The following is a 55,865-nucleotide window of genomic DNA, read 5'->3' as shown; positions in this document are numbered from 1 at the left end:
ACGACACGATCTCTGGTTTGGGCGGCAATGACACGATTTACGGTGGGGCTGGTTCTGACGAGCTGAGCGGCGGGGATGGTGTTGACCGTCTGTTTGGCGAAGACGGTGCGGACAGTCTCTCTGGCGAGGCGGGGAGTGATTATCTTTACGGCGGTACGGGTAATGACAGTCTTGTTGGCGGTGCTGGCGGGGATCTGCTTGCCGGCGATGAGGGTGACGACACTCTGGACGGCGGAACGGAGAATGATGTTCTTCGTGGGGGTCTGGGTAATGACAGTCTCATTGGCGACCTTGGCAACGACACTCTGACAGGAGATGAGGGTGACGACAGCCTTGATGGGGGTGATGGCGTTGACCTTCTCATCGGGGGTACCGGTAACGATACACTTGATGGAGGCGCTGACTTCGACAAGTTGAGCGGCGGTGACGGCGACGATCTTCTGGTTGGTGGCGTCGGTATTGACAGTCTGTCTGGCGGCGACGGAGATGACAGCCTCGATGGCGGTGATGGCAATGACACGCTGAACGGCGGAGCCGGTAACGACACGCTGGATGGCGGCGTTGGCAACGACCATCTCATCGGCTTTGGTGGTGATGACAGCATTACTGGTGGTCTCGGCAATGACAGCCTGTCCGGCAATGACGGTGCTGACACGCTCCTTGGCGGTGCCGGTGCCGATTATATTGCAGGCGGCAATGACGGTGACAGTATCGATGGCGGTGCCGGTGACGACTACGTGCTTGCCGGTGCCGGCAACGACATAGTCGATGGCGGCGCTGGGGCGGAGTATGTGAATGCTGGCTCTGGCGATGATGCTGTCAGCGCTGGTGCGGGTGCTGACACGGTGCTTGGGGGTGTTGGCAACGACACGGTTTATGGCGGCGGTGATGCCGATCTTCTGACGGGCGATGCCGGTGATGATGTTCTGCTTGGTGATGAGGGTAACGACACTCTCTTCGGTCTTGGCGAGAACGATACGCTTGATGGCGGTCTTGGCGACGACAGTCTCGATGGTGGTGCGGGCGACGATGTGTTGTCCGCGGGTTCTGGGAGCGACGTGGTTGTTGGTGGTTCCGGCACGGACGTTGTGTATGTGAGCCATGCCTATGCGGCTGTTGTTGACCAGTCTGTTGGCGCGTCGTGGCTGACGCTGGACTTCGGCAATGGTGACAGTGTCGAGATCCGGAACGATGTCGAGAGCATCGTCTTCACGGATCAAACGTACGGTTATGAGGCGCTGCGGATAGCGATCCTGAATGCCGAGAACGAGCCTCTGATCGGGACCGCGAGCTCGGATACTCTCTATGGCAGCTCCCTTGACGACACGATCTCTGGTTTGGGCGGCAATGACACGATTTACGGTGGGGCTGGTTCTGACGAGCTGAGCGGCGGGGATGGTGTTGACCGTCTGTTTGGCGAAGACGGTGCGGACAGTCTCTATGGCGATGCGGGGAGTGATTATCTGTATGGTGGTTCGGGTAATGACAGTCTTGTTGGCGGCCTTGGCAACGACATCCTGTTGGGGGAAGAAGGTGATGATCTGATCTCCGGCGGAGATGGAATTGATACGATCACCGGCGGTGCGGGTAACGATACACTGGATGGTGGCGACAACTCGGACCTTCTCTCTGGCGATGACGGTAACGATCTTCTGGTGGGCGGCGACGGTGATGATGTCGTTCTCGGCGAAACTGGGTCGGATACGCTTTATGGCGACGGGGGGGCGGACACGCTGTCGGGTGGTGTCGGTGACGATCTCCTGTCGGGTGGCGACGGTGATGATGTTCTCTATGGTGAGGGCGGAGCAGACACGCTTTATGGCGGTCTCGGTGACGACGTGTTCTACGACGACGGCTCTGACGTGATCTATGGCGGTGCCGGTGATGACACGGTCTATACGACGGATGACAGCGATCCGACGCGGTTCGTGGATGTCGAGAATATCGAGATCCTGCGCAACGAGATCACCGGAACCGACGGCGTGGATGTCATTGCTGGAAGCGCGGACGGGGAGATCATTTTCGCAGGTACTGGAAATGACACTGTCACAGCGTTCGGCGGCAGCGATATCGTCTACGGCGGTGATGGGGACGATTTCCTGTTTGGGACGGAAGGCGATAACTCCCTTTATGGAGGCTTCGGGAACGACCAGCTCTTTGGTGGAACCGATGCAGACGCTGTGTATGCGGGCGACGGAAATGATTTCCTGCGCGGCTGGTATGGTGAAGATACTCTATATGCTGGCGACGGCGCGGACACTCTTTGGGGTGATGTCGGCGACGATCTTCTGGTCGGTGAAGGCGACAATGACAGTCTATCCGGCGGAGACGGTAACGACACGCTCCTCGCCGGGGATGGAGATGACGTGCTCTACAGTGGTGTCGGCGATGACATACTTGAGGCGGGGGACGGCAATGACACTCTCTATGGCGAGGCCGGTGACAATCTACTGGTCGGTGGTGCTGGCAACGATACGTTTCATCGGGACTTTGATGATGGTGGAGAAGACACAGTCCTGGGTGGTGACGGAGACGACTGGATGAGTCTCGGGTCTATCCTTGGCGATAGTGTGGAAGTCGTCGCATACGGTGGGGCTGGAAACGACACCTTGTTCGCTGCGGATGTTATGTACGGAGATGCTGGTGATGACAGTCTTCAAGGAACACTTCTGAGCGATATCTTCTATGGCGGTCTTGACGCTGATACCGTTCGTGGATTGGCTGGCGATGACCTTGTTTATGGAGACGACGGGGCAGATTTACTTCAAGGCGAGGAAGGAAACGATATCATCTATGGCGGCGTCGGTGTGGACACGCTGTATGGCGGGTCTGGAAACGACACGCTTGATGGCGGCACCGGTAATGACACGCTGTCTGGTGGCGCTGGTGATGACGTTTTGTATGCCGGGGTGGGAACCGATCTTATAATAGGAGACGCGGGCACGGATGTCGCGCATGTGGGCCAGGCTTACGCATTGGCAGTGACGAAGACGGCGGGAGCATCGTCCCTGACGCTGGGCTTCGGTAATGGTGACAGTGTCGAGATCTGGAACGATGTCGAGAGCATCGCCTTCACCGATCAGACCTTCACATACACAGATCTCGAAACCTCGATCAATGCGGTAGATCCCTTGGTGCTCGACCTTGATGGGGACGGTATTGAGCTAGTTAGTTTGTCTGAAAGCACTGCCTATTTCGATATGGATGTTGACGGCATCACCGAGCGGACTGGCTGGGTTTCCGGAGATGATGCTTTGTTGGCGATGGACCGGAACGGCGATGGTGTGATCAACGATCTCTCCGAGCTGTTCTCCGAAGCCTATGCGCCGGACGAGGCGGTGACCGGCTTCACGGCTCTTGCCACCCTGGACGAGAATGGCGATGCCGTGATCGACAGTGGCGACACGGAATTCGCAGATCTTCTGCTTTGGCAGGACGTTAACGAAAACGGGAAGAGCGAAGAGGGCGAACTTCGCTCTCTCGAAGAAGCGGGGATTGATTCAATCTCTTTGGAGACGGAGGCTGTTGGCGAGCACGTCGACGGGAATACTATAGAAACGGTAGGGTCTTACAGCACCTCTGACGGGGAAGTTGGGGCCGCCGCCGATATTCGTTTCGCTTTCGAAGAAGGAAGTGAGACCGAGGCCTCCCAGATAGGAGGATCCGTCGGTGACGGCCTTGATGTGCCTGCGCCGGCTGTCGTGGATACATCGGAGAATACGACGATAGAGCAGATGGGTGAGTCGGACTCTCAGGAAGAGGCCAGGGCGGAAACGTCTGAACAGGACGGCGGCCTGGTTTCAGATGCTGTAATCTCCACGCCGGATGCGGAGCAGAGCAGGGTCGAGGCACTCATCGATGAAATGTCTGACGAAGTCGTCGCATCGGAAATGGCTGGACAGATGGCTGAGGCCATCACCAATTTTGACGCTGCAGCAATTGATCCGGACAATTCGGAAAGCGAAGTACCAGGCGTTCCCCCGATCGACGATGACGAAGCGGTTGATGTGGACTTGGGGGTTGCAGCTTGAAGCTGAGCGCGGTTTACCAAGACACAGAGCAGTCTCGATCAGATTGATACGGTGTCTACGCTGCCTAGTCTCAGTATCCAATGGCTGTAAGATCTGAAAGCCCTGAATTGAGAAATAGGCATCTAATGTTGAAGGAAATCGCATCGAGAGTGGGGGGCTCTCAGCGAAAATCCGTCGCCAAGTCCAAGAAGGACGATCTGGTGAAACTGCTGACTGGATGGTTCCGGGTTGTGCCTTCAGACACACCAGCCGAACGGGCCGACATGGCAACGAAATGGATGGACCCAATCATGGCTTTTCCAGCCATCGATCCGGACGCGGATGATGAAACGAGCGACGAGGGCGAAGTGCAATTTCTGGAAGCCGCTGAATAGTGACTCCTACCCAACCCGGGCGCGCTGATCCGGCGCCATAACCGACAGACGGCGGCTCCCTTTTGGGGGCCGCTTTTGTTGTTTCTGGGCCTATTCGCCGCCTACCTATATTCGTGAAAAGTTTCGCGCTTTTGTCGGCCGGGCCGTTGGCCCGGCCGTCTTATTGTTGTGCGCCCGCTCACGCGGTCGCGGCGCGAGTTTAATGAGAAAAATCGGCCGCTTCGCGACCGATTTTGGCTTTCAATGAAACAGGGTTGCTGTGTTGTCCAGGTTTGCTCAAACCTTGCCCATAAGCACAACCTCAATCGTAGTGGCCATGGTCGCAGATCTGTCCTACTGACGCCTTCGCCACCCTTTGCCGGCAGCATCCGTAAGGCCTCTTTCTATGATTCTCCGTCATTCGCTCCGATTCTCCGAAATTCTCTGACTTTCTCTAAGATTCTCCGACTTTCGGCCTTCTGTTGTGTTCTTTCTCTAAATCTCTCCAAGATTCTCCGAAATTCTCCAACTTCCCGGCTAAAATCCTTTTCTCCTTTGTCTCGTTGGCAGGATAGAGGAGGTGGGCCTACTCGAATAATCGAGTGGCACCTCCTGATGCCGCCCAGGGCGGCACCTGCCCTTATTCGCATGGCGAGCCATGCTCAACGGGAAAGCCATTCTTACTGCGGGATTCACACACCTTGACCGTCTCGGCCAAGCTGATACCGAGTCGTGAGATAACTACTTATACGGGTATATTCGGCTGCGGCGATCCCAATTGGATTCGGCGTGTGGAATGCCCGGACGTTAGCCGCAAGGGCTAACGCCACCAGGTCATCGGCTCGATTAAGCAGGAATAACAGAAGGGAAAGGGGAGGCTGTTCTTTCGACAGTGCCGGCACCCGGTCCAGTTACCGGTCCAGGTCCCTTTCCGAGTGCAGGGATCGCGCACTATGTAACTTCGGCCCTTTCTCCGGTCAGCACCGACCAAGTATTTTTCTCGACCGTCTCACCGTTGCGCCCGGGCACCTTCGTTGCACCTGTTCGCTCTATCCGCACCAACGCGCCAGGCGCGGGGTTTGCCTCGCCTATGGCGCGTTCAAGATCCACGCCCCAAATGGTGTGAGGTTGGCCGCCCGGCTTCTCGACGGTGACGTAGTAGCTTTTCGGTTTCGTCGGATCGTTCTTAAACGGCGCGTGCCCGTGCTCGATAAAGCGCACAAGCTCTCTCCAGCTCAACAAACCTAAACTCGGTCGGCCGTATATGAAGGAGAGGCTACCGCTTCGAGGAATTGCCCTTGTGAGTTGGTGCTCAGTCTGCGATACGCAGAAGTTAGCTAATATTGAAACTCGGGATTTCCATGGGTGCTCGTTCTCGCAATTCACAAGGACGTATCAGCAACTTGATCCGACTGGCGGAAGCAGATGCTGACGCGTTGAAGGAATATGCACGTAAAAATTTTAGCAAAATGTATGAGTATTACGATGCCTCGACGCAGGCATATATCGACGCCGTAGAAAGCGGGCAATCAGTCACTATTGTACCTACTCCATTTCACGTTAATTACAGGGCGCTGACGGTTTACCTGCTCCCGGAGCTTCGTGATAAATTGCAAGAGATCAGTAAAGCTCATGGAACACATATCGGTCGCGAAATCGCCACGGCAGTTACCTTCCTTGTGAGAAATTGAACTATATTGGCAGACGCGGTTAGAGCTGTTTCGCTAGCGGTAGTTAAAATAGGCTTGTGAAATTACTTAATAGTTAAGTAATTTGTAAAAAGTAAATTGGTGCACCTGATTCCGGTGCTCGTCTCGCGAGAGGCAGTTGCGTGACCGAAACACTCGATGATTTTCATTGGTCCAGGGGCCATTCGATGAAGCCCATAAAAACTGAAGAGGCGCGAAGGTACTTCGGGTTGGGGAGAGACGCTTTTAGATCTCTGATTACGGAGTTTCCATTCTACTGCTGCCCGAATCCGGCGTCGGTAAGGAACAAACTGTTCTTTCCCGAAGATCTCAAAGCCCTCGAGGAGGCAATGCGATGGCGCTCAAGGTCATCAAAATCAAGAACTCCAGAAACTACTACCTCCGAGGGAGCGTCAGAGGCGTCTCTGTCTACGAAACTACAGGGACTGACAGAAAGAAAACGGCGGATGAAATCAGGATCCAGCGGGAGAACCAGCTCCTTGCGGAATCAGTCTACGGCAAACGAAACACCGTAACCTTCGCCCAAGGAGCGGCTTCCTACCTTGAGGAAGGAGGAAGTCCGCGATTCCTGGGAAACCTCGACAAGAACACAGCAAAATGGAGCGGCCTCATTGGCCGCTTCGGTGACACGCTCATGTCGGATATTGATCAGAAAGCCCTCGACGAGGCTTCGCGCGAGCTTTTTCCTGATGCATCACCCGACACCCGTAATCGGCAGGCGTATACGCCATTCATTGCTGTCTGGAATCATTGTGTTGTCAACGGCTGGTGCGAGCGGAGAGAGTGGAGAAGGCCTCGTAGATCCAAAGGGACACGGCTCCGATCCGTAAATCGACGTACCGGGTCGTTCCCGGTCCCATATGAGCGTGCGGCGGAGTTCGTTAGAGCGATGTGGCCCTTCGATGCGATCAATATGACGATCCTGTTTTATACAGGGATGCGTCCGATCGAATTGATGACGCTCGAAGATAATCAAGTCCGGCATGATGACAGATGGATTGTGCTGCCGGCATCGAAGACCGGCGAGCCTCGTGGCGTACCAATTGCGGATATGATCGCTCCAATCCTGCGTGCCCTAACCGACACCTTCCAGGGGGTGATCATCAACCGGTTCAACCACGCCCAGGGTCGAATAGAGCCTTATCCAGAGTTCGAGGATGCCGGTGGACAAATGGCCGCTGCAATCCGCGCTGCTCGACGCACCACGGGAATCACAGACATTTCTCCTTACACTGCGCGTCATAGCGTTTCGACTTATCTAGTTGCCGCCGGTGTCCACACGCATATCAAGGCTCAAATCCTGGGGCATGCGGTGACAGAAATGAGTCGGGTTTATACAGAACTGCCGCAAGAATCCCTTATCCAGGCGATAGATAAATTGCCAAAACCACAGCTCTGGCAGGATGCGGAGATAGTGAAAAATCCGTGGAGTGTGCTGGGGGGAGTCGTAAATATGGCGCAATATCAGAGCGTTAAAGCACGTGGCCTTCGCCCTTGGTAAGGGAGAGGTCGAGTGTTCAAATCACTCCGGCAGCACCATCATCCTCAAGTAAATCAATGATGTAGGAAGTTGCGTGCTCAGCCGCACCCGCGTTTGGTGCGATGAGATGCGGTTATTTCCGACTGTAATCCGTGATGTCGTTGGGCGGTCTTGATGGGGCCGATCAACAGCCTTCTGGCAAGGACGTAAATGGAGAAACCGGCTTAACCCGTTCATTTTGAGGGAAGCAGCCAGGAGAAACTATTGATCCTCGCCCGTGGGCATTTTTGCATTAAGCCTATCCGCAGCGAGATGAAGATATCGGCGCGTCGGATATGCTGGGTTTTGGGGCAGCACAGATCTACGCAAAGACATCAGCCAAGTGGCCGAGAAGATGAAGTTCGGCTTGTGGCGGACATGATCAAGCTGGCGAGACAATACCGCAGCTATGGATGCCGCCGTGTTGCGGCGCTGCTGAGACAAGTATGCTGGCCGTTCAGCGATGGTCGTGTTGAATGGTTATGGAAACGCGAGGGGCTGAAAGAGTACCGTCCAAACAACAAAAAAAGGGGGAGGGCTCTGGCTGAACGATGGCTCATGCACCCGCCTAAGGCCCGAGCGCCGAAATCACGTCTGGAGCTACGACTTTGTTGACTGTCGCACCGACGATGGTAAGGCCTTCCGTACATTGAACATCATGGATGAGTTCAGCCGGCTCCGCTCCACTACACCGTTTGACCCGCTTGGTCGGAGAGCCAACAATGCACTAACATTCAAAATTGACCGATCAGGCGAGGCTGCTCAATACTCTGCTTCAACCGTTCAGATACAGTGAGGCCTGATCATAGTTTTCTGGATTTGTTGTGCTTAGAAGATGAGGTTGTAGTGTAAGCGATACTCATCATCTCGGGCTGCTGCGTAGTCGGATGTTATCTGCGCGACTAGTACTTTTACCCAATCAAGTAAGACGCCGCCCTCTTGGGCTGTTAGCGTCTTTTCAGAACTTGCATCAACTTCGAGGTGCTTGTCAGATCATACCCAGAACCATGCGGTTTCTGCTTGGGTGCAGAACACCTGCTATATTGAATAACCCCATACCTAAGGGCATGGTGCATCATTCTCTCTGACACGGTGCAACCGCATTCGATCGATGTCTCAGACCCGCAGCTCACCCCGTTCCAGTACCGTCTTGCCATCGAGTTCCAATGTCGCATCGGTGTAGATCACATCGATATGACACGGGGCTTTCACGTTGCCGCCAATGGCATAGTTACTGCCGATGCCGTGATGGCCGAAGCCGAGCCGGCCGAGATCCTCGAGATTGGTTGCATAGGATCGCGCCTTTGGGTTGAGGCCGACAGCGAACTCGGCGAGGTTATAGGCCGAGCGGTCATTGAATGACGCGAGCGTCGTGTTGAGATAGTCAGCCGCTGCACCGCCCCACGCCTTACTCACCTCGCCGTTTTTCACTTCGATGGTGATCGGCTCCTCGCGCAAGATTCCGAATCCCATGAGTCGGACATTGCCAACAATCACCCCCTCGGTCGAGCCTTCGATCGGCGAGATGTTGAGCTCGCTGTTCGGCAGAGCGCCAAACTCGCCCGGATTGCGGAACAGTCCGGTCTCGTACTGGATCGGTCGCTTTGTCACCTTGCCGGTCAGGTCCGTGCCCGAGGGTGAGGTCATGCGGATCGTATCGGTCTTCTCGAGTACCGCGCCGATCTTCCGAGCCAGCCTGTCCGCCGCCTCGAAATCGGCAAGAATGCCGCCTGCGGCCAGACAGTCCTCCGTCACCTCGCACATGGTGGCGCCCCGGGCGCCGCTCTCCGACGCGGCAATACGCGCGTCCGTATGGGTCATCGACCAGCTGGTCGGCAGGAAAAAGACATCCGCCCGGGCGCAGGCGCCAACCACGGGATCAGGCACCTGGGCGCCGTGTGCGCCGGTCGGCGTGAACATGGTGATTGTCGGCACGCCGCCGACCGCGTATGCCGCCGCCGCCAACACCTCGGCAAGGCGCAGCTTGTTTGTATCGCAGGCAATGACGACATTCTCACCCGGCTTCACGCCGGCGCACTGGGTCATCGCCTTCAGTGCGCCAGGCATCATTTCGATAATGCTGGAAGAGCCTGGAACGTAATGAAAATGCTGAATTGGCCACGACATATCTGATTCCCCCTGTAAGAGCCTGTTCTTGTTTTTTTCTAGAAGAGGCCGCGCGTCGCGCCGCCGTCAACGGCAATCGCCGTCCCCTGGATGTGGCGGGCGGCCGGTGTGCAGAGAAAGGCAACCAGGGCTGCCACATCCTCAGGCTCTCCGAGCCGCCTGATGCCCTCCCGTGCAATGGCGGCGGAACGGACGGCATCGAGATCGCCGCCGCTGTCCTCAGCCTGCGCCTTGAGAAGCTCTTCCATCCGCTCTGTCACGGTCATGCCGGGGTGGACGATATTCACATTGACGTCCTCCTCGATCCCCAGAGCCGCAAGACCCTTTGTGAAGTTCGCCAGCGCCGCATTCACAGCGCCTCCGACAAGAAATCCGGACGGAGGCGTACGGGCGGCACCGCCGCCGATATTCACCACGCTGCCGGAACGCTTTGCCAGTTCCGGCCAGAGCAGGCGTGTCAGACGCACCGCACCATGGAACTTGAGAGCAAAACCGTCGATCCAGTCTGTATCCGGCTGAGAGACGAACCTCCCGCCCCGGGTTGCCCCCGCATTATTCACCAGGATATCGACCCATCCGAAATGCTTGGTCGCGGATGCCGCGGCTTCGGCGCATCCCGCTTCGGTTGCGAGATCGACGGCGGCATAGGCGCTACGCCGCCCAGTTTCCTCTTCGATGCGAGCCGCCGCTTTTGCCAGACGATCACCATCGCGGGCGACCAGGAATGTGTCGGCTCCCTGGCCTGCAAGTTCACGGGCTACGGCAAAGCCAATCCCCTTGCTGGCGCCCGTGACCACAGCAACGCGTTTTCCCAGTTTGCTCATTGGCTTGCCGTCACCCCTCCATCAACATAGACAATCTGTCCGGTCATGTAACTTCCGGCATCCGACACCAGCGAGATGATCGGCCCGGCGACTTCCACCGGGTCGCCTATGCGGCCGAGCGGATTGCGCTCCAGGATAAAATCACGGAACTCCGGCCGATCAAGATGAGGCCGTATCCGGTCCGACTGGATGAAGGTCGGCGCTACGCCGTTCACGGTAATCCCGTGCGGTGCCAGTTCCATCGCATGCTGTTTCAGTAGCATGAGCAGCCCGCCCTTGGTGCTGCAATAGGCCGAGTAGCCCCGTCCCCTGAGGGCAAGTTGCGAGCGGACGGACAGCAGATGCAGGTGGCGCCCGCCGGCCCCGCGCGCGATCTGATGCTTGGCCACCGCCTGGCCGAGAAACATCGCCGATTTCAGGTTTGTTTCGTACATCTCATCGAAGGTCTCTTCAGTCACCTCGAGGAGATTTTCTTCTCTCTGGATACCGACGCAATTCACCAGAATGTCGATGCCGCCGAACGCCTCCACCACATGATCAACCGTTTCACGGATTTCCGGAACCTGCCGCGCGTCCAGACAGTAGGAAACCGCTTCGTGTCCAGCGGTGCGGATTGCCTTCGCAAGGGCATAGCTGCGATCCTCGTTTGGCCCCGCGACCGCAACCCGCGCTCCATGCAACGCCAACCCCCAGCAGATCGCCGCGCCGATCGCGCCATATCCACCTGGCACGAAAGCGGTCTTTCCAGTCAGGTCGAACAGGTTCCCGAGGCGCGCAATGTCCACCTCCGGTGTCAAACTCACAGCGTCAACGGACTCACTCATTTCCGGCTGCCCCGCACTCAGTTATAACCAAAGAGCCAGCGGGAGCCAGCGGCGGAGAGCGTCTTCAGGGAATGTGGAACATCTCGCGGAATGAAGACGAGATCGCCGGGATTCGCGACAAAGGTCTCCTCGCCCACGCTGATCCTGAGCTGCCCCTCGGCGACGGTGACATATTCATCCACCGCATGGACGAAATCGTTCCATTCCTGTCCCATGGGATCAGTCATGAGATGAAAGGAGTAGCCTTCTCCGTCCCAGTGTTTCCGGACCCCCGCCTCATCGACCGGTTCGGGGTAATAGGCTTTCTGAAAGAGTTCCATCGGTTACTCCCTAGTGCAACAATTGACCGAGATAGGATTTTGCTTTCTCAACCTTAACAAGGTCCGCGAAATTTTTCGCGTGGGTCAGCCGGCCATCCTGCACAAAGATAAATTCCTCACAGATCTCCTGCAGTATCTCGAGGTGGAAGCGTTCGTTTGGATGCACGCAGAGAAAAACAAGCCTCTCCTCCCCCCTGAGCTTGCGAAAGAATTCGAGCATGAAACCGATATAGCCGTCCTGCGTGTTGAATTGCGGCTCGTCAAAGAGGTGGACAACCGGGTAGTCCACGCCAGCCGGCTGCATCAGGAAACTTGGCTTGAGCCGCCGGAAATGCCTGACCTGATAGGACTGGTGATAATGGATGGCGAGCCGGTCACGCTCGTCATAGCGCACATCGTGGATGTTCCGTCCGAGGCATCTTACCTGTCCCGCGCTCGGCTGGTTTGAACCGGTGATCAGCTCGAACAAAGTTGTTTTGCCGGACCCGTTCGGCCCCATCAATCCAACGACCTTTGGCTCGTCAATCTCGAAATCGGCCTCAAGCCGGAAAGTCTCGGTCCGGTCGAACAGGCCTTTCCGGTAGATCTTTCTCAGCCCGTCAACTTTCAGAAGTGGTGCGCTCATGCCTCAGATCCCCAGAAGTTTTGCACGCAGGCCTGTGTCGTCGCGAAGCTCGACCGCCGGTCCCTGATGGATGATACGGCCGTGATCCATCACGTAGACCCGATCAGCAACGTCGAGAATGCTCAGCGCGTTCTGCTCGACAACGAGGACCGATATTCCCTCGGACTTGAGGTGGCCAATTGTCTTCATCACATCTTGCACGATCTTCGGCGCCAACCCCTGGGACGGCTCGTCAAACAGAACCAGACCCGGTGCGCCAATCAGCGCCCGCGAGATTGCGACCATCTGCATTTCACCGCCGGATAGATTTTCGCATTCCCGGCCCATCAGGTGCTCAAGGGCTGAAAAGATTCCGTAACACTCGTCCAGGGACCAGGACCGGAAGCGCGTCCGCTTGCGCGCTATCGACAGATTTCGAGCGACCGTCAGGGTTGGAAAGACACGCCGGTCGTCCGGCACCCAACTGATACCGCGCTGGGCGATCTGATGGGTCTGAAGCCGTGTGATGTCCTCGCCATCGAAGGTTATGTCTCCTTGCCGGACAGGCGTGAGCCCGAGGATGGAGCGGATCGTCGTCGTCTTGCCTGCGCCGTTCGGTCCGAGCAAGGCAACGATCTCGCCTTCTCCAACTTCGATGGAAGCACCGAACAGAGCCTGTGTCTCGCCGTAGAAGGTCTCGATATCGTTGATCGCCAGCATCGGCCCCTCCTAGTTCAGGGAGCCGAGCGCCGAGCGCTGGACCCATTTGTTGGCTTGCAGTTCCTCCGGTGTGCCTTCGGCAATAACCTGCCCCCAGTGGATAACCGAGATCCGGTCGGCCAGGCCGAAAAGGAAACGCATGTCGTGTTCGATAACGACGATCGTATATCGGTCCCTGAGACTGCGGACGAGATCGGCCAGCCGCCCTGTCGCCTCGGTCCCGAGACCGGATGTCGGCTCGTCCAGGAAAAGAATTGCCGGATCGGCGGCCAACGCCACACCGATTTCCAGCGCTCGCCGCTCGCCATAGGACAAGGACGCGGCGGGGAAATGCTCTTTGCCGGCAAGCCCTACGCTGGCAAGCACAGCCTCGGCGCGGGCCTCTGCTTCGCTTGCGCCGTCGAAAGCATGCAGGATGTCGAAACGCCGCCGCCGGGTGTCCGGGAGCGCGACCTTGATATTGTCGATGGCGCTGTATTCATCGAACAGATTCATGATCTGGAAAGATCGGGCAATCCCGCCCTGGACGATCTTCTCCGGCGATTGTCCCGTTATGTCCCGTCCGTCGAATGTCACGTTGCCCCGATCCGGCTTGTAGCGGCCAGTCAGGACATTGAAACAGGTCGTCTTTCCTGCCCCGTTAGGCCCCATGATGCCGGCAAGCGTGCCTGCCTCGAAACTCAGGTTGATCTCTTCCAGGACAACCTGGTCGCCAAACCGCTTGTGCAGATTCCTGGCTTCAAAAAGTGCCATTGCTTATCTCCCCGCTTCCGATTGAGCGAGAGCGCCGACCTGGTTGCTGTCCGTCTTCCGGTCCTTGCGCCGTATGACCAGATCCCGCCAGATCCCCGCAATGCCTTCCGGCTTGAACATGACCAGCAGGACGAACATCAGGCCGAACCAGAGCAACCAGCTCTCCGTATAGGCGCCAAGTACATCCCTGGCGACGAAGTAGAGCGCGACGCCAAGGACAGGTCCCCAGAAGCTGACGAAACCGCCGCCAATCAGGGTCATGAGCACGATGATGCCGGACCATTGCAGGCTCATGATGTTGATATACGCACCTTCCTGCGCCATCGCGAAAAGCCCGCCCGCGAGCCCTGCGATCGCACAGGACAGGGTGAAGACGCTCCACTTGAAGAACTTCACGTCATACCCGACAAAGCGGACGCGCATTTCGTTCTGCTTGATGGCGCGTAAAATCCGGCCATAAGGCGAATTCGTCAGACGCCAGAGGAGAATGACGGCAGCAACAAAGAGCGCGAAGGACAAATAAAAGAGCCCGATATTGCTCTTTATGGAGAAGGACGCGACCCCGAGTTCCACCGGCAGGCGGGCGATATTCAGCATGCCGTCCTCACCGCCTGTTACATCCGTCCATTTGCTGGCGATGAAGAAGAAAATCTGGCTGACGGCGATTGTCATCAGGGCGAAATAGATGCCCCGCCGATGCGACAGGAACAGTGCCGCCACTCCGCCGATCAGGCCGGTCACCACAATGGCGGCCAGCAGGCAAAACCAGAGATTTGGCCAGACATTGAACTGTGCCAGTCCGAACGTATAGGCGCCGATGCCAAGAAAGGCACCATGTCCGAAGGATGGCAGGCCTGTATAGCCAAGCAACAGGTTGAAACCGAGAGCGAAGATCATCCAGATCATCACCTCGACCCCGAGATACTGGTAAAGCCCGACAGCTTCGATCCAGAACGGCATGGTTCCGAAGAGGATAAAGGCCACCAGCATTTGAGGAGTTATCCAGGCGGTTGTCTGTTTGCGGTCGTACTCCATACTCTCCCCTTACGCCTCCAGAACACTTGCCTTGCCGGCGATCCCGCGCGCGCGGAACGTCACAACAGCAAGCAGCAGCAGATACATGGACAGCATCGACCAGTCGGTCAGGAAGGCGGCCGTAAAGCCCACGACCAGGCCCACGAGGGTTCCCGCCGAGACAGCGCCCCAGAAACTGCCGACACCGCCGAGCACGATGACAACGAATGCCGGGATCACGGCATCGACACCAACGACAGGTCGGATGCCCCAGATCGGTGCCATGATGATCCCGGCGATTGCCGCGAGTGCGGCACCGAAGGCAAAGACGAAAAGCCGGAGGCGTTTCAGGTTGTAGCCAAGCGCCCGGACCATCTCGCTGTCATGCGCGCCGGCCTTGATCACCGCGCCGTAGGGCGTGCGATTCAGGAACAGCCAGAGCACGCCGATCATGGCGGCGGCGAAGAGCGCCGCGTAGATCCGGTAGTTGGAATAGATCAGGTCGCCGAAGATGAAGCCGCCCGAAATCCCCTTCGGGATCGGCAGATAATATTCGCTGGATCCCCAGATCTCACGGATCACTTCCTCCAGCACGAGCGCGGCGCCGAAGGTGAGCAGCAAGCCATAGAGGGGGTCCGTGCCATAGGTCCGGCGGAGACAAAGCTCCAGTCCCATGCCGATCACGCCGACGATCGCTGGCCCCACGACGAGGGCGATGACGTATCGCGCGACATCCGGGAGAGCGTAATAGGGATCCATGAAAGCGAAAGGCACGCCGCCGTCCGGCGCCATCAGGGCCAGTGCCATATAAGCCCCGAGTGCGAAGAGCGAGCCGTGCGCAAGGTTGATGACCTCCATCACGCCGATAATCAGCATGAATCCGAGACCGAGCAGCGCAAACAGGAGCCCGAGCGCGAGGCCGTTGATGAGATGAGGTATGAGATCGTACATGCAGCTTCCGGGTACCGGCGATGGCCGGTCGTCAGTTCGGAAAATATCCGCGGACATGGCAGCTGATAGGCCGCCACGCCCGCGGGACAGGGATCAGTAAACCGGTCGAGGTTGCGGTTCAGCCCTGATCGTAGTTCGGCGTGTCCGCGTAGGCTTCGAGCCCGCAGGTTGCGTTTGCATCGGCGCGGATTGACACCGGATCGGAGTTGCTCAGGATCTTGAAGTAATCCGTGTCGTCACGCGGATTGCGGTTGCCTTCGGCTAGATAGATCGTCTGCTGCACTTGATGCGAGGTTGGATCGATCACCGCATCATGATGTTGCATCCGGTCCTTGGCACTCATGGTGCGGCCTTCGAGTGCCTTGATGATCTTGATGTTGTCGGTCGAGCCGACCTCCTCGGTCACCCGCAAGAGTTCGCGCATGGCGACATACCCGTTATAGGTCACGTTGCCGGGCATGGTGATCCGCGTGGTTTCGTACCGCGACTGATATCGCTTCACGAAGTCGGCGACGCCCGGGAGGTCCAGATAATGGTACCAGGTCGTGCCGAACACGCCGAACGCAGCATCCGTCCCTAGACCGAAGATATCGGGCCAGTCCTGCTGGTTGTTGATCCAGGCCGGTTTGCCGTCGAGACCCATGTCGCGGACCTGCTGCCGCATGACCTTGAAGTCGTCTCCGCCAACCGCTGCCGCCACCACGTCGGGCTTGGCCTGCTGGATCTTCAACAGAATGCTCGACCAGTCACGGGTTCCGACAGGAACCGCGATCTCGTCCATGACCGTCGCGCCATAACCTGTTGCAACCTTCTTGGTCGCGGCGTTTGTGTTCTGGCCCCAGACATAGTCGTTGTAGATCAGCAGCCAGTTCTTGCCGAAAGCATTGATCGCGTTGTTGGCGGCGGCACGGCTGAAATTCTCGCCATTGCCGTCCCAGACAAACTTAACCCGGTGGCAGTTCTTGCCTGACTCTGTGGGCGAGCTTGAATTGGTATTGAAGTAGATGCAGCCGTATTTTTGGGCCACCTGGCTGATAGCATTGGCGGTTCCGGACTGGATCGCGCCAATGAGGAAATGGGCGTTCTCGCGCGTGATCATGCGTTCGGCAACACGGGTTCCGGTCTGCGGATTGGTTTCCGTGTCCATCCAGACATATTCGATCTTGCGCCCGAGGATGCCGCCGGCTTCGTTTGCTTCATCAATCGCCATGATCGTGCCGCGCTTCTCCGCCTGGCCGGAGTTTGCGAACTGACCGCTGGCATCATGGGTCAGGCCGATCTTGATCGGCTTGTCGGATGCCGCAGCATAGACGCGGTTGTGCTTCCACGGCCCCATGAAAGCCGAGCTGGCACCGATGGCGGCCGCGCCGCCGAGAAAACTCCGGCGTGTGACCTTGCTGAGTGTCGTCCCGTTCGGGATCTTCTTCTCTGTCATTTTTTGTTCCTCCCGTTTGATTTTTATTTTCGCGCTCTTTCTGGGCGCATTTCGTTGCCCCTTTGCGGGACACGATCAGACTAAGGCCCGGACTTTTTTCTAATCGCCGCGCTTTTGGGCGGTGGCTGTCCGGGTATCCTCGTATGCGAAGAGATGACCGACCGTGCGATCGCCAAAGCCTTGATCGCGGGCCTCGTCGTAGCGTGCGGAAACCTGCCCTCCGATACCGGGGTCAAGGTCGGCGCCAACACGCATGCGGCTGTAGTAAGAGAGGTCCTTGGCGGCATTGCGGATCGCGAAATTCAGCCCGTCCATGTCACCATTCAGGATTGAGCCAGCGACCATCTGGAAAATGCCGCTGTTCCCGCCGCCGGCGGATACAAGCTCGAAGAAGCGATCCATCGGCACGCCGCAGGCCCGGCAGGCATGCATCGTTTCCGCGATCATCGCCGCCTGTCCCATAGTGATGTAATTGTTCAGGAGTTTGGCTTTATGCCCGGCGCCGACGGGCCCCATATGAAATATGTTTTCGCAGAAGGCCTCAAGAATCGGGCGCGTGCGAAGAAAATCCTCGTCCGCCGCGCCGACCATCGAGTTGAGCCGGCCTTCGGCTGCTTCCTTCGGGGTTCGCGCAAGCGGTGCATCGACCAGTACGGCGCCTTTACCGGCAAGTTTCTCCGCATTCGCCAATGTGGAATCAGGCTCGCTGGTCGAACAATCGATGACCAACAGCCCCTCTCGCGCCCCGGCGAGAATACCGTCCGTACCAAAGAGGACCTCTTCTACCTGCGGCGTTCCAGTGACGCAGAGCACAACCACATCAGCGTTGGCTGCAAGTGCTTTTGCGCTTTGGGCCTCTTCGGCGCCCAGTGCCTTGAGAGCTTCAATATTGTCGCGTTTGCGGTGACCGAGAACAGAGAGTGAAAACCCTTTACGAACGAGATTCTCCGACATTCCCCGCCCCATCAGGCCGAGACCGACGAAACCAATCTTTCTATCGAGATTTTCCATGACACCCCATAACTAGAATTTTTATTCGAATTTTTCTAATTGCATAAATTTTTGATGATTTTGTCAAGAATGAATTTTCGTTCTTTTTATGGATGAATAAATTTTCATTCCCGTTGATGAAATAGGCTCAACGCGATATGAGTGAAATCAGTTCTTTAGGAGGCAATGCGTTTGGCCGAGACGGACACGGCACCCGAATCTTTCGACCGGTTGCGACACGCGATCCAGTCGCGTTACGACAATCTCAGCCCCCATCTGCAGAAGATCGCCGGACGGGCCCTTGAGGATCCCAACGGGTTCGCGTTGGAAACAATCGCGGTGCTCGCGGACCGTATCAGCGTGCAGCCCTCTACCTTGGTGCGCTTTGCAAAGGAGTTCGGGTATTCCGGCTTCTCGAACATGCAAAAGGTCTTCAAGCTTCGGCTGATCGAAGGGGCTCCGGTTTCGCGTGAGACTATTTACGAGCATCGGGAAAAACTGGAATCCCTTGCGGGGGACGATCCGAAAGCAATCCTGAATGCTTTCACAGAGGCTTCCGAACTCTGCCTGGACCGGCTCCGCGAGACCGTGCCGGCGGAAAGCCTCCGCACTGCGATTGAGATGCTTCACAACGCCGACACGGTTTACGTCATCGGCCAACGTCGTGCCTTTCCGATCGCGGCCTATATCGCTTATGGCCTCACCCGGCTCGAATACCGGTGTAATTTGCTCGATGCCGTTGGTGGCATGGTCCCGCAGCAAGTCGCGACTCTGCGGCCAACGGACTTGCTTGTCGCAATCTCCTTCGCAGAATATGCACCCGCCGTCGTTGAAGTTGTGCGGGATGCCCATATTCGTGGGATTCCGACCCTGACCATAACCGACACCGACACCAGCCCGCTCGCCCGCCACGGGTCAGTCTATTTCACCGTAGACGATGCCGAAATCCATCGCTTCCGCCCGATCGCCGGCGCAATCACACTGGTTCAGAGCCTGATCGTCGCTCTTGGCTATTATCGAGACAATCTTGAGTAGGGCGCACTATCACGTCTTCAGAATCAGCGCTTAAGGCCCATGCGACGCGAAGAGGCGCAACTAAGTTGGCCTCTTACAGCGCAGGATCACAACCAAGTTGGATTGTCGCCTAATTGTAAATGCGCGGACGACCGCTTTGGGTCGGAAGTTGGTATCTCAAATTCTGTCATTCAAGACAGGTCTAGATCGCCAGCGAGTGTGGACCAGCGCCCCAGGCATCCAAAGCTAAGCTCAGCTCAGAACTCCTGCACCGTCTCGAATTCCATGAACTGAGGGTTGCCCTGATAAAGCAATATCCGATTGGCGTTGTCCGCATTGGTGGCCTATCGGAAATGAGCCGAATTGGTCCGGGCGACGAAGGCATCGTGCTCCTGCCAGGGCGTGCGCGAGGTGAAGAGGGGGCAGATTCCACCTCGGTGCGCCTTAACAGCAGGAACACGACGAAGGCCCGTATCCGGCAGAGCTAGAAACCCAACGCCTTTCAGATGGTGCCGAGACCTCCTGCCGTTTGTTCTGAAGACAGCAAACCAGATTAGGTAACACCCTACATTATGAACGACCCCATCCGCCGCCCGATGGGGTCTGCATGATGAACAGGTCGCCAGCATGGATGTCGTTCTGGTCGTTACCTGCATGATCGACCAGAGTACCGTCCGCGCGGATGATCCATTCCCGTCCAACCTCGCCGGGCATGGCATCTGGCCCCGCGAAGGGCGGAACGCGGCGGTGTGAGCCGAGCGTCGTCACTGTCATATCCTCGAAGAACCGCATCTTTCGGGTGATACCATCGCCGCCGCGCCAGCGTCCGTTCCCGCCTGAGCCGCGCCGGATCGACCACTCCTCAAGCCTGACGGGGAAACGATGTTCGAGTACTTCTGGATCGGTTCCCCGCGTGTTGGTCATGTGCGTCTGCACGGCAGAACAGCCGTCGAAGCCCGGGCCGGCGCCGGTGCCGCCGCAGATCGTCTCATAATTCTGAATGCGGTCGTTGCCCCAGACATAGTTGTTCATAGTGGCCTGGGAGCCCGCCATCGCGCCGAGTGCCGCCATCAGGGCATTGCAGGCAAGCTGGCTGACTTCGGTGTTTCCGGCGATTACCGCTGAGGGATAGCGCGCATTCACCATCGAGCCTTCCGGGGCGACGATCTTCAATGGCTTGAAGCAACCTTCATTCAACGGGATCGGTGCGCCGACCAGAGTTCGGAAGACATAGAGCACGACGGCATGGCACACGGAGAGCGGCGCGTTATAGTTCAATGCGTTCGACGCCGTGCCGGTGAAATCGATCTCCGCCGTGCGTTGCTCATGATTGACCCGAACGGCGACACGGATAAATTCACCGTTATCGAGTTCATAGTCGACAGACCCGTCTTTCAGGGCGTCGATCACGCGTCGGACGCATTCCTCGGCATTGTCTTGCACGTGCCCCATATAGGCATGCACGGTTTCCAGTCCGAACTGCCCGATCATCTTCGCAACTTCCCGGGCGCCGGTCTCGTTCGCCGCTACCTGAGCCGCGAGATCGGCCATGTTCTCGTTGATGTTCCGGCAAGGGTAGGCACCGGATGCAAGCAGCGACCGTGTTTCCGCCTCCCGGAACCGACCCCCGTCAATCATCTTGAAATTGTCAATGAGGACGCCTTCTTCCTCGATATGACGGCTGTCGGGCGGAGCGGAGCCAGGCGTTTTGCCGCCGATATCCGCATGGTGACCGCGTGACGCGACATAGAAAATCGGTTTGCCGCCGTCGAAGACCGGTGTGACGACGGTTACATCCGGAAGGTGCGTGCCGCCGTTGAACGGGGCATTGAGCACGTAGACGTCGCCTTCCTTCATATCCGGATTGAGACGGATCACCGTGCGGATTGATTCCGACATCGAGCCCAAATGCACCGGCACGTGCGGCGCGTTCGCGACCAGCCCGCCATCCGGCGCGAACAGGGCGCAGGAGAAATCGAGCCGTTCTTTGATGTTCACGGAATATGCCGTGTTTGCCAGCGTCGCGCCCATTTGCTCGGCAATGGACATGAAGAGGTTGTTGAACACTTCAAGCATCACCGGATCGGCGTTCGAACCAACGGCCTCCGCCCGTTCCATTGGAACCGTTCGTGTGAGGATCAGATGTCCCCATTTATCGACTTTTGCCTGCCAACCTCGTTCGATCACATTGGTGCCGGTTGGCTCCTTGATGATTGCCGGCCCGTCGACGGTTTGCCCGAATGACATGCTTTCCCTGTCATAGAGCGGCGTATTCGTCCCGCCGAAATGGCTGTCGATGTGATCAATAGCGGGGGGCGATCCCTCGCCAGCAGAGATCGCCTCAGCGCTTATTTCCGCCGCACCGCCAACAGCCTCGACGGCGAGCGCCTCGAACACCAACTCCCGTTCTCCGGCAGCAAAGCCAAAACGGGCCCGGTGCGCGACTTCGAACCCGGCGCGTAACGCTGCCTCGTCTCCGAACGGCACTTCCAGCGCCTGGTGCGAGCCGCGATAGCGTAGATGCGCACGCCGCTCGACGCGGATTTCCGTCGGGGAGACGCCTTGACCTTCTACTTCGGCGATAGCTTCGGCAGCCGCCTCCTGCAAGACTTGTTCTGCGCCTGCGACCGATGAAATTGGTGCATCGAATTGACGTTCGCGCAGGGCTCTGATTTCCGCCAGTCCCATGCCATATGCCGAAAGCACCCCGGCGAAGGGGTGTACGAAGACGGTCTCCATGCCAAGAGCATCCGCGACCGCACAGGCATGCTGACCGCCTGCGCCGCCGAAGCATTGCAGCACGTATTTCGTAACGTCATAGCCGCGCTGCACGCTGATCTTCTTGATCGCGTTTGCCATGTTTTCGACAGCAATCCGCAGGAAACCCTCGGCAAGGTCCTCCGGCGACCGGACGGGATCGCCCGTCTCCTCGGCGATCTCGCGCGCAAGTACTTCGAATTTCCCCCGTACGACAGCTGCATCCAGCGGCTGATCTGCATTTGGCCCGAAGACTGCTGGAAAATGTGAAGGCTGCAGCTTGCCGAGCATGACATTGCAGTCAGTCACCGTCAGCGGCCCGCCGCGCCGGTAGCAGGCTGGTCCTGGATCGGCGCCGGCGCTGTCGGGACCGACCTGGAAGCGCCCGTCCCGGAAATGCAGGATCGATCCACCGCCGGCGGCGACCGTATGAATGTTCATCATTGGGGCCCGCATGCGGACGCCGGCGACTTCGGTTTCAAAAGATCGCTCGTACGTGCCTGCATAGTGGCAGACATCCGTTGATGTGCCGCCCATGTCGAACCCGATCAGACGGTCATAACCGGCAAGCTCCCCGGTTTTCACCATTCCGACGACGCCTCCGGCTGGCCCGGACAGGATCGCATCCTTGCCCTGGAACAGGGTAGCGTCCGTGAGCCCGCCATTGGACTGCATGAACATCAGGCGTCCCTCGCCCCCGAGCGCATCTGAGACCTGATTCACATACCGCCGCAGGATCGGTGAGAGATAGGCATCGACCACTGCGGTGTCGCCGCGCGGGACAAGTTTCATCAGCGGCGATGTCTGGTGTGACGCGCTGATCTGGCCGAAGCCTTCCTCGGCAGCGATTGCCGCGACACGCGCTTCGTGAGCCGGGTTGAGATAGCTATGCATGAAGGCAATAGCGACACTGTCGATGCCGTCTTCCTTCGCTTTCCTGAGCACGGTGCGTACGCTGTCCTCGTCAAGCGGCGTTACGGTCTCGCCGTCGGCGTCCAGTCGCTCATGGACTTCCGCAACCCGCTCGTAAAGAAGTTCCGGCAGGGTGATCTGAAGATCGAAGATCCGTGGGCGGGCCTGATGGCCGATGCGAAGGAGGTCGCCGAACCCCTCGGTGATCAGGAGCAGAGTGCGGTCGCCCTTGCGTTCCAGAAGAGCGTTTGTGGCAACCGTGGTCCCCATCTTCACGGAGTCGATAGTCCCCGCCGGCACGGCTGCGCCGTCTGCCAACCCCAGCAATTCCCGGATCCCCTGTACTGCGGCATCACGGTAGCGCTCGGGATTTTCGGACAAAAGCTTGTGCGTATCCAGCGCACCGTCCGGACGACGAGCTACGATATCAGTGAAGGTGCCACCACGGTCGACCCAGAATTGCCACATGACAAATTTTCTCCATTGCGCCCGGGGCGCAGCATTCCAAAGATTTTTAGTGCCTGATGATCGCTGAGTAGAACACTCAGCCTAATAGAAGAGGCTTGGGAGCCAGAGTGCAACATCTGGAAAGATCAACAGCACAGCGATCATCGCAAACATCGTCAAGACAAAAGGTGCTGCTCCAATCATGACGTCGGTCAACTCACCGCGTTCGCGCACGCCCTGAACCACATAAAGATTAATGCCGATCGGCGGCGTGATGAGTGCGGTTTCAAGCAAGACCATGAGCAGAATCCCGAACCAGACAGGGTCGAACCCGAGCGAAATGACGATCGGCGTGATCAGAGGCGCCACGGTGAGAAGCATGGAAAGCGTCTCCATAAAGCAGCCGACGACGATCAGAACCGCGATCAGCATCAGCATCGTTTGCATCGGCGAGAGACCGAGCCCCGTGACGAAATCCGCGAGCGCTTGAGTGAGGCCGATCACGGACAAAACAAAGTTCAGGAAAACTGCGGCAAGGATGATCAGCAGGATCATCGAGGTTGTCCGCATGGTGCCCTCGACTGCTGCCCGGATCATATCCAGCGATAGCGAGCCGTTCGCCCAAGAGAGCCCCAGCGCGGCGACGACGCCAAGTGCAGCGGCTTCCGTCGGCGTCGCGATGCCGGCGTAGATTGAACCGACGACGACCAGGAAAATGCCGATCGGCGGCAAGAGAGAGGGGAGAGCCGCGAACCGTTCCGCCCATGTCGAGACTACCGGCTCACCGCCCCAGGCGGGTTTCGCGATGCAGAGCACGACCACAGTGACCATGAAGAGTGCGGCAAGCAGGAACCCCGGGATGAAGCCTGCGAGATAGAGCTCCGGTACGGAGGTGTCCGTCAGCAGACCGAAAAGTATCAGGTTGATGGAGGGGGGGATGAGAATGCCGAGCGTGCCGCCGGCGGCGATGGTTCCAAGAAAGATCCGCTCGTTATAACCGCGCTTCTCGATCTCCGGGATAGCGACGGTACCGATGGTTGCCGCTGTTGCGACAGAGGAGCCGGACGTCGCGGCAAAAAGGGCGCAGGAGCCTGTGTTGGCGTGCATCAACCCGCCCGGCAACCAGCCGAGCCAGGTGACGATGCCCGCATACATCCTGGCAGCGATGCCGGAGCGCAGCAGGATCTCGCCAAGAAGAATGAACATGGGGATCGCGACCAGCAGGAAATCGGTGCCTGTTTGCCAGACCATGTCGCCAAGCGCTCGGTGCAGCGGCATAGGGCTTTCGAGATACTGCAATGTGAGACCGAGCCAGCCGAGCGCGGCGGCGACAGGAACGGCAAGGGCGATGAGACCCAGAAGGATCAGAAGGGTTTTGGTGAGCATCACGCTGTCTCGTCTTTGATCTGTTCGTCCAGGGTCTTCACGCCGATCCGCCGATCCGCTTCGGCCATATTGCCGGTGAGCGTGGAGAACAACATTCCAACGAAGAGCAGTGCGCCGCAGGCGACGAAGAATATCCAGCCTGCGAGCCAGGGAATTTGCGGGATGGCAAGCGGTGTGCGCATTGGCGTGATCGACCGTGAACCATGTTGCAGCGTGTCGGCAACAAGCCCCCAGGCCATCCAGGTGACGATCACGGCAAAACCGATAAGCAGGGCGAGGCCGAAGAAATTCAGAAACATTCTTAGCGGCCGCGGAAGGATCAGGAAGAGCGCATCGACCCGTATATGTGCGCGTTCGAAAAGTGCGAAGGCGAGGCCGAGGGAGGTTGCAACGCCGAAAGCATAGCCGGAGATTTCATCGGCACCGGCGAGCGATGTGTTGAAGAGCTTCCGCAGGACGACTTCCAGGGTAACGAGAAATGCTGACCCCAGGATCAGTGCGCCACCGAGCCATACAAGCCAACGGGACAGCCTGTGCGCGGCATCAATCATGCCAAGCATGTGGAAACTCCTCGATATTTGAACCAGTGCCGGTCTTTGCAGGTCAACCGGCGCCGGGTTTTATCCGGCGCCGGTGAAACCCAGCTTACTGTGTTTTTGCCGTCAGCCCGAGAATCTTGCCGACGGTATTGTTCCAGTCCGCCGCACACTCCGCGCCGCAGCGGTCCGCCCAGCGGGCAAGGACGACATCGGTCGCGATGCTGTCTCGCAGGGCGAGATCCTCGGCTGACGGTTTGACCAGTGTCATACCGCCCGGCTCGCCTATGTCGCATTTTCCGCCGGTGATGCAGCTGACTGCGACGTCATCCTGGGTCGCCGTCTCGGTCCACATCTGATCGTTCAGGATAGCAAGCTCCCTTTGCAGAAGGGCTTGCTTCTCGGCGCCCAGAGCATTCCACTTGTTCATGTTCATGGCACCGAAGGCAAGGCCCCAGCCAACCCGCAGCGTATAGGCGTGGGTCGCAACCTGATGCCATTTAGCCTTGTAGGCAGGCATGGTTCCGGTGATGCCGCAATCCACGACACCTTTCTCCAGCGCAGGGACGACTTCCGCAAAAGGCACGGTCACGGAGGTGCCGCCGACACCCTCTACAAAATCGCCGAGCGTGGTGGAGTAGACCCGGATCTTCTTGCCCTTCAGATCCTTGATCCCGTTCACTTCGGCGTTGCACCAGAGCATCTGGCTGGGGAACGGATAGAGCATCAGAAGCTTTGCGTTATAAATATCTGCAAAGGCTTTCTCGAGGATAGGGAAATAGGCTTTTGCCACGCTCCGTTCGGTCTCGATGTCCTGGGTCACAGAAGAAAGGTCAGCGCCCTCGAACACGGCATTCTCTGCCGCCACATACCCCGGAAGTCCGAAGGCGAAATCGAAGACGCCGTTCTTTACCAGGCGCATGATCTCGAAGCCTTTCAGACCAAGTTCGGTCTGGGGCTTGATCTCTCCGATAATCGACCCGCCAGATGCTTTGGCAATGCGCTCATTCCAGAACGGGCCCTCGTGTTTTTGATAGTTTGTCAGGCTTCCCCAGGTTCCCACGGCCTTGATGACCGACGGGCCGTCGGCTTTTGCCGGTCCGGAAGCGGCAACGCCCAGTGTGACAGCGAAAGCTGCCGCCAAAGCGGTTAGGTTTTTCATTTTTTTCTCCCTGTTTTTTGATTTTTAAGCGATGAAACTGTTGGTCTGGTCGTCGATATCCGTGATCAGCATCCTCCCTGGAGTATGGGTGATACAAATTGGCGGGCGGGCTTCCGCGAGCGCGTTCTGGGGGGTCACCCCGCAAGCCCAGAACATCGGGACGCCATCGGTCGTGACCGGTGGATCACCCCAGTCGGGCGTTTGGACGTCCTTGATGCCAATCTCGGCCGGATCTCCGATATGGACCGGCGCGCCGTGCGCCCACGGAAATCGGGCGGTGATCTCCCGCGCCAGATCGACTTGTTCCGGCGACACATAGCGGAGCGATACAACCATTCCACAATCAAAAGGACCTGCGGGGACTGTTTCGATGGTCGTGCGGTACATCGGCACCGTCTTGTCGGCGTTAATGTGTGCCATCGGAACACCCGCTGCGATCAGCGCGGTCTCAAAGGTGAAAGAACAGCCGATCGCAAAGGCTACAAGGTCGTCACGCCAGACTTCATTCAGATCTGGCACCGACTCGATCAGCGTGCCGTCGCGGTAGATGTTGTATGATGGGGTATCGGTTCGGACATCGATCTCGCCCAGCGCGGGCCAATGCGGGTTACCGGGTTCCGTCATCCCTACCAGAGGGCAGGGCTGAGGGTTCTTACGACAGAAAGCTTCAAAATCCGCCGCCAGGTCAGCAGGCAGGATCGCGAGATTGACTTGGAGTTTTCCAGCAGCGAGCCCGGCAGTATGATCGCGATAATTACCTGATCGGATCTCCGACCGTACGGATGCAACGTCCCGGCCGGTAAGATCCTGATATGGAAAATTCTCATTTTCGCGCTGCTTGTTCATGAGTTCTCCCTCTATGGGAGAAACAGTAAGCAGCACAGTCGATCAGGTTCAAATTAGTAATTTTATACGATTTTGATCACTATTTTTTATCATAAGCAACCGCGATCCTCTGTGCGATCTCAGCCGCGCGGCCACTTACAACCGCCTCCGGCGTGGCAAGATATGAGGCGGTGAAGTTCAGTGGCGCGGGTATCCATCCTGGATCGAATTGCTCGACCTGACCAGAGGCGAGATAGTCCGCCGCGAGCGAAAGGGGCAGCGCGCCAATACCGAGGCCAGCAGCAACCAGCCGGAAGCAGGCCGAAAGCGACGAGGACGGGAAAATGACAGCGCCGGTTCCGTAGCGTTCAAGAAGCGTCTCTTTCAATAAACGAAAGGGGCGGGTATCGCGTGCGAAGGTAATGACCGGCGCCCCCTCGGCCGGATCACTCACCGCCAGCGATGGTGCGCGCAGCCAGGTCATCTGGTAGGCGGGGAGGGCGATGTTCTCGACCCGGTAATCCGAGACCGGTCCCATCAGGAGAGCGAGATCGATCGCATTAGAGAGAAGCCGTTCACGGAGTGACCGGGAAATGTCGACATCAATCTCCACATTGAGCCGAGGAAACTCCTCCCTAAGTGCCGCTATGAAATCGGGGAGCCACGATTGAACGATCGTCTCGGACACACCAATTCTGAAGAGTGACGCCACACCATCCGGCCGCCCCACATCACGCTGGATCAGGCTGTTCAGCTTCAGATACTGTTCTGCATAACCGAACAATGCCGCCCCGTTCTTGGTCGTGCGCATGGAGGCAGAACGGTCAAACAGTTCCACTCCCAGCGCTGACTCCAGTGTTCTGACGCGCGCAGTTACCGCAGGCTGAGTCAGGTGCAATTCCTCCGCAGCCCGGCGTACATTGCCCGTACGGGCGACGGCCAGGAAAGCCCTGAGTTGATCGAGCGTGAAACGCACGCTTCACCCCACCGTGAGGAGGAGCGCGACGCGATCGGGGCCGGTCTCCTCACAGGCGTGCTTCACCTGGAGGGGCGCCGCCGGAGCAAGCAGCGAGTACGTGGTTCCTCGTGCTCCATTGTCTGTCGCTGTTTTGGAAAATTCTCCGTACGCCGGCATTTTCGTTCCGATGCAATCAGATTTGGACATGACACTCACGGCGGCCCGGCAACGGACCTACAGAGAGTTAGAACTCTTCGTAACGTTGTTCGAGCGTGGGCTGAAATGCATTTGATGACAAATCTTAACTGTCGACGGCTCTCCGTTTTTGGGTCACCCAGCGGGATGAATTTCCGGGAGCAGATCAGGTTGCTGACCGAACCGTCACGGCGACGTGAGACACAGTCACTCCATGCGATCAGCGATGCTTCTTCACCGTAGCGGACATGAAGCGGCATGATTGGGGTCAGCACTGGCTTTAGCTTTTGCGGGCAAGTGACGATCGAATGATTAAGTCTGTTGCAAAGCTAACGTTGCTTCCATCTGCTGAGCCAGATTGCATTTCAAGAAGTTTGTCGGCGGCAGTCCAGCCCATCCGTCTGTGAGGGACATGTACCGTCGTCAATGCCGGGTCCATGACCGATGCGAGTTCGATGTCGTCGAAACCGGTGATCGACAATTCTTCTGGAACCCGGAGCCCGATTTGCTTTGCGGCCTGAAGAACACCCGCCGCAAGAACATCGTTTCCGCATATAACGGCCGTTGGCCGGTTGCTTCCATTCATCAGTTTCCGGAGTGCCTGTGCGCCGGCTTCCAAAGTGTAGTCCGCTTCAATCAGGTTCGTTTCATCAAGTGTTAAACCGACGGATTCAAGCGCCTCACGAACACCTTCGACACGTCGTGCGGCACGATCGTTCCAGCTTGTGATTCCTGCCACCATCGCGATGTCACGGTGTCCGTAGTCACAAACCGCAAGTGCCATCCGGCGCGCTGCTTCCCTGTTATCGAAACCAATACAGAGATGATCTGTCGTCTCTCCGTTGCACCAGACAAGAACGACCGGAATATTCCTCATCTTCAAAAGCTCGTAGCTGCTCTCCGGCCGTGCCTCGCCGATAAGAAGAAGGCCGTCTACACCGCGTTGGATCAGGGTTCGGATCTGGCTGGCTTCACGCTCCGGGTCGTAGCTGGAGCAAGCCAGCAGCAAGGTGGTGCCGCTATCGCTCAAACGCTCCTGGACCGCCTGGAGACCGCGGGCGAAAATGGCATTCTCCATTGTCGGGATCACCGCCCCGATCGTATGCGTCCGGTTCATTGCGAGCGCACGCCCACCGAAATGCGGGGTGTATCCTGTTTCCTTGATTGCGGCTTCGACTGTAAGCCGCGTACTGGCTCTGACGCTGTCCGGATTATTCAGGCACCGGGATACAGTCGCAGTCGACACTCCGGCAATTCTGGCAACTTCCTCGATCCTTGGAGCTTTGTTCACTGTCATCGAAAGTACACTTTGGTGATTGATTCAACAGCAAGATATCATGTCACTTATGTAAACGCTTGCATTGTTAATGTAAGCGTTTACAATTTGCGCTGATTGGCCCGTTAAGAGGCTGTCAAAGGGAGGAAAGAATGAAGGTAAATGGGCAGCGAGCGTCGCTGGTGGCCGCATCAGTGGTCTTCCTGATCTTCCTTTCCAACGTTGCGCTTGGTGGCGCAGGTTCCACAACATTTCTGAACGACGTAGGCGATGCACTGACATTGTTCACGGCCGTCTTGTTTTTTGTGGTCGCAATCCTGCTCGCGGAAAAATCCGCCAAACCTGCCAAACGATAAAGTCAGGACAAAAGGGAACAGAGGGAGGACCCGAAAATGAGTGACTCAAAGGAGCGGAACGAAATCAAGTCGCTGGAGCGACGCCGTTTTCTGAAACTCACAGGAACAGCAGGATTTACGACGGCAGTTGTCGCCGCATCCGCCGGGGCGCTGACCTCGACAGAGGCCGTCGCACAGACCGCCAAAGAAGAGCGAAGCCGTGAGAAGGCCGCCGATCACATTATGACTATCGCGACCGCGTATATTCTTGGCGCGTCGCGCAGTTACCCGATCATGCAGCTGGACCTCAAGGAAAACATCCAGAATGCCACCAACGGAAAAGTCTATGTGAAGCTTGCACCCGGAGGACAATTGGGCGCTGGTGGCGCGCTTGCCTCAAAGGTCCAGAATGGAACGATCCAGGCGGCACAGCATTCTCTGTCGAATTTCGCCCCGTTCGCCCCGACGGTCGATCTGATTAACATGCCGTATTTCTGCGGTGCCAATCAGCGTTTCGTGAACCTGGTGAACTCGAAAGTCTGGAAGGATGAGGTCCACCCAAGCGTGGAGGCCAAAGGTTTCAAGCCACTTTTCTATGTGGTTATCGATCCGCGAGTGGTCGCTGTCCGCAAGGGTGGCGCGGGACCGGTCAAAACGCCGGCGGACCTTGACGGTGTTAAGTTCCGGGTGCCCGGATCGAAGATGCTTCAGCAGTATTACCGCATGGTCGGTGCAAACCCGACGCCTGTTGCGTGGGGCGAAACGCCTTCGGCCATCAAACAGGGGGTTGCCGATGCGCTCGATCCGTCTGTGGGCGCCCTTTATGTGTTCGGCTTCAAGGATATCCTGTCCTGGGTAACGTTCTCCCAGGCGGTGCCGGACAGCCAGGTCTATTCCTGCAATCTTGAATGGTTCAATTCGCTACCGAAGGACGTGCAGGACGGTATCGACTTCGCGTCTGATATGACGGCGGCTCAGAATTTGGCGAAGGTTCCTTCTGCCCGAACCTACGCGATGGCGGAGCTTAGTAAGTCCGGCGTGCAATTCTATTCGCCCACCGCTGACGAATTGAGTCTCTGGCAAGAAGCCGGCGGTTATCAGCGTTCGGAGTGGGACCCCTATAAGGTCGAGCTTGCAGGCTCAATGGACAAGTTCGATAGGCTTGTTGAGGCAGCCGGAACCATGGGCCGCCACTACGTCCACGACGCTTAAAGGCCTTCTTCTCGCAACCGTGTCGCCGGGCGGTCATCGCCGCCCGGTGCTGCTTCCCGGGAGCGTCCGGAGATCCTTTTCGATCTCCCGCCGTTCCTGTTGGAATCCGGAGCCAAGGGGAGGGTCCTATGCTTGGTATTATGAATCGAAATGCGGAGCGCTGGGCGCTACTGCTTTTCTACAGCATGCTCGTCATCACCATGGCGGTTGAGGTGGTGCGCCGGGAGGTGTTTGCTTTCTCATCGATCTGGGGGGAGGAGGTTGTCCGGTATGCCTTCATATATCTCGCCTGGATCGGAGCCGCGTCGGCGGTGCGTGAACGCGCCCATATCCGCATCGATGTCATTTATCACTATGTCAGTCCCCGGCTAAAAGCACTCCTCTACATTCTCGGCGATCTGGTGATGCTCGCGGTGGCATGCATCGCGGTTTACTGGTCTGCTGAAACGGTCGCGACATCCTGGAAATTCGGATCTGTCAGCCATGGATTGCGAGTCTCGATGGTCTGGTTCCTGATGGCTGTACCGCTCGGGTTTTCCCTCATGATTTTCCGCCTCATCCAGTCTCTCATCCGCGACGTCCGGGATCTGATCGCCGGCCGCAAGGTGTATGAGGGCGGCCAACTGTTCGACTGAGGAGGAAAATATGCTCTGGAATCAAGTACAGCAGCAGACCGTCGAACTCGGCTGGTATTTCTACGGCCCTGTTCTTCTGTTCGTCCTGCTGGTCGCTCTCGGTATTCCCGTATGGGCCGCGATCGGTGCAGCCGCTGTCGCTATGTTGATGCTCTCCGAGGTCTTGCCGCTCTCCCTGATTGGTGAGTCGCTTTTCGATGGGATTGATCATTTCGCCCTGACGGCAGTTCCCTTGTTTATCCTGACTGGCGATGTGCTGGTCAGGACCGGTCTCAGCCGGAAATTTCTGGATGTCGCGGAAGCGATGACCTGTTGGGCAAAAGGCGGTTTCGGCTCAGCGACGGTTCTGGTTTGCGGCATGTTCTCGGCGATCTCCGGATCGGATGCCGCAGGCGCCGCAGCGGTCGGTCGAATGACCATCAATCGTCTGGTGGAATCCGGGTATCCAAGGCCCTATGCCTGTGCACTCGTTGCGGCTGGGGCATGTACCGGCATCCTTATCCCACCATCGATTGCCTATATCGTCATTGGTCTGGTTCTCGGCATCTCCGCCTCGACCCTGTTCCAGGCGGCAGTGATACCCGGCGTTGCGATCCTCGTATCGATCCTGGTCACCAATATTGTAGTCAATCGCATCCACGCCTACGAAGGCGGCGGTGCAATTACTGTGGGCGAATGGCTGGGAAATATTGGCAAGGCGCTTAAAAGCGGCTGGTATGCGTTCCTGGTACCAGGGATCATATTTTACGGCATTTTCTCCGGCCGGCTGACTCCGACGGAAGCTGGTGCGACGGCGGTGGTCGTCACCATCGCCCTGGGCTTTGCGCTGAAGACTCTGAAATTGTCGGACTTTCCGGAGATGCTCGTCAGCTCCGCGAAGGTAAACGGTGTCATTCTTCCGATCATTGCCTTCTCACTGCCGCTCGCCCAGACCCTTGCCGCACTTGGTGTTCCGCAGGGTTTTGTGTTCGCGGTCACCTCTCTTACTGAAAACCCTTACCTCCTGACCCTTCTCATGATCGTGATCCTGATCACGGCCGGATGCGTGATGGAGACAACGCCGAACATCGTCATCCTGGCGCCGATCCTGAAACCGCTCGCCGACGATATCGGCATGAACGAAATCCAGTTCTGCATCATGATGATCACGGCGCTTGGTGTCGGATTCATCACTCCCCCATTGGGACTTAATCTGTTCGTGGTCTCGGGGCTCACCGGCGAGTCGATCCTCAAAATCGCCTCCCGCGCCGTTCCTTTCGTCTTCTTCATGCTCATCGTGGTGTTGCTGATTGCCTTCATTCCAGCGGTTTCCACCACTTTGCTTCCCGATATCTACAAGTAGCGAGATTGCTGTCATGGCCCTTTTGTATTTGAAGAAAGCTCCCAAGACCTCAGCGACAGGCGAGCAAGATGTGCGGGAAACCGTGCAGGGAATACTCGACGAGATCGAGGCCGGCGGAGACGCTAAGGCCCAGGAGTATGCGGCCAAGTTCGACAAGTGGGATGGCGAAATACTTGTCTCCGCCGAGACCATTGCCGCCGCCGCTGAACAGGTTCCACAGAAACTCAAGGACGATATCCGGTTCTCGTACGACAATGTCAGGCGCTTCGCCGAAGTCCAGAAAGCAACGATCCAGGACACGGAGTTCGAGATCATTCCCGGTCTGATCGCCGGGCAGAAGCAAATCCCGATGCAAGCCGCCGGGTGTTACGTCCCGGGCGGTCGGTATTCGCATGTCGCTTCCGCGATCATGACCGTCACGACGGCAAAGGTTGCCGGAGTAGGGCACGTAACGGCCTGCTCCCCGCCTCGGCCCGGTGTCGGGATCAACCCCGCCATTCTCTATACACTCGACCTGTGCGGAGCCGATGCGGTGTTGAGTCTTGGAGGGGTGCAGGGCATTGCCGCCATGGCCTTCGGTCTGTTCGGACAACCTGAAGCCAACATTCTGGTCGGCCCCGGCAATCAGTTCGTCGCAGAAGCCAAGCGCATTCTCTACGGCAAGGTTGGAATTGACATGTTTGCTGGCCCGACGGAGTCAATGGTGATTGCAGACGCGACCGCCGACCCGGAAATTGTCGCCTGGGATCTCGTGGGACAGGCCGAACACGGTTACAACTCACCGGTTTGGCTGATCTCGCTCGATCATGCGTTGGCCGAAAAAGTGCTTGAGCGGGTGCCTGAACTGATCGACACACTGCCCTCGTTCAATGCGGACAATGCGAAAGCCGCCTGGCGCGACTATGGAGAAATCATGGTTGTCGACAGCCGGGAGGAGGCGGTGGAGGTATCCGATAATTATGCGTCGGAGCATCTTCAGGTCCAGGCCGAAGACCTCGACTGGTGGCTCGACAACCTTGCCAATTACGGCTCCTTGTTCCTGGGAGAGGAGACCACCGTTGCCTTTGGCGACAAGGCTGCCGGTCCGAACCATGTTTTGCCGACCAAGGGTGCCGCGAAATATTCCGGCGGATTGTTTGTCGGCAAATACATGAAGACCGTCACCTGGCAGCGCTCCACCCGTGAAGCCAGCATGTCCGTGGCTGAGGCTACGGCACGGATCTCGCGTCTTGAGGGGATGGAGGCGCATGCACGGACAGCCGATGTACGCCTCGCGAAATACTTCCCCGGCCAGAATTTTGATCTCTCTGCGGCTGAGGACTCGTGACACCCGATTTCGACCTCTCCGGACGCGTAGCTGTGGTGACCGGTGCGAGTTCCGGGATCGGCCGCGCCATCGCCTCCGCCTTCGCAGAACTTGGCGCGCGGGTTGTTGGCGTCGCACGCCGTTCTGAGGCTTTGGAAGCGTGGTCCGCAGAGACTGAGGGAGAAACTGCGTCCATTGCCGGAGATGTTTCCGGCGCAGTTGCGGCGCAATCGATATGCTCACGTTTGTCCGAGCCTTTCGGCCCTCCGGATATCCTTGTTAACGCGGCTGGATTGAATACCCGTCAAGTGGCTGATGATGTGACGACCGAAGGCTGGAATGCGACGATGGACGTCAACCTGGCCACCCCGTTTTTTCTCGCCCAAGGTCTCGTCGGCGCGATGAAGGAAAGACGGTGGGGCCGCATTATCAACATTGCCTCGCTGCAAAGCGAACGTGCTTTCCCGGGAGGGATTGCCTACGGAGCGTCCAAAGGCGGGATTGTGCAGCTTACCCGCGCTATGGCCGAGGCCTGGTCGTCAGACGGGATAAATGCAAATGCCCTTGCACCCGGTTTTTTCCCCACCGAACTGACGGCAGCCGTCTTCGGTGACGCCGATAGGGCCGCCCGCAATGCAGCTCAGACCTGTATCGGCCGTAACGGGGAGCTTCAGGATCTTGTCGGACCCGCTGTCTTCCTTGCATCGCCGGCATCCAATTATGTTACGGGCCAGGTCTTGTTCGTGGATGGAGGATTTACAGCAAAATGAGAGCGCTCGTTTATACCGGTCCGGAATCTCTCGAAATGCGTAATGTTCCGGATGCAGAACCCGCTACGGATGAACTGCTTGTCAGGGTTGAGGCCGTCGGTATCTGCGGATCCGACATGCATGCCTATCTCGGGCATGACGAGCGCCGTCCGGCTCCATTGATACTCGGTCATGAAGCGGCCGGCTCTATTGTCCAGGGACCCCGAACTGGCGAACGGGTTACAATTAATCCGCTGGTCGCCTGCGGCGTCTGCCGGGCCTGTATCGAGGGCCGGGCCAATCTGTGCCCCGACCGTCAGATAATTTCCATGCCACCACGCGAAGGCGCCTTCGCAACCCATCTCGCAATTCCGGCCCGAAATGTTGTGACAGTGCCCGAGCATGTATCTTCGGTGAAAGCGTCTCTCGCCGAACCGATGGCATGCGGTTGGCATGCGGTGGGGCTAGCTGAGCGTATACTGCAGCGATCTCTTTCGTCCTCGGCTTGTCTTGTGCTTGGCGGCGGAGCCATCGGTCTCGGGGCCGCGCTCGTCCTCGAGAGCCGTGGTGCGGGTGAGATCTGGATCGCGGAGACGAATAGTGAGAGGCGCAGTACCGTCAGCGGCGCCGGCAATTTCCGTGTTTTCGACCCTGCGGAGCCGGGCTCCGGCCCGAAGGGTGGTGCCATCGATCTTGTGGTGGACGCGGTTGGTATCGAAGCAACAAGGGCTTCGGCTAGCGCTGCCGCGAAACCGGGCGGAGTGATTGTCCATATCGGCCTCGGTCAGGCAACCGGAGGACTCGATATTCGCCGCATGACCCTGCAGGAAATCACTTTTATCGGCACCTATACCTATACGCCGACGGATTTCCACGACACAGCTCACGCAATTTTCGACGGTCGACTTGGTGCTCTGGACTGGGCTGAAGAACGACCGCTTGAAGACGGTCCAGGTGCTTTTGCGGAAATTCATGCTGGTCGCGTGGGAGCTCCCAAGACGATACTCAGGCCATAGATTCGTAGCCTGAGCGCTATTTTGCCGGTAGTGCGACAAAACATGCTTTGGTGTTTTCCCTAGCCGCCGGTCACGCCGGCAACATTGACGTACAGCGCATAGACTGAATGGCTTGATGCCATGAACAGGCGACTGTTGGCGCGTCCTCCGAAGCAGAGGTTGGCGCAGCGCTCCGGGAGAGCGATCCGGCCGATGGGGCATCCATCTGGCGAAAACACCATGACGCCATCCAACTCTTCAGATCCCATTCCCCAACCACACCAAAGATTGCCAAGAACATCGACACGAAATCCGTCCGGTGTTCCTTGCCCGGCATCGATCAGCACGCGTTTTCCTTGAATTGAAACGCCGTCACGAGAGACATCGTACTCAAGGATTTTGCGGTTTGGTTGGCCTCGGGATTCGACGATGTACAGCTTCCTTTCGTCCGGCGAAAACGCCAGCCCGTTTGGCCCGAGTACGTCGTCGGCGACGATGGATGCCTCGCCTGTCTCCGGATCTAGGCGGTAGACGTTCTGCCCTAACTCGGCCTCCGCCTTATGTCCTTCGTAATTGCCCAAAATGCCGAAGGGTGGGTCCGTAAACCAGACCGATCCGTCGGCCTTAACAACAACATCATTCGGGGAGTTGAGCCGTTTTCCGTCAAAGCGGTCCATCAAAACAGTGATGCTGCCGTCATACTCGGTTCGCGTGACCCGCCTGCCGCCATGCTCACATGAAACAAGCCGTCCTTGTCGGTCGCGCGTCTGACCGTTTGAAAAGTTCGATGGTTGGCGGAAGGCGGACACTATTCCCGTCGCCTCATCCCAACGCATGATGCGATCATTGGGAATGTCGCTCCAGAGAAGGTAGCGACCATCGCCAAACCAGACCGGCCCCTCGTTCCAGCGGCACCCGGTGGCGAGCCTTTCGATCCCGGCAAGGGGTAATTTCAGCGAGTCGAACCTAGGGTCCAGCGAGATTACGGAAGGATCTGGATATCGCGATGACGGGGTCCATTCGCTGACTTTATTGGCGCCGTCTGACATCGTGACTTTCCCGATCAAAAAGAACTCGCAGCTCCGGTTCGGTCAGGTTACCGGGCCCGGATTAAAGAGCGCAAGCTGGTTGCTGAGACCAAGACGTTCCGCGCTCGTCTTCTCTCCGCTGGCGACAGCGAGAATCTTTTCGAACATCTTGAGCCCCATTGCTTCAAGCGTCTCGTTGGCCGAGATGACCCGCCCTGCATCGATATCGACCAGATCGTGCCAGCGCCGCGCGAGATCGGTGCGGGTGACCACCTTAACAACCGGCACCTCGGAAAGACCATAAGGTGTGCCACGCCCTGTGGTGAAGACATGAACATTCATGCCGGCGGCAAGCTGCAATGTCCCGCAGATGAAATCGGATGCTGGTGTCGCGTTGAAAAGCAGTCCCTTTTGCGACGCTCGTTCACCCGCCGGGACCACGCCGGAAATGGGCATGGAGCCAGATTTACTGATCGACCCCATCGCCTTCTCGGCGATATTCGATAACCCGCCTTTCTTGTTACCAGGCGTCGTATTGGCACTGCGATCGGATCGACCGGCTTCCAGATAGTCGTCGTACCACTGCATCTCTCGGATCAAATCCCGCGCAACTTCTGGTGTCTCGGCACGCGCCACCAATTGGTCGATTCCGTCGCGTACCTCGGTCACCTCCGAGAACATCACCGTGCCGCCAGCCCGCACGATCAGATCGGCGGCGATTCCAAGGGCTGGATTGGCTGTAACGCCAGACAGAGCATCGCTGCCGCCACACTGCAATCCAACGACAAGGTCCGAGATAGGGCAGCTTTCCCGTCTCCTCTCGTTCAAGACCGCCAAATGTTGTTCCGCAGACCGGAGAATCGACGCGATCATCGCTTCGAAACCGACATTCGTTTCGTCCTGCAGGGTAATGAGGCTGGCATCATCGGCCTGATCTACGCCTGTCGCAGACGGTGTTCCAAACATGTCCGGGAAAAGCCGTGATGGTTGCAGCTTTTCGCAACCGAGACTCACGACCATTGTGGATTCGGACAGGTTCGGATTGCGGGCAATGTTGTGCAGGGTGCGGATCGGAACAACCGCGCCCGGAGCATCGATGGCAACGCCGCATCCATAAGTGTGATCAAGCGAGACAACATCGTCGACATATGGAAATCGCGGAAGTATCTCGCGGCGGATCCGCTCAACTGCATGTCCGACAACGCCGGAAACGCATTGAACGGTGTTGGTGATCGCTAGAATGTTTCGGGTTCCTACCGAGCCATCACGGTTTCGGAACCCCTGGAACGTATAGCCTTCCAAAGGCGTGAGTTCAGCAGGCTTGGCCGATGGTATTGCCAGTTCCGAAAGAACCGGCGGCAGAGGCATGTTTAGATTCGTCTCCTTCACCCAGGAGCCTGCCGGTATCGGCACAGCCGCGTGGCCAATCACAGCGCCGTAGCGCAACACGGGCTCCCCCTCAGCAAGGGGCGTCAGGGCAACTTTGTGCGCCTGTGGAATGTTTTCGGATAGTGTGAGGCCGTCAACCTCAACTCCCTTGAGCAGCCCGCCGTCATTGGCGACGACTGCGACATTGTCCGTCGGATGCATCCGGATAAGGCGGGGGTGGTCAGACATTGATCAATCCTGCTCGACTTCGTGATCAGCGGCGATCAAATGCCCGGCCAACGAGTCCCCAGTGATGCCGAGACCGATAAAACCAATCTTGTTCATGACGTTCCCCCAAATTTTTTTTCAGTAGTCACTGTTCTTGTTTGCAAGCATCCCGTCACGCATCGCCTTGGGCAACATGTTTATGCTGGACGACAATTCTATTGTCGGCATCGACAATCTCGAATTCCGAATACACATCAATTCGCCGTTACGACAGTTGACGTGCCCTCGGAAACGATCGGATTGACCGTTGTCGGCTACATTTCTGAGAAACCAGCCAACAAACGCGCATCACCGCATAGTCCGGTAGACGTCGAGTTGATACTTCGAGACTCTTCCACTCCGGCAGCAGCCGAAATGCACAGTGACTAAGCCTCAATGGCCAGCGTTCCGGATCGCCGCGCGCGAATTTGAAGATATGAATGGCGTTCCTCATTGCGCGAATTGTTAAGGGCGCACATGGTGTTTTTGTGTCGTACCCGTTCGGGTTTTTATTGGTGTACGAACAACAATTGCGGATTTGGTTTCAGCGCGTACAGAGACGGTGAAGAGTTGACTGTGAACACACAATTTGAATTTGGAGAACATGCGGCACCTCAGCTCGCCACGTTCGCCGCCGATGCGAAATTGCCCAAGGCGGTTGATGTGGTGGTCATTGGTGGCGGTATTGCCGGTGTATCAACAGCTTTGGCGCTGGCGGAAAAAGGTGTCTCCACGCTTCTTTGCGAGAAGGGTGTGATAGCCGGCGAGCAGTCGAGCCGGAATTGGGGGTGGGTGCGCAAATCCCATCGTGATCCACGCGAAATGCCGCTCATGCTTGAGAGCGAACGATTGTGGCGGGGCATGAGAAAACGTGTCGACGCGGATGTCGGCTACCATCAATGCGGCATTGTCTACCTTTGCCCTGACGAAAGGGTATTGGAGCGCCGCGAGGCCTGGCATCGTTCGGTTGAAGAATTCCAGCTGGATTCCCGAATGGCCACATCCTCGATGGTCGAAGAATTGGCTGTTGGATCGACAGTGCCTTGGAAAGGGGCACTCTACACGCAGAGTGACGGACGCGCTGAACCGCAGCTGGCGGTACCTGCGATGGCGCGTGCGGCGCAGAAGCTTGGGGCGCACGTTCTTACGCGTTGCGCTGTTCGCGGAATCGAAACAGAGGCCGGGAGCATCTCCGGCGTCGTGACAGAATTGGGAACTGTGCGCTGCGGGTCCGTCGTCCTCGCCGGCGGTATCTGGTCCAGCCTGTTTTGTCGAAATATCGGTGTGCGCCTGCCGCAACTGAAAGTGCTGGCATCAGTCATGCGTTTGGCTCCGTTTGAGGGCGGACCAACTGTCTCAACTTCTGGGGCGGGTTTTGCTTTTCGAAAGCGCGCGGACGGTGGCTACACCGTCGCAAACGGCAGCGCAAATACAGCAGATATCGTGCCTGACAGCTTCCGCTACATGCTGGATTTCTTACCCGCATTTCGGGTTGAGAGGCACAATCTGATGCTTCGTTTGGGGCGGCGCTTTGTTGAAGAGGCGCGTATTCCCAATCGATGGAAATTGGATGCTCCATCGCCGTTTGAAATGATGCGGGTCACTGATCCGGCACCAGTGCCATCTGTCATGCGGACTGCTCGGGAAAACCTGGATCGCGCCTTTCCGATATTCAAAGGCAAACCGGTTAAAAATAGTTGGGCGGGGCTGATCGATGCCACCCCGGACGCCATACCGGTCATCTCGCCAGTCGGCGAAGTGCCGGGCTTACATATCGCAACCGGCTTTTCCGGGCACGGGTTCGGAATTGGGCCCGGGGCCGGGCATTTGATGGCAAATCTGGTTCTTGGAGACACGCCCATCGTCGATCCATCCCCGTTCCGCCTGTCGCGCTTTTCAGACGGCTCCGGATTGCATGTTACCTCGGGGATTTAGGAATGATCCGCACCCTTGGCAAAACACTGAGAGTTCAGCCAAGCGGCTTATGAAATCGATCAATACCGTTCGATGTCGCGACCATCAGTGTTGGCAAAATTGCAATGCTTCCATCGCCAAGGGGCGGAGATCTCTCGTTTTGCGGGATAATTTTGATTGAATGAGTTCTTTCAGGGCCGTCAAAGAATATAGTGACCGCCATTCCGAGCGACCGAAGGCCGCAGATTTGTTTGCCGGATTGCTCGAAACGGCAGAATAGTCCGCTGTCGTCATGCCATGATCAATTGGACACTTGAACTGTGCGCGGTTCCGTTGCTGGATGCTGGCAAGGGATGATCCGGGAAGTCGATGAGCCAGAATCTGAACACCAACGCACAGGGGCCGCGCGAGAGTGCCGCCGCTGAAAGCCGTCTGACGCTTGACTGCTATCAGGCGACAGCGCGCCGGATTGAATCGGCAGACCGGCATTTGCTGCATGAATTGACCCTCGGCGTATTCTGGCCGCATCGGGATCACGATCTCGATCTCTTCCTGGCTTTGGGAGAGGGCTATCTCGCGATCGACGAGATCGGCCGCGCGATGGGTTCCGCCATGTATTTCAATATGGGCGGCGATTTCGCGATGCTCGGTATGATGGTCACCGCGCCGCGGCTGCAGACCCAGGGCGCAGGAAGATGGCTGCTGAACAGCATCATGACCGACTGCGAGGGGCGTGACCTGCGGCTGAGCGCGACCCATGCAGGCTATTCCCTCTATGAGAGCGCGGGCTTCATTCCGGTAAACAGGATCTGGCAGCATCAGGGGATCGCGCGCGATATCCATTCGCCGACGCCGGCCCAGGGGATCGAGACCCGGGCACTCATGCCAGAGGATGTCCCCGCCTTGCTCGCCATCGACCAGCCCGCTTTCGGCGCGGACCGATCCGAGGTTTTGAAGGTGCTGCTTGAATTGTCCGAGGGGTGCATCGCGTTGCGCAATGGCGAGATCGTCGGCTATGCCCTGATGCGGCCGTTCGGACGAGGCAAGGTAATCGGGCCGGTCGTCGCCGAGGCGGACCGGATCGCGATGCAGATGATCGCGCCGTTGGTTCAGGCCAATGTCGGCAGCTTTATGCGTCTTGACACACCATTGCAGAGCGAGCCTTTCACCGGCTTCCTGGCGGCGGCGGGGATGGGCGTGTACGAAACGGTCACAGAAATGCGTATCGGCCCTCATCGTCGGTCAAGCGAAGGCATTCAACTTTTCGGCCTGGCGGCGCATTCGATCGGGTAAGCACGCTCTCGCGCCGATCGGACGCTCAGGACAGCCGATCCTTCAGGCCGAACCAGAGTCCGACAAAAGGCAGAAACCAGGGCTTGTCCGAATAGGCGGGGATCGCCGGCCAGTCGAGCCCGGCGAGCGGGTTGGTATCCTTCTGTCCCATTGCCATGTCGGCCAGGCTCTGTCCGATGAGGGTCGACATCTGCGCTCCGTGTCCGGAGTAGCCCATGCCATAGATCAAGCCGTCCTGTTCACCCGCGCGCGGGAACCGGTCCTTCGTCATACCGACCAAACCTCCCCAGCAATAGTCGATTTCAATATTGGCCAGATGGGGAAAGGTGCGGGCAAGACTCTCACGCAGAACCTCACCAGATTTTGCGTCCGACTGCTCGTCGGAGACGGCGGAAAAACGGGCTCTGCCGCCGAATATCAAGCGATTGTCTGGCGAGAGGCGGAAGTAATTCCCGATATTCATCGAGGTGACGCAAGTGCGATTGCCCGGCAGCGTCGCGGCCACTTCGACGTCTGTCAAAGGCCGGGTGGCGATGATGAAGGAGCCGACTGCAATGATGCGGCGGCGGAACCAGCCGAAGGGCGCGGCCTTGACTTGCCCGGTATAGGCACCGGTGGCGAGCACCACCCGATCGGCGCGGAGCGTGCCTCTTGGGGTCGCGAGCTCCCATCCGCTTCCTGCCCGGGCTCGGCTCTGCACCGGCGCGTTTTCCCAGATCCGGGCGCCGTGGCGGCATGCCGCATCCGCCAATCCGGTCGCATACCGTCCCATATGCATCATCGCTGCCTTCTCATAGAGCATGGCGCCGTGAAAACGGGGGGAGCCGATTTCTTCCGTGAGATTCTCTTTTTCGAGCCAGCGTGTGTCTGCATCGACTTCCCGCTGGATAAGCTCGAAATTGGCCCGCAGCCCGGCGACATGGCTGGGTTTGGAGGCCAGCTTGAGCTTGCCGGCGCGGCGGAAATCACAGTCGATTCCTTCCTCGGCGATAACCTCCTCAATCATCTCGATGGAACGGTCATGGGCGCGATAGAGGGCATGGGCCCGTTCCGCGCCGAGATGGGCTTTGGCGTCCGCATAGCCGTGCGCGATACCGTTATTGAGATGCCCGCCATTGCGACCGGAGCCGCCCGCGCCGATATGTCTGGCCTCGAGCAGAGCGATACGCACGCCGGCCTTGGCCAAACGCCGCGCGGCATTGAGCCCCGTGAAACCACCGCCAATGATCGCGACGTCTACGTCCCCCTCGACGGGGTCGGTCTCGGCACCGGTAAAGGCGGAGGCGCTGTCATGCCAGTATGATGTGAGTTTCATCTCTGTCTCCGGAAAGCGGGCGGGGGCAGATCTCAGAGGCCGACGGCGCCGGCAAGGCCGGAAATGTCGGCGATTTCCGTGTAGCCGTAATAGGGGTTCGCCGGCTCATGACCGCGATTGACCCAGACCTTGTGCTTGATGCCCAGGTCATGCGCGGTCATCAGGTCGTAGCGGAAGCTGGAGGAGACATGCACCACGTCTTCCGGTCCGCAGCCGAGCATGTCGAACATGTATTCAAAGGCGCGCATTCGTGGCTTGTAGGCACCGGCGCTTTCCGAAGTGAACACATGGGCGATGGGGGCGCCAAGCTTGGCGATATTATGCGGGATCTGCGCATTCATCGAATTAGTCAGCGCCACCAGAGGGATCTCTTTGGCGACCTTTGCGAGTCCGGCCGGCACGTCCGCATGTGGTCCCCAGGTCGGCACGCGATTGTAGATATCCTCTGCAACGGCGGGATCGAACGCGACGCCGTTGCGCTTGCAGGTGCGCTCTAGCGCGTTGTGGACGACCTCAGCATACGGCTTCCAGTCTCCAAGAATTTCATCCACCCGGTAGGCCGAGAAATTATTGATGAAAACCTCCATCTGCTCCGGCGAGAGTATGCCCGCGTAATGGTCGCGTGCCGCCCCCCCCATGTCGAAGAAGATCATCGTGCCGTGGGTGTCGAAGGTGATGAATTTGGGGCGGAAGGTCATGGACTGCTCCGAGATTTCTGTTCTGCCTTCAACATTGCGCAAGCCAGCCAACAGAGATTGCCGCGTTTTCGCATTTCGGCGCAGGAAATTGTGTATCCGGTCCCGGTTGCGGCATGCAATGCCGCAACGAGGGTGCTTTCGGCGGCCCGTGCCGGTCGGGGTGGGCGATGGTCATCTGGTCCCGAGCGGATGCCCGGGGCGATGTGTTCTCCTAACCGACGGAGCTTGAAATGGCCAACCTCGTCCCGCTGTCTCTTACCCCCGACTTTGCTCCGCGCGAAGACAAAGCGCTGCCCGAGCGCCTCCTTGACGGCAATCCGGTCTTCCGGACCTGGGAGCTCGATACGGCTCTGGCCGAAGCGGCGAAATGGGGCAAGATCCGCACCGGAATCTGGGAAGCGACCCCGGGAACGACTCGCTCGATCAAGGGTGAGACATTCGAGTTCTGTTACCTTATTTCCGGCCGTGCGCGCCTGACCGAAGAGGGTGGTGAAAGTCGAGACTTCGGCGCTGGCGAGAGTTTCGTCATGAAGCCGGGTTTCGTTGGCACCTGGCAGACGCTGGAGACGGTGCGAAAGATTTGGGTCATCGCGAGCTGAAGCTGGATCTCTAACCGGTATTCTGCGCGCTATGGGCTGGTGTGGAATTTTCTGCGGTCCCGTGGCGCGGCGGCGACGCAAAGTGCCGCGATGACGGCCAATCTGGGCGATCATGCCGCCTCTCGGCGCCTAATCTCAGTGCAAACATGACGATCATTGGAGTTTTCATGAACCGTTCAGCGACGCAGGAGATTCTTTCCTCGGACGCTTTCACCGGCCGACATATCGATGGCGCGGTGAGGCTTTCGCGCGAGGCCTCCTGGCCTCACCGTCCCGAAGATTGGAAGCTTGTGCATTCCGTCTCCACCGGGGTCGTCGCGCTCAACGGCGACGACGTCGTGGGCACCGCCTTGCGGTCGGATTTCGGTGACGTTTCCACGCTCAGCATGATCATTGTCGATGCGCGGATGCGTGGTCGAGGTCTTGGCCGCAAACTGATGGCCCAGATGATGGATGGTACCGATGCGCGCGAACTGCGCCTTGTTGCGACCGCCGACGGTCTGCCGCTCTACGAGAAGCTAGGCTTCCAGGCCGTTGGCGAAATCCTTCAGCATCAAGGGATTGCAAAGGCTGCTACGCCGGAACGCGCGGTGGAGGAAGTCGACGCGGTTGAGGCGGCCGACCTCATGTCGTTCACGACGCTCGATCTTGCTGCTTCGGGTATGGATCGCGGTGCCCTCCTGACTCGGATTGCTGGCATCGGGACGGTCTTTCGGGCAGAAGGCGGATTTGCCATGTTGCGGCCTTTCGGACGCGGCCAATTGGTCGGACCGATCGTCGCCCGCGACGCCGTTACGGCCCGCGCCTTAATAGCCGCGGCTGCGAGCAGGGTCGAAGGGCAGTTCCTGCGTATCGACATGCCGATGAACGTGGCCGAGCCGCAATTCGTCGAAAGCCTCGGGCTTTCCCATGTCGGAGGCGGCACCGCAATGGTGTGCGGCCCGAAGTCGCGCCCAACCTCAGAACATAAAACGTTTGCCCTTGCCGCCCAGGCGCTTGGCTGACCTCGCGGAAACGGAGATTTTGATGCTGGCCAATTCCCTCACCGAACTCGACCGCTGCCATCTGGTGCATCCGGTATCCTCGTTCCGGGGCCATGAAGCGCGCGGCGTTCGTATCCTGACCGGCGCAAAAGGCGCGACCGTCACTGATTCCGAAGGCCGTACACTGATCGACGGCTTTGCCGGGCTGTGGTGCGTGAATGCAGGCTACGGTCATGAAAGCATCGTTGAAGCCGCAGCAGAGCAGATGCGCAAGCTGCCATATGCGACGGGTTATTTCGATCTCGGTGCCGAGGCGCCGATCCGGCTTGCAGCCGCCCTTGCCGAACGCGCGCCGGGGGACTTGAACCACGTTTATTTCTCTCTTGGCGGCTCCGACGCCGTCGACAGCACGATCCGCTTCGTCCGCTATTATTGGCATGCCAAGGGGCAGCCGGACCGAGATCAGTTTATCTCTGTCGAGCAGGGCTATCACGGATCGAGCTCAGCTGGCGCGGGCCTGACGGCTCTGCCCGGTTTTCACGACGGTTTCGGCGTTCCCTATGCGTGGCAGCATAAAATTTCGTCGCACTATCTCTATCGCAATCCGCTCGGAGACGACGCCGATGCGGTGATCGCTGCTTCGGTTGCCGAACTTAAGGCGAAGGCCGCAGAGATTGGCGCGGAGCGCGTGGCCGCGTTTTATGTCGAGCCGATCCAGGGCTCCGGGGGTGTGCTGGTGCCGCCGAAGGGCTGGATCAAGGCAATGCGCGACGCTTGCGCCGAGATGGAGATCTTGTTCGTCGCCGATGAAGTTATTACCGGCTTTGGCCGCACGGGTCCTCTCTTTGCCTGCGAGGAGGAAGGGATCGTTCCCGACCTCATGACTGTGGCGAAGGGGCTGACCTCGGGATATGTGCCGATGGGTGCGGTTCTGATGTCCAACGGGGTCTACGAGACGATCGCCGAGAGCGCGGGAATGAAGGCTGTGGGACATGGTTTCACTTACTCAGCCCATCCGGTCTCGGCTGCGGTCGGACTTGAAGTCTTGTCGCTTTACGAAGGCGGGTTGCTTGAGAATGGCCGTAAGGCGGGCGCGCGCCTGATGAGCGGCCTCGACACCTTGCGCGATCATCCATTGGTAGGCGATGTGCGCGGGCGCGGGATGCTGGCGGCGGTCGAGCTTGTCACGGACAAGGAAAAGAAGATCCCGCTTCCGGCAAGCGTGCAGCCCGCGACCCGGCTCTTCGACCGGGCCTGGGAAGAGGGACTGGTGATACGCTCTTTTGCGCAGGGCATCTTCGGTTATGCGCCGCCCCTTTGCTGCACGATGGAGGAGATAGACCAGATCGTCGAGCGGACCCGAAAGGTTCTGGATCTGACGCTGGAAGATCCGGAGATCCGTGAGATTCTTGGCTGATGGGGTTCTTGCTGCAAACTTTCCCGGAGCGTGCGGCTGTCTGGGCGCAGGTCTTTGCCGAGGCCGGGGAGACCCTCTATTGCGGCGCCGATCAGGTCAAGGATCCTGCCGACATTCGCTATCTCGCCTGTTGGACGCCTCCCGCCGATCTTGGGATCTATCCTAATCTCGAACTGGTTATTTCGGTCGGCGCAGGGGTCGATCAGATGCCGGCGATGCCGAAGGGTGTCAGGCTTTGCCGCACCCTATCGCCGGGCATCGATGAAATGGTACGCGATTGGGTCGTGATGGCGACGCTGATGCTCTATCGCGACATGCCGACCTATCTGTCCCAAGCGACAAGCGGACACTGGAAGGCTCACGACGTCCCGCTGGCGCGGAACGGGCGGGTCGGGATCATGGGGATGGGGCGGATCGGGCGGCTGGTGGCCAAGACACTCGGGGGACTTGGTTTCAATGTGGCCGGTTTTTCCCGTTCCGGCACAGCGGTCGAGGGGGTGCGGATCTTCGGTGCCGACGCACTAGAGCCGTTCCTGCATGAGAGCGACGTGTTGATCTGCCTTCTGCCGCTGACCGACGAGACCCGGGGGCTATTGAACGCCGAACTGTTTTCAAAAATGCCGAAAGGGGCGCATCTGGTCCATGCCGGACGCGGTGCGCAGCTCGACATGGCGGATTTGCGTTCCGCGCTCGATAGCGGGCGGCTCGGCTCCGCAATGCTCGATGTGACGAACCCCGAACCTTTGCCCGAGGACCATTGGGCATGGACCGACCCGCGCGTGATCGTCTCGCCTCATGTGGCCGCGAGCACGGATCACCGGGAAGGGGCGGAGCATGCGCTGGCGGTCCTCCGTTCCAGCCGCGCCGGCGCGGCATTGCCCGGGTTGGTCGATACGACCGTCGGTTACTGACACTTTCCGCCCGTAGCGAGAAATTCCGCTCAGCTCCGTAATACGGAAGATTCTGCCGTGTATGAGCCAAGATTTGGAGAATCTTGGAGCTCATATGGGGGGAGACTGAATCAAACAGGGAATAGGGCCAACCGCCCGAAATACAAAAAAGCAGGGCGAGAGTGGCCGTCGTCAATGGCCAGGCAGGAATCCTCCGAGCTAACAACAGAATATGCTGCTGACTGTGGCGTGTGACCGAAAGGGCTATCCTGATGACAACAGAAACGGCCGTAAAACCGCTCTCCGCGTTTTCATACGTCACTTTCGACGTGGTCGGCACGCTCATCGATTTTGAAGGTGCGATCAAGGATGGCTTGGCGGAGATCGCCGCTCGCGAAAGCCGGGAGATCGATGGTGAGGCTGCGCTTTCGGTCTATCGCGAAGCGCGCTATGAGCCCGAGGCCGAGCGATTTCCCGATGATCTCGGGCGTTGCTATTCCAAGATCGCAAAAGCCTTTGGGTTACCCGATACAGAGGAATACCGCCAGTTGATGATCGAACGGGTCGGGGACGCGAAGCCGTTTCCAGACTCCTCCGATGCGATGGCGATGCTGAAAGCCCGCTACAAGTTGATTGCGATGACCAATGCTCGTCGTTGGGCCTTCGAGAAATACGCCGAAAAGCTCGGTAATCCGTTCTGGGCCGGTTTCACAACCGACGACACCGGAACCGAGAAGCCTGACCCGGATTATTTCCATCAGGTCTTCGCCTTCGTCGAGAAGGATGGCGGTAGCAAAGGAGACATCCTTCACACCGCCCAGAGCCAGCACCACGATATCGGCGTCTCACGCGCGCTGGGCATGACCAATGTCTGGATCCAGCGCCGTCATGCCCAGCAGGGTTATGGCGGAACAATCGCCCCCAAGAGCTTTACCGAACCCGATTACCGATTCGACGCGCTTATCGATCTTTCGAAAGCGGCAGAGAGCGCTTTCAGGACCTGAGACCACTGCACCACCGGCCCGACACGGCGACAAGAACCGGAAGTGGCCCTCAAACGAAACAGGGAAATTGAGATGACTAAGACACTACCGACCAATTGGACCGGCCGCGACGACTCCTCAATCGAAAACGCCATCCGGCATGGTGCCTCGCGCCGTGATCTGCTGAAGATGCTGATGGCGTCCGGCGTTGCCATGTCCGCAGGCAGCGGGCTGCTTCTGCGTGCCTCCGACGCGGTGGCCGCGACCCCGGTAAGCGGCGGCTCCCTGAAGGCCGCGGGCTGGTCCTCCTCGACCGCCGATACGCTGGATCCGGCGAAAGCATCGCTGTCCACCGACTATGTACGCTGCTGCGCTTTCTACAATCGCCTGACCGTCCTCGATAGTGCCGGTCAGGTTCAGATGGAACTGGCGGATAGCATCTCCTCCGATGATGCCAAGACCTGGGAAGTGAAGCTGAAGAGCGACGTGGTCTTCCATGACGGCAAAACGCTGAGCGCTGCCGACGTCGTCTATTCCCTGAAGCGCCACTTGGATAAGGCTGTTGGATCGAAGGTTAATTCGATCGCCAAGCAAATGTCGGAAATCTCAGCCATCGACGATCTGACGGTGAAGATTGTTCTCGCGGCGCCGAATGCGGACCTGCCGACGATCCTTGCTCTGCACCATTTCATGATCATCGCCGACGGCACGACCGATTTCAGCAAAGCCAACGGTACGGGTGCATTCGTCTGCGAGGTGTTTGAGCCGGGCGTTCGCTCCATCGCAACCAAGAATCCGAATTACTTCAAGTCTGAGGGCCCCTATCTCGACAGCTTCGAGTTCTTCGCCATCAGCGACAACAATGCACGGGTGAATGCCCTGCTTTCCGGAGACATCCAGCTCGCGGCATCAATCAAGGCTCGGTCTCTGCGGATGCTGGAAAACCAGCCTTCGGTGGAAACCTTTGTGACCACGGCAGGCAATTACACCAATCTCAACATTCGCCTTGACCTTGAGCCTGGCGCCAAGTCCGACTTCGTCGAGGGTATGAAGTATTTGATCCATCGCGAGGCGATCCAGAAATCCGTGCTCCGTGGCTTTGCCGAGGTTGCCAATGATCAGCCGGTGTCGCCCGCCAACCGCTATCACAATCCGAACCTTGCTCCCCGCGCCTTCGATCCGGAAAAGGCGAAGTATCATTTCGAAAAAGCCGGGCTGCTGGGGCAGAAGATTCCGGTCGTCGCATCCGATGCCGCTACCGCCTCGGTCGATATGGCCACGATCGTGCAGCAGGCGGGTGCAGAAATCGGCATGGATCTCGATGTGCAGCGCGTTCCCTCGGACGGCTATTGGTCGAACTACTGGCTGAAGGCGCCGGTTCATTTCGGCAACATCAATCCACGCCCGACGCCGGACATCCTGTTCTCGCTGCTCTATTCCTCCGACGCGCCATGGAACGAGAGCCAGTTCAAGTCGGCCAAGTTCGACAGCATGCTGGTTGAGGCACGGGGAGCGCTGGACGACGAAAAGCGGACAGCGATCTATTGGGACATGCAGGAAATGGTCGCTAACGAGGCAGGCACCGTCATTCCGGCCTATATCTCCGGCGTCGACGCGATCAGCACCAAGCTCAAGGGGCTCAAGTCCAATCCGCTTGGCGGCATGATGGGCTACGCGTTCGCGGAGCATGTTTGGCTCGAGGGCTGATCCACCACCATCCTGGCCCGCGCGGAATTGTTTCGCGCGGGCTTCTCCATTCCGGGAGGTAGGCTTGCCCGCATCTTTGGTTCCCTGGTTCCTCATGTCGCAGCGACTAGGCATCGCGATGATCACCTTGATCATCGTGTCTTTTGCCGTGTTTTTCGCGACGGAACTTCTGCCCGGCGACGTGGCCGAGATCCTGCTCGGTCAGGCGGCGACGCCCGAGGCCGTAGCCGGACTGCGCACGGCTATGGGCCTGGATGAGTCCGCCATGAGCCGTTTTCTCGGCTGGTTGACCGGCTTGGTCTCCGGTGATCTCGGGACCTCCTACGTCAATAATGTGGAAGTCGTCGAACTGATCGGCGGGCGGCTTACCAATTCCATGCGCCTCGCTGCCGTGACGACCGTCATCTCAGTGCCCATTGCTCTGGGGCTCGGCATTGGTGCGGCCATGTGGCGTGGCTCTATCTTCGACCGGGCTGTCTCGATCCTGACGATTTCCGTGATCTCCATTCCCGAATTCATGGTCGCGACGCTCGCCGTTCTGATCTTTGCGGTGTGGCTGAAATGGCTTCCGGCCCTCTCTTTTGGCGCCGATATCGGATCCGTTCTGGATATGCTGCGCGCCTATGCGATGCCAGTGATCGCGCTGGCATTTGTCGTCTCCGCCCAGATGATCCGCATGACCCGCGCCGCGGTGATCGAGACGATCAACACGCCTTATGTTGAAATGGCGCTTCTCAAAGGCGCCTCACGGACGCGCCGGGTCTTGATCCATGCGCTTCCGAATGCGCTGGGTCCGATCGCCAACGCGGTGGCGTTGTCGCTCAGTTATCTCGTTGGCGGCGTTATCATCGTCGAGACGATCTTTAATTACCCTGGTGTCGCGAAGCTCATGGTCGATGCCGTCGCCACCCGCGACCTTCCCCTGATCCAGTCCTGCGCGATGATCTTTTGCGTCAGCTATATCTCGCTGATCACGCTGGCGGACATGATCGCCATTCTAGCCAATCCCCGGTTGCGTCACAGATGAGTGAAAAAAACTCCTTCCGCTTGCCCGCTAACCGAAAACCTGGCCACAGGTTCAACTGGGTCGGCCGTATAGGGCTGGCGATCATCCTCTTCTGGGCGGTTGTCGCGGTCGCGGGGCCGTGGCTGACCCCTTATCCGGTCGGAAAGATCGTCGATTGGGACTATTTCAGCCCGATGAGCAGCGCCTTCTGGATGGGCACCGACTATCTCGGCCGGGACATTTTTTCGCGCGTTCTGATGGGTGCTCGCTACACGGTCGGCATATCGCTTGCGGCGGTGACACTGGCCTGCACCGGGGGCATCATTTTCGGGATGGTCGCGGCTGTGATAGGCGGCTGGTTCGATATCATCCTCTCGCGCCTGCTGGATGCCTTCAACGGCATTCCGTCGCTGCTGTTCGGGCTCGTCGTGGTCGCCGCCGTCGGCTCTTCAATCCCGGTTCTGGTTCTGACCCTGGCGGTGGTCTATCTGCCCGGCTCCTACCGATTTGCCCGTGCCCTTGCCGTGAACATCAACACGATGGACTTCGTCACCGTCGCCCGTGCCCGCGGCGAGCGGACGCCTTATTTGATTCTGCGCGAGATCCTGCCGAACATCCTTGGGCCGGTGCTGGCGGATCTCGGTCTGCGCTTCGTCTTCATTGTGCTCGTGCTGTCTGGTCTGTCATTCCTCGGGCTTGGCGTGCAGCCACCCAATGCCGACTGGGGTGCGCTGGTGCGCGAAAATATCGAGGGTCTGTCTCTCGGTGCGCCTGCGGTGATTTTTCCCTCGATCGCCATCGCCACACTGACGATTTCGGTGAACATGTTCATCGATAATTTGCCCTCCAAGATCCGCGACAGGAGCGAATGATGACTGACGGCCCGATTGTTTCCGTTCGCGGCCTGACCGTCGATGCGACCACCGATGCAGGGCGGCGGCTGAAGATTATCAAAGGGGTCGATTTCGACATCGCTCCCGGAGAGATCGTCGCCCTGATCGGGGAGTCCGGCTCCGGCAAAACCACTATCGCCCTCTCGCTCATGGGCCATGCAAGACCTGGGTGCGAAATCACCGGCGGAGAGATCTGCGTGGGCATGCACCACATCACCGAAATGGACGAGCGCGCGCGCAGCAGCTTGCGTGGCACGGCGGTTTCATATGTACCGCAATCCGCCGCGGCGGCCTTCAACCCGAGCCAGCGGATCATCCGGCAGGTGATCGAGATCTCGACCATTCACGAGTTAATGCCGCGCGTCGAGGCTGAAAAGAAGGCGGTGGAGCTTTTTCGTGCACTCGCCTTGCCGGATCCCGAGAACATCGGCAACCGTTATCCTCATCAGGTTTCTGGCGGGCAGTTGCAGCGTCTTTCGGCCGCGATGGCCCTGATCGGGGACCCGCAGCTGGTCATCTTCGACGAGCCCACAACCGCCCTCGATGTCACAACTCAGATCGAGGTACTCCGGGCTTTCAAGGATGTGATGCAAAAGGGCGGTATGGCCGGCGTCTATGTCAGCCACGATCTTGCGGTCGTGGCGCAGATTGCCGATCGGATCATCGTCCTCAAAGGCGGGGAAATTCAGGAAGCGGGGACAACGCAGCAGATCCTCGAAGCGCCGACCCATGCCTACACGAAAGAGCTTCTGGCGGCTTTCGAGCCGGTGCCGCATGTGCCCTTCGCGGTCCCTAGGGGCGCACTGGAGAAACCGATCCTGGAGGTCGAGGGCCTCCATGCGGGATATGGGCACGTCGCTGGCGGCGAGCCGCAGATCAAGATTCTGAAGGATGTGAGTTTCAAGTTGGAGCGCGGGCGCAATCTCGGCGTGATCGGAGAATCTGGTTCCGGCAAGTCAACGCTGGCGCGGGCGATCGCAGGTATTGTTCCGGCCTATCGCGGGTATGTGATGTTGGCTGGTCAGGAACTGGGTCTGTCCCTGGAGGAACGGACGAAGGAGGAGTTGCGGCGGGCGCAGATCGTTTTCCAGCTCGCCGATACCGCGCTCAACCCGGCGCAGTCCATCGGAGCCATTCTTGGGCGTCCGCTTAAGTTCTATCGTGGTCTTTCCGGGCGTGCGCAGGAGGCACGCGTGATCGAGCTGCTCGATATGGTTCGACTGCCCGCCGAGTTGCGCCACCGCCTGCCGGGAGAGCTTTCAGGAGGGCAGAAGCAGCGTGTCAATCTTGCCAGAGCGCTGGCGGCCGAGCCCGAGCTTATCCTTTGCGATGAGATTACCTCGGCGCTCGACACGGTCGTTGCGGCGGCGATCCTGGAGTTGCTCGAGGAACTCCAGCGCGTATTGAGCCTGAGCTATCTCTTCATCAGCCACGATCTCTCGACGGTCGAGGCGATCTGCGATGATGTTCTGGTCATGTATAAGGGCGAGATCGTGGAGTCCTTGCCGGCAGCCAAAATGGCGCGAGAAGCCGAACATCCCTATTCGAAGTTGCTGATCTCCTCGGTCCCGAAGCTCGATACGGGCTGGCTCTCGGGGCTTGAACAGGATCCTGAACTGGTCGCGACTTTCTCCCGTCGCTGACGCGAGCGCTGGTTCTTTCAGAGCCTGTCGCTAAAAAGACGTGTCAGGGGCAGCTGGTTCTTCACGAAGGGCGTCTTTATCACGACGAAGCTGAAATACTTGTCGATCCCGACATCGCGGTCGATCAGTGTTTCGATGATGTTCTGATAATCGACGATCCCGGACGTCACGAATTTCAGCATGTAATCGTAGCCCCCGGAGACCAGATGACACTCTACGCAACTGTCGATTTTCTCGATCGCCTCCTGAAAGCGGGCGAAATCGATCTGCCGGTGATTCTTCAGTGTGATCTCGGTGAAGACAGTCATCGTTTCGCCGAGTTTTGAGACGTCGATCTGCCCGGTATATCCCGTAATGTACCCGGCCTTCTGAAGCTTCTTCATGCGCATCAGGCAAGGTGACGGCGACAAATTGACGAGATCCGCCAACTCGACATTGGTGATCCTGCCATTGCGCTGCAATTCCGTGAGAATCTTGAGGTCTATCCGGTCGAGCTTGTGGCGGTTGGCCATGACGTCTTCCCTGAGGCGCTAGAGGCGCGATGTTTCAGCAGAAAAATCAGCGACGTGTTTCTGTCAATTAAATTTAGCAGATTATGCTGCGAAACGTTGGGCATCCGGTAGCCGCCATCGGTCGATTGCGAATAGAATTGCCTGAATGATAGGAGAACTCCATGTCCGCCCCTTTGTTGCGCATCACCACTGAAGACATTCTGCCTGCGTCAGCGGATTGTGTTGTTATCGGTGCCGGGATTGTCGGCGTGAGTGCGGCTTATTGGCTTGCGCGTGCCGGAAAGTCGGTCGTGTTGCTGGAGAAAGGCGTGATCGGTGGCGAGCAATCGAGCAGGAACTGGGGCTGGTGCCGACAGCAGAACAGAGACGCGCGAGAATTGCCGCTTTCGACGAAGAGCCTTGCCCTCTGGGAGGAGATGACGGCGGATCTCGGAGAGGATCTGGGCTTCCGGCGCTGCGGGTTGCTCTATCTCTCGAACAGCGAGACTGAGATAGAAGGCTGGGCGGACTGGGGCCGGTTCGCGCGCGGTGAAGGCGTGGATACCCGCATGCTGGATGGGAAAGAGGCGACGGAGCGCGGGGTTGCGACAGGGCAGAGCTGGCGTGGTGGCGTCTGGTCGCCGAGCGATGGTATCGCCGATCCGTCGCGCGCTGCACCGCTCATCGCGAAAGGCGTTCTGAAACATGGCAGCCGGGTTGTGCAGAATTGCGCTGCACGTGGACTTGAGCTTTCGGCCGGCGCTGTCTCCGGCGTGATCACCGAACGTGGCGTGATCGCGACGACGCAAGTGGTTATGGCCGGAGGTGCATGGGCGAGTAGTTTCCTCCGGCAGCTTGGTGTGGAATTCCCGCAGGCGGCGGTCCGTAGCTCGATCCTCTCCGTGAAACCGGGCGCGGAGGGATTGCCGCCGGCTTTGCATACTGCGTCCGTATCAGTGACCCGTCGGGGCGACGGCGGGCATACCCTGGCCATCTCGGGCCGGGGCCATCTTGACCCGACACCAGGCGCGCTTTTTGGAGCCAAGCATTTTCTGCCGATGTTTGCCAAACGCTGGCGCGCTTTGCGTCCGGGAGGACTTCAGGCATGGAATGCCGGATTCGAAAGCCGGTCGCGCTGGTCGATGGACCGGCAA

Annotated in this window: 50 protein-coding genes and 1 pseudogene; 26 read left to right on the top strand and 25 right to left on the bottom strand. The window is 58.4% G+C overall.

Annotated features, from left to right (window positions below; genetic code table 11):
- Positions 1-4,031, top strand: a 4,031-nt coding sequence (locus tag ABJ076_RS18925; RefSeq protein ID WP_348513296.1) for a calcium-binding protein, incomplete at its 5' end; no start/stop codon positions are given.
- Between the two features lie 149 nt (positions 4,032-4,180).
- Positions 4,181-4,405 carry a hypothetical protein gene (locus ABJ076_RS18920; protein WP_348199483.1) on the top strand — a complete coding sequence of 75 codons (225 nt, stop codon included), beginning with the start codon at positions 4,181-4,183 and terminating at the stop codon, positions 4,403-4,405.
- 930 nt (positions 4,406-5,335) lie between these two features.
- On the opposite strand, the gene ABJ076_RS18915 is transcribed toward ABJ076_RS18920, so the two are convergent.
- Entirely contained in the window at positions 5,336-5,626 is a 291-nt protein-coding gene (locus ABJ076_RS18915) for a hypothetical protein (RefSeq protein ID WP_348192312.1), read from the bottom strand.
- A gap of 101 nt (positions 5,627-5,727) precedes the next feature.
- Here ABJ076_RS18915 and ABJ076_RS18910 point away from each other — a divergent pair, with 101 nt between their 5' ends.
- The 3 genes and pseudogenes from ABJ076_RS18910 to ABJ076_RS18900 all read left to right on the top strand — a co-directional run.
- Positions 5,728-6,075: a hypothetical protein gene (locus tag ABJ076_RS18910; RefSeq protein WP_348198789.1), complete on the top strand. Its 348-nt coding sequence runs from the start codon at positions 5,728-5,730 to the stop codon at positions 6,073-6,075.
- A 352-nt stretch (positions 6,076-6,427) separates the two neighbouring features.
- Positions 6,428-7,594 carry a tyrosine-type recombinase/integrase gene (locus ABJ076_RS18905; RefSeq protein WP_348192318.1) on the top strand — a complete coding sequence of 389 codons (1,167 nt, stop codon included), beginning with the start codon at positions 6,428-6,430 and terminating at the stop codon, positions 7,592-7,594.
- Between the two features lie 225 nt (positions 7,595-7,819).
- Positions 7,820-8,288, top strand: a pseudogene (locus ABJ076_RS18900) (IS3 family transposase); the annotation flags it as partial.
- A gap of 440 nt (positions 8,289-8,728) precedes the next feature.
- On the opposite strand, the gene ABJ076_RS18895 reads toward ABJ076_RS18900, so the two are convergent.
- The 11 genes from ABJ076_RS18895 to ABJ076_RS18845 all read right to left on the bottom strand — a co-directional run bounded on the left by ABJ076_RS18895 (position 8,729) and on the right by ABJ076_RS18845 (position 18,195).
- Complete coding sequence (locus ABJ076_RS18895; protein WP_348192320.1) at positions 8,729-9,739, bottom strand: hypothetical protein; 1,011 nt, start codon at positions 9,737-9,739, stop codon at positions 8,729-8,731.
- Between the two features lie 38 nt (positions 9,740-9,777).
- Positions 9,778-10,563 carry an SDR family oxidoreductase gene (locus ABJ076_RS18890; RefSeq protein WP_348192323.1) on the bottom strand — a complete coding sequence of 262 codons (786 nt, stop codon included), beginning with the start codon at positions 10,561-10,563 and terminating at the stop codon, positions 9,778-9,780.
- Complete coding sequence (locus tag ABJ076_RS18885) at positions 10,560-11,387, bottom strand: SDR family oxidoreductase (RefSeq protein ID WP_348192326.1); 828 nt, start codon at positions 11,385-11,387, stop codon at positions 10,560-10,562. Before ABJ076_RS18885 ends, ABJ076_RS18890 begins: the two co-directional genes overlap by 4 nt.
- Positions 11,388-11,404: 17 nt before the next feature.
- Positions 11,405-11,707: a cupin domain-containing protein gene (locus ABJ076_RS18880; protein ID WP_348192329.1), complete on the bottom strand. Its 303-nt coding sequence runs from the start codon at positions 11,705-11,707 to the stop codon at positions 11,405-11,407.
- 10 nt (positions 11,708-11,717) lie between these two features.
- Positions 11,718-12,332, bottom strand: a complete 615-nt coding sequence (locus ABJ076_RS18875) for an ATP-binding cassette domain-containing protein (protein WP_348192332.1) — start codon at positions 12,330-12,332, stop codon at positions 11,718-11,720.
- A gap of 3 nt (positions 12,333-12,335) precedes the next feature.
- Complete coding sequence (locus tag ABJ076_RS18870) at positions 12,336-13,031, bottom strand: ABC transporter ATP-binding protein (protein ID WP_348192335.1); 696 nt, start codon at positions 13,029-13,031, stop codon at positions 12,336-12,338.
- Positions 13,032-13,040: 9 nt separating this feature from the next.
- Positions 13,041-13,784 (bottom strand): ABC transporter ATP-binding protein, encoded by a 744-nt coding sequence (locus ABJ076_RS18865; protein ID WP_348192338.1) that lies wholly within the window; start codon positions 13,782-13,784, stop codon positions 13,041-13,043.
- Between the two features lie 3 nt (positions 13,785-13,787).
- Entirely contained in the window at positions 13,788-14,774 is a 987-nt protein-coding gene (locus tag ABJ076_RS18860) for a branched-chain amino acid ABC transporter permease (protein WP_348192341.1), read from the bottom strand.
- A 54-nt stretch (positions 14,775-14,828) separates the two neighbouring features.
- A complete protein-coding gene (locus ABJ076_RS18855; protein ID WP_348192344.1) occupies positions 14,829-15,749 on the bottom strand; it encodes a branched-chain amino acid ABC transporter permease in 921 nt (306 codons plus the stop codon).
- Between the two features lie 118 nt (positions 15,750-15,867).
- On the bottom strand, positions 15,868-17,184 hold the full coding sequence (locus ABJ076_RS18850; protein WP_348192347.1) for an ABC transporter substrate-binding protein: 1,317 nt from the start codon (positions 17,182-17,184) through the stop codon (positions 15,868-15,870).
- Positions 17,185-17,283: 99 nt separating this feature from the next.
- Entirely contained in the window at positions 17,284-18,195 is a 912-nt protein-coding gene (locus ABJ076_RS18845; protein WP_348192350.1) for an NAD(P)-dependent oxidoreductase, read from the bottom strand.
- Between the two features lie 171 nt (positions 18,196-18,366).
- Between ABJ076_RS18845 and ABJ076_RS18840 the strand changes: the two genes are divergently transcribed.
- Together ABJ076_RS18840 and ABJ076_RS18835 are read left to right on the top strand one after the other, a co-directional pair.
- Positions 18,367-19,209, top strand: coding sequence for a MurR/RpiR family transcriptional regulator (locus ABJ076_RS18840; protein ID WP_348192353.1), 843 nt, complete (start codon positions 18,367-18,369; stop codon positions 19,207-19,209).
- Between the two features lie 332 nt (positions 19,210-19,541).
- The gene (locus ABJ076_RS18835; protein ID WP_348198786.1) at positions 19,542-19,676 is read left to right on the top strand and encodes a hypothetical protein; all 135 of its coding nucleotides are present in this window, start codon (positions 19,542-19,544) and stop codon (positions 19,674-19,676) included.
- Positions 19,677-19,758: 82 nt separating this feature from the next.
- Here the strand turns inward: ABJ076_RS18835 and ABJ076_RS18830 are convergent, their stop codons facing one another.
- From ABJ076_RS18830 to ABJ076_RS18800, 7 genes are all read right to left on the bottom strand, one after another.
- Positions 19,759-23,325 (bottom strand): hydantoinase B/oxoprolinase family protein, encoded by a 3,567-nt coding sequence (locus ABJ076_RS18830; protein ID WP_348192355.1) that lies wholly within the window; start codon positions 23,323-23,325, stop codon positions 19,759-19,761.
- Positions 23,326-23,406: 81 nt separating this feature from the next.
- On the bottom strand, positions 23,407-24,690 hold the full coding sequence (locus ABJ076_RS18825) for a TRAP transporter large permease (RefSeq protein WP_348192357.1): 1,284 nt from the start codon (positions 24,688-24,690) through the stop codon (positions 23,407-23,409).
- Positions 24,690-25,250, bottom strand: coding sequence for a TRAP transporter small permease (locus ABJ076_RS18820; protein WP_348192360.1), 561 nt, complete (start codon positions 25,248-25,250; stop codon positions 24,690-24,692). Before ABJ076_RS18820 ends, ABJ076_RS18825 begins: the two co-directional genes overlap by 1 nt.
- Positions 25,251-25,335: 85 nt before the next feature.
- Positions 25,336-26,388 carry a TRAP transporter substrate-binding protein gene (locus ABJ076_RS18815; protein ID WP_348192363.1) on the bottom strand — a complete coding sequence of 351 codons (1,053 nt, stop codon included), beginning with the start codon at positions 26,386-26,388 and terminating at the stop codon, positions 25,336-25,338.
- Between the two features lie 24 nt (positions 26,389-26,412).
- The gene (locus tag ABJ076_RS18810; RefSeq protein ID WP_348192366.1) at positions 26,413-27,234 is read right to left on the bottom strand and encodes a putative hydro-lyase; all 822 of its coding nucleotides are present in this window, start codon (positions 27,232-27,234) and stop codon (positions 26,413-26,415) included.
- A gap of 79 nt (positions 27,235-27,313) precedes the next feature.
- Complete coding sequence (locus ABJ076_RS18805; RefSeq protein ID WP_348192369.1) at positions 27,314-28,189, bottom strand: LysR family transcriptional regulator; 876 nt, start codon at positions 28,187-28,189, stop codon at positions 27,314-27,316.
- A gap of 457 nt (positions 28,190-28,646) precedes the next feature.
- Entirely contained in the window at positions 28,647-29,663 is a 1,017-nt protein-coding gene (locus ABJ076_RS18800) for a LacI family DNA-binding transcriptional regulator (RefSeq protein WP_348192371.1), read from the bottom strand.
- Positions 29,664-29,794: 131 nt separating this feature from the next.
- On the opposite strand from ABJ076_RS18800, the gene ABJ076_RS18795 reads away from it, so the two are divergent.
- From ABJ076_RS18795 to ABJ076_RS18765, 7 genes are all read left to right on the top strand, one after another.
- Entirely contained in the window at positions 29,795-29,998 is a 204-nt protein-coding gene (locus tag ABJ076_RS18795; protein WP_348192373.1) for a hypothetical protein, read from the top strand.
- A 36-nt stretch (positions 29,999-30,034) separates the two neighbouring features.
- The gene (locus tag ABJ076_RS18790; protein ID WP_348192375.1) at positions 30,035-31,189 is read left to right on the top strand and encodes a TRAP transporter substrate-binding protein; all 1,155 of its coding nucleotides are present in this window, start codon (positions 30,035-30,037) and stop codon (positions 31,187-31,189) included.
- Positions 31,190-31,317: 128 nt separating this feature from the next.
- Positions 31,318-31,824 (top strand): TRAP transporter small permease, encoded by a 507-nt coding sequence (locus ABJ076_RS18785; RefSeq protein ID WP_348192377.1) that lies wholly within the window; start codon positions 31,318-31,320, stop codon positions 31,822-31,824.
- 10 nt (positions 31,825-31,834) lie between these two features.
- On the top strand, positions 31,835-33,166 hold the full coding sequence (locus ABJ076_RS18780) for a TRAP transporter large permease (RefSeq protein WP_348192379.1): 1,332 nt from the start codon (positions 31,835-31,837) through the stop codon (positions 33,164-33,166).
- Positions 33,167-33,179: 13 nt separating this feature from the next.
- The gene (gene hisD / locus ABJ076_RS18775; RefSeq protein WP_348192381.1) at positions 33,180-34,493 is read left to right on the top strand and encodes a histidinol dehydrogenase; all 1,314 of its coding nucleotides are present in this window, start codon (positions 33,180-33,182) and stop codon (positions 34,491-34,493) included.
- Complete coding sequence (locus tag ABJ076_RS18770) at positions 34,490-35,242, top strand: SDR family oxidoreductase (RefSeq protein ID WP_348192383.1); 753 nt, start codon at positions 34,490-34,492, stop codon at positions 35,240-35,242. The genes hisD and ABJ076_RS18770 overlap by 4 nt, the downstream gene beginning before the upstream one ends.
- Positions 35,239-36,237 carry an alcohol dehydrogenase catalytic domain-containing protein gene (locus tag ABJ076_RS18765; protein ID WP_348192385.1) on the top strand — a complete coding sequence of 333 codons (999 nt, stop codon included), beginning with the start codon at positions 35,239-35,241 and terminating at the stop codon, positions 36,235-36,237. Before ABJ076_RS18770 ends, ABJ076_RS18765 begins: the two co-directional genes overlap by 4 nt.
- Positions 36,238-36,296: 59 nt before the next feature.
- Here ABJ076_RS18765 and ABJ076_RS18760 read toward each other — a convergent pair whose 3' ends face one another.
- Genes ABJ076_RS18760 through ABJ076_RS18750 form a run of 3 tightly spaced genes read right to left on the bottom strand, consistent with a single transcriptional unit; the run spans position 36,297 to position 38,957 of the window.
- Positions 36,297-37,265 carry an SMP-30/gluconolactonase/LRE family protein gene (locus tag ABJ076_RS18760; protein WP_348192387.1) on the bottom strand — a complete coding sequence of 323 codons (969 nt, stop codon included), beginning with the start codon at positions 37,263-37,265 and terminating at the stop codon, positions 36,297-36,299.
- A 42-nt stretch (positions 37,266-37,307) separates the two neighbouring features.
- Positions 37,308-38,861, bottom strand: a complete 1,554-nt coding sequence (gene garD / locus ABJ076_RS18755; protein ID WP_348192390.1) for a galactarate dehydratase — start codon at positions 38,859-38,861, stop codon at positions 37,308-37,310.
- 3 nt (positions 38,862-38,864) lie between these two features.
- On the bottom strand, positions 38,865-38,957 hold the full coding sequence (locus ABJ076_RS18750) for an NAD(P)-binding domain-containing protein (RefSeq protein ID WP_348192393.1): 93 nt from the start codon (positions 38,955-38,957) through the stop codon (positions 38,865-38,867).
- Between the two features lie 498 nt (positions 38,958-39,455).
- On the opposite strand from ABJ076_RS18750, the gene ABJ076_RS18745 reads away from it, so the two are divergent.
- Together ABJ076_RS18745 and ABJ076_RS18740 are read left to right on the top strand one after the other, a co-directional pair.
- Positions 39,456-40,814: an FAD-binding oxidoreductase gene (locus tag ABJ076_RS18745; protein WP_348192396.1), complete on the top strand. Its 1,359-nt coding sequence runs from the start codon at positions 39,456-39,458 to the stop codon at positions 40,812-40,814.
- Positions 40,815-41,162: 348 nt separating this feature from the next.
- Positions 41,163-42,086: a GNAT family N-acetyltransferase gene (locus tag ABJ076_RS18740; RefSeq protein WP_348192399.1), complete on the top strand. Its 924-nt coding sequence runs from the start codon at positions 41,163-41,165 to the stop codon at positions 42,084-42,086.
- A 25-nt stretch (positions 42,087-42,111) separates the two neighbouring features.
- On the opposite strand, the gene ABJ076_RS18735 is transcribed toward ABJ076_RS18740, so the two are convergent.
- Both ABJ076_RS18735 and ABJ076_RS18730 read right to left on the bottom strand, forming a co-directional pair.
- Positions 42,112-43,401 (bottom strand): FAD-binding oxidoreductase, encoded by a 1,290-nt coding sequence (locus ABJ076_RS18735; protein ID WP_348192402.1) that lies wholly within the window; start codon positions 43,399-43,401, stop codon positions 42,112-42,114.
- A 32-nt stretch (positions 43,402-43,433) separates the two neighbouring features.
- The gene (locus tag ABJ076_RS18730; protein WP_348192405.1) at positions 43,434-44,099 is read right to left on the bottom strand and encodes a haloacid dehalogenase type II; all 666 of its coding nucleotides are present in this window, start codon (positions 44,097-44,099) and stop codon (positions 43,434-43,436) included.
- A gap of 230 nt (positions 44,100-44,329) precedes the next feature.
- Between ABJ076_RS18730 and ABJ076_RS18725 the strand changes: the two genes are divergently transcribed.
- The 9 genes from ABJ076_RS18725 to ABJ076_RS18685 all read left to right on the top strand — a co-directional run bounded on the left by ABJ076_RS18725 (position 44,330) and on the right by ABJ076_RS18685 (position 54,220).
- On the top strand, positions 44,330-44,698 hold the full coding sequence (locus ABJ076_RS18725; protein ID WP_348192408.1) for a cupin domain-containing protein: 369 nt from the start codon (positions 44,330-44,332) through the stop codon (positions 44,696-44,698).
- Positions 44,699-44,865: 167 nt separating this feature from the next.
- Positions 44,866-45,702: a GNAT family N-acetyltransferase gene (locus ABJ076_RS18720; protein ID WP_348192411.1), complete on the top strand. Its 837-nt coding sequence runs from the start codon at positions 44,866-44,868 to the stop codon at positions 45,700-45,702.
- A gap of 22 nt (positions 45,703-45,724) precedes the next feature.
- A complete protein-coding gene (locus tag ABJ076_RS18715; RefSeq protein ID WP_348192413.1) occupies positions 45,725-47,098 on the top strand; it encodes an aspartate aminotransferase family protein in 1,374 nt (457 codons plus the stop codon).
- A complete protein-coding gene (locus ABJ076_RS18710; RefSeq protein ID WP_348192415.1) occupies positions 47,098-48,009 on the top strand; it encodes a glyoxylate/hydroxypyruvate reductase A in 912 nt (303 codons plus the stop codon). The genes ABJ076_RS18715 and ABJ076_RS18710 overlap by 1 nt, the downstream gene beginning before the upstream one ends.
- Positions 48,010-48,260: 251 nt before the next feature.
- Positions 48,261-48,992 (top strand): HAD-IA family hydrolase, encoded by a 732-nt coding sequence (locus ABJ076_RS18705; RefSeq protein ID WP_348192418.1) that lies wholly within the window; start codon positions 48,261-48,263, stop codon positions 48,990-48,992.
- A gap of 72 nt (positions 48,993-49,064) precedes the next feature.
- Positions 49,065-50,678: an ABC transporter substrate-binding protein gene (locus tag ABJ076_RS18700; RefSeq protein ID WP_348192421.1), complete on the top strand. Its 1,614-nt coding sequence runs from the start codon at positions 49,065-49,067 to the stop codon at positions 50,676-50,678.
- Positions 50,679-50,742: 64 nt separating this feature from the next.
- Positions 50,743-51,705, top strand: coding sequence for an ABC transporter permease (locus ABJ076_RS18695; RefSeq protein WP_348192424.1), 963 nt, complete (start codon positions 50,743-50,745; stop codon positions 51,703-51,705).
- Positions 51,702-52,556: an ABC transporter permease gene (locus ABJ076_RS18690; RefSeq protein ID WP_348192426.1), complete on the top strand. Its 855-nt coding sequence runs from the start codon at positions 51,702-51,704 to the stop codon at positions 52,554-52,556. Before ABJ076_RS18695 ends, ABJ076_RS18690 begins: the two co-directional genes overlap by 4 nt.
- Positions 52,556-54,220 (top strand): ABC transporter ATP-binding protein, encoded by a 1,665-nt coding sequence (locus tag ABJ076_RS18685; protein WP_348192428.1) that lies wholly within the window; start codon positions 52,556-52,558, stop codon positions 54,218-54,220. The genes ABJ076_RS18690 and ABJ076_RS18685 overlap by 1 nt, the downstream gene beginning before the upstream one ends.
- A gap of 17 nt (positions 54,221-54,237) precedes the next feature.
- Here the strand turns inward: ABJ076_RS18685 and ABJ076_RS18680 are convergent, their stop codons facing one another.
- Entirely contained in the window at positions 54,238-54,732 is a 495-nt protein-coding gene (locus ABJ076_RS18680; protein WP_348192431.1) for an Lrp/AsnC family transcriptional regulator, read from the bottom strand.
- Positions 54,733-54,893: 161 nt separating this feature from the next.
- On the opposite strand from ABJ076_RS18680, the gene ABJ076_RS18675 reads away from it, so the two are divergent.
- Positions 54,894-55,865: FAD-dependent oxidoreductase (locus ABJ076_RS18675; protein WP_348192434.1), on the top strand; the 972-nt coding region annotated here is incomplete at its 3' end.

It is taken from the genome of Nisaea sp. (assembly GCF_039990255.1).
In the GTDB taxonomy this organism is placed as follows: Bacteria; Pseudomonadota; Alphaproteobacteria; order Thalassobaculales; family Thalassobaculaceae; genus Nisaea.
Note: the sequence above shows the minus strand (reverse complement) of the source record. Positions and strands in the feature narration are given on the sequence as shown.

Coding starts and splice junctions, on each gene's coding strand:
- ABJ076_RS18705 (WP_348192418.1), top strand. CDS start 48,261: ATGACAACAGAAACGGCCGTAAAACCGCTCTCCGCGTTTTCATACGTC.
- ABJ076_RS18735 (WP_348192402.1), bottom strand. CDS start 43,401: ATGAAACTCACATCATACTGGCATGACAGCGCCTCCGCCTTTACCGGT.
- ABJ076_RS18845 (WP_348192350.1), bottom strand. CDS start 18,195: ATGGAAAATCTCGATAGAAAGATTGGTTTCGTCGGTCTCGGCCTGATG.
- ABJ076_RS18870 (WP_348192335.1), bottom strand. CDS start 13,031: ATGCTGGCGATCAACGATATCGAGACCTTCTACGGCGAGACACAGGCT.
- ABJ076_RS18825 (WP_348192357.1), bottom strand. CDS start 24,690: ATGCTCACCAAAACCCTTCTGATCCTTCTGGGTCTCATCGCCCTTGCC.
- ABJ076_RS18730 (WP_348192405.1), bottom strand. CDS start 44,099: ATGACCTTCCGCCCCAAATTCATCACCTTCGACACCCACGGCACGATG.
- ABJ076_RS18725 (WP_348192408.1), top strand. CDS start 44,330: ATGGCCAACCTCGTCCCGCTGTCTCTTACCCCCGACTTTGCTCCGCGC.
- ABJ076_RS18865 (WP_348192338.1), bottom strand. CDS start 13,784: ATGGCACTTTTTGAAGCCAGGAATCTGCACAAGCGGTTTGGCGACCAG.
- garD (WP_348192390.1), bottom strand. CDS start 38,861: ATGTCTGACCACCCCCGCCTTATCCGGATGCATCCGACGGACAATGTC.
- ABJ076_RS18905 (WP_348192318.1), top strand. CDS start 6,428: ATGGCGCTCAAGGTCATCAAAATCAAGAACTCCAGAAACTACTACCTC.
- hisD (WP_348192381.1), top strand. CDS start 33,180: ATGGCCCTTTTGTATTTGAAGAAAGCTCCCAAGACCTCAGCGACAGGC.
- ABJ076_RS18810 (WP_348192366.1), bottom strand. CDS start 27,234: ATGAACAAGCAGCGCGAAAATGAGAATTTTCCATATCAGGATCTTACC.
- ABJ076_RS18875 (WP_348192332.1), bottom strand. CDS start 12,332: ATGAGCGCACCACTTCTGAAAGTTGACGGGCTGAGAAAGATCTACCGG.
- ABJ076_RS18850 (WP_348192347.1), bottom strand. CDS start 17,184: ATGACAGAGAAGAAGATCCCGAACGGGACGACACTCAGCAAGGTCACA.
- ABJ076_RS18815 (WP_348192363.1), bottom strand. CDS start 26,388: ATGAAAAACCTAACCGCTTTGGCGGCAGCTTTCGCTGTCACACTGGGC.
- ABJ076_RS18710 (WP_348192415.1), top strand. CDS start 47,098: ATGGGGTTCTTGCTGCAAACTTTCCCGGAGCGTGCGGCTGTCTGGGCG.
- ABJ076_RS18885 (WP_348192326.1), bottom strand. CDS start 11,387: ATGAGTGAGTCCGTTGACGCTGTGAGTTTGACACCGGAGGTGGACATT.
- ABJ076_RS18715 (WP_348192413.1), top strand. CDS start 45,725: ATGCTGGCCAATTCCCTCACCGAACTCGACCGCTGCCATCTGGTGCAT.
- ABJ076_RS18680 (WP_348192431.1), bottom strand. CDS start 54,732: ATGGCCAACCGCCACAAGCTCGACCGGATAGACCTCAAGATTCTCACG.
- ABJ076_RS18700 (WP_348192421.1), top strand. CDS start 49,065: ATGACTAAGACACTACCGACCAATTGGACCGGCCGCGACGACTCCTCA.
- ABJ076_RS18690 (WP_348192426.1), top strand. CDS start 51,702: ATGAGTGAAAAAAACTCCTTCCGCTTGCCCGCTAACCGAAAACCTGGC.
- ABJ076_RS18800 (WP_348192371.1), bottom strand. CDS start 29,663: ATGACAGTGAACAAAGCTCCAAGGATCGAGGAAGTTGCCAGAATTGCC.
- ABJ076_RS18855 (WP_348192344.1), bottom strand. CDS start 15,749: ATGTACGATCTCATACCTCATCTCATCAACGGCCTCGCGCTCGGGCTC.
- ABJ076_RS18835 (WP_348198786.1), top strand. CDS start 19,542: ATGAGCCGAATTGGTCCGGGCGACGAAGGCATCGTGCTCCTGCCAGGG.
- ABJ076_RS18740 (WP_348192399.1), top strand. CDS start 41,163: ATGAGCCAGAATCTGAACACCAACGCACAGGGGCCGCGCGAGAGTGCC.
- ABJ076_RS18890 (WP_348192323.1), bottom strand. CDS start 10,563: ATGAGCAAACTGGGAAAACGCGTTGCTGTGGTCACGGGCGCCAGCAAG.
- ABJ076_RS18795 (WP_348192373.1), top strand. CDS start 29,795: ATGAAGGTAAATGGGCAGCGAGCGTCGCTGGTGGCCGCATCAGTGGTC.
- ABJ076_RS18685 (WP_348192428.1), top strand. CDS start 52,556: ATGACTGACGGCCCGATTGTTTCCGTTCGCGGCCTGACCGTCGATGCG.
- ABJ076_RS18765 (WP_348192385.1), top strand. CDS start 35,239: ATGAGAGCGCTCGTTTATACCGGTCCGGAATCTCTCGAAATGCGTAAT.
- ABJ076_RS18750 (WP_348192393.1), bottom strand. CDS start 38,957: ATGAACAAGATTGGTTTTATCGGTCTCGGCATCACTGGGGACTCGTTG.
- ABJ076_RS18760 (WP_348192387.1), bottom strand. CDS start 37,265: ATGTCAGACGGCGCCAATAAAGTCAGCGAATGGACCCCGTCATCGCGA.
- ABJ076_RS18820 (WP_348192360.1), bottom strand. CDS start 25,250: ATGCTTGGCATGATTGATGCCGCGCACAGGCTGTCCCGTTGGCTTGTA.
- ABJ076_RS18790 (WP_348192375.1), top strand. CDS start 30,035: ATGAGTGACTCAAAGGAGCGGAACGAAATCAAGTCGCTGGAGCGACGC.
- ABJ076_RS18860 (WP_348192341.1), bottom strand. CDS start 14,774: ATGCTGGTGGCCTTTATCCTCTTCGGAACCATGCCGTTCTGGATCGAA.
- ABJ076_RS18880 (WP_348192329.1), bottom strand. CDS start 11,707: ATGGAACTCTTTCAGAAAGCCTATTACCCCGAACCGGTCGATGAGGCG.
- ABJ076_RS18720 (WP_348192411.1), top strand. CDS start 44,866: ATGAACCGTTCAGCGACGCAGGAGATTCTTTCCTCGGACGCTTTCACC.
- ABJ076_RS18780 (WP_348192379.1), top strand. CDS start 31,835: ATGCTCTGGAATCAAGTACAGCAGCAGACCGTCGAACTCGGCTGGTAT.
- ABJ076_RS18785 (WP_348192377.1), top strand. CDS start 31,318: ATGCTTGGTATTATGAATCGAAATGCGGAGCGCTGGGCGCTACTGCTT.
- ABJ076_RS18895 (WP_348192320.1), bottom strand. CDS start 9,739: ATGTCGTGGCCAATTCAGCATTTTCATTACGTTCCAGGCTCTTCCAGC.
- ABJ076_RS18830 (WP_348192355.1), bottom strand. CDS start 23,325: ATGTGGCAATTCTGGGTCGACCGTGGTGGCACCTTCACTGATATCGTA.